The organism is Rhodococcus sp. LB1 (assembly GCF_001583455.1).
In the GTDB taxonomy this organism is placed as follows: Bacteria; Actinomycetota; Actinomycetes; order Mycobacteriales; family Mycobacteriaceae; genus Rhodococcus_F; species Rhodococcus_F opacus.
In genome coordinates this window covers 1-57,141 of the sequence record NZ_LTCZ01000020.1, presented here as the reverse complement: position 1 = coordinate 57,141, position 57,141 = coordinate 1, and the positions used below count along the sequence as shown (strand labels likewise).

The 57,141-nt window shown below is 67.2% G+C and carries 52 protein-coding genes and 1 pseudogene; 35 read left to right on the top strand and 18 right to left on the bottom strand.

Annotated elements, in window-relative coordinates; translation table 11 throughout:
• Nucleotides 1-133: 133 nt before the first annotated feature.
• The 3 genes from AZG88_RS49510 (at nt 134) to AZG88_RS04480 (ending at nt 3,039) form a co-directional block, all read left to right on the top strand.
• The gene (locus tag AZG88_RS49510; protein ID WP_025431583.1) at nt 134-430 is read left to right on the top strand and encodes a WhiB family transcriptional regulator; all 297 of its coding nucleotides are present in this window, start codon (nt 134-136) and stop codon (nt 428-430) included.
• A gap of 228 nt (nt 431-658) precedes the next feature.
• A complete protein-coding gene (locus tag AZG88_RS04485; protein ID WP_025431582.1) occupies nt 659-2,017 on the top strand; it encodes a hypothetical protein in 1,359 nt (452 codons plus the stop codon).
• Complete coding sequence (locus AZG88_RS04480) at nt 2,017-3,039, top strand: glutamate ABC transporter substrate-binding protein (RefSeq protein ID WP_025431581.1); 1,023 nt, start codon at nt 2,017-2,019, stop codon at nt 3,037-3,039. Before AZG88_RS04485 ends, AZG88_RS04480 begins: the two co-directional genes overlap by 1 nt.
• A 751-nt stretch (nt 3,040-3,790) precedes the next feature.
• On the opposite strand, the gene AZG88_RS04475 is transcribed toward AZG88_RS04480, so the two are convergent.
• The 4 genes from AZG88_RS04475 to AZG88_RS04460 form a co-directional block, all read right to left on the bottom strand.
• The gene (locus tag AZG88_RS04475; RefSeq protein WP_061045657.1) at nt 3,791-5,038 is read right to left on the bottom strand and encodes a cation:proton antiporter domain-containing protein; all 1,248 of its coding nucleotides are present in this window, start codon (nt 5,036-5,038) and stop codon (nt 3,791-3,793) included.
• A 152-nt stretch (nt 5,039-5,190) separates the two neighbouring features.
• The gene (locus tag AZG88_RS04470; RefSeq protein WP_061697033.1) at nt 5,191-5,619 is read right to left on the bottom strand and encodes a DUF7144 family membrane protein; all 429 of its coding nucleotides are present in this window, start codon (nt 5,617-5,619) and stop codon (nt 5,191-5,193) included.
• A gap of 204 nt (nt 5,620-5,823) precedes the next feature.
• Nucleotides 5,824-6,486: a TetR/AcrR family transcriptional regulator gene (locus tag AZG88_RS04465; protein ID WP_005237921.1), complete on the bottom strand. Its 663-nt coding sequence runs from the start codon at nt 6,484-6,486 to the stop codon at nt 5,824-5,826.
• 125 nt (nt 6,487-6,611) lie between these two features.
• Complete coding sequence (locus AZG88_RS04460) at nt 6,612-7,199, bottom strand: hypothetical protein (protein WP_061045656.1); 588 nt, start codon at nt 7,197-7,199, stop codon at nt 6,612-6,614.
• A gap of 291 nt (nt 7,200-7,490) precedes the next feature.
• Between AZG88_RS04460 and AZG88_RS04455 the strand changes: the two genes are divergently transcribed.
• The 7 genes from AZG88_RS04455 to AZG88_RS04425 all read left to right on the top strand — a co-directional run bounded on the left by AZG88_RS04455 (nt 7,491) and on the right by AZG88_RS04425 (nt 15,439).
• Entirely contained in the window at nt 7,491-8,624 is a 1,134-nt protein-coding gene (locus tag AZG88_RS04455; protein ID WP_061045655.1) for a VOC family protein, read from the top strand.
• On the top strand, nt 8,621-9,559 hold the full coding sequence (locus AZG88_RS04450) for a fumarylacetoacetate hydrolase family protein (RefSeq protein ID WP_061697032.1): 939 nt from the start codon (nt 8,621-8,623) through the stop codon (nt 9,557-9,559). Before AZG88_RS04455 ends, AZG88_RS04450 begins: the two co-directional genes overlap by 4 nt.
• A complete protein-coding gene (locus AZG88_RS04445; RefSeq protein WP_061697031.1) occupies nt 9,556-11,445 on the top strand; it encodes an acyl-CoA synthetase in 1,890 nt (629 codons plus the stop codon). Before AZG88_RS04450 ends, AZG88_RS04445 begins: the two co-directional genes overlap by 4 nt.
• Nucleotides 11,442-11,798: a DoxX family protein gene (locus tag AZG88_RS04440; protein ID WP_061697030.1), complete on the top strand. Its 357-nt coding sequence runs from the start codon at nt 11,442-11,444 to the stop codon at nt 11,796-11,798. The genes AZG88_RS04445 and AZG88_RS04440 overlap by 4 nt, the downstream gene beginning before the upstream one ends.
• A complete protein-coding gene (mhpA, locus tag AZG88_RS04435; RefSeq protein WP_061697029.1) occupies nt 11,795-13,336 on the top strand; it encodes a bifunctional 3-(3-hydroxy-phenyl)propionate/3-hydroxycinnamic acid hydroxylase MhpA in 1,542 nt (513 codons plus the stop codon). Before AZG88_RS04440 ends, mhpA begins: the two co-directional genes overlap by 4 nt.
• A 147-nt stretch (nt 13,337-13,483) precedes the next feature.
• A complete protein-coding gene (locus AZG88_RS04430) occupies nt 13,484-14,719 on the top strand; it encodes a fatty acid desaturase family protein (RefSeq protein WP_005237928.1) in 1,236 nt (411 codons plus the stop codon).
• Between the two features lie 237 nt (nt 14,720-14,956).
• Entirely contained in the window at nt 14,957-15,439 is a 483-nt protein-coding gene (locus tag AZG88_RS04425; protein WP_061044314.1) for a carboxymuconolactone decarboxylase family protein, read from the top strand.
• A gap of 12 nt (nt 15,440-15,451) precedes the next feature.
• Here AZG88_RS04425 and AZG88_RS04420 read toward each other — a convergent pair whose 3' ends face one another.
• From AZG88_RS04420 to AZG88_RS04400, 5 genes are all read right to left on the bottom strand, one after another.
• Nucleotides 15,452-16,345 (bottom strand): LysR substrate-binding domain-containing protein, encoded by an 894-nt coding sequence (locus tag AZG88_RS04420; protein ID WP_005237937.1) that lies wholly within the window; start codon nt 16,343-16,345, stop codon nt 15,452-15,454.
• A 90-nt stretch (nt 16,346-16,435) separates the two neighbouring features.
• Entirely contained in the window at nt 16,436-17,707 is a 1,272-nt protein-coding gene (locus AZG88_RS04415) for a glucarate dehydratase family protein (RefSeq protein ID WP_005237938.1), read from the bottom strand.
• Complete coding sequence (locus AZG88_RS04410; protein WP_005567248.1) at nt 17,707-18,642, bottom strand: 5-dehydro-4-deoxyglucarate dehydratase; 936 nt, start codon at nt 18,640-18,642, stop codon at nt 17,707-17,709. The genes AZG88_RS04415 and AZG88_RS04410 overlap by 1 nt, the downstream gene beginning before the upstream one ends.
• 25 nt (nt 18,643-18,667) lie before the next feature.
• The gene (locus AZG88_RS04405) at nt 18,668-20,263 is read right to left on the bottom strand and encodes an aldehyde dehydrogenase (NADP(+)) (protein WP_061697028.1); all 1,596 of its coding nucleotides are present in this window, start codon (nt 20,261-20,263) and stop codon (nt 18,668-18,670) included.
• Between the two features lie 49 nt (nt 20,264-20,312).
• On the bottom strand, nt 20,313-21,674 hold the full coding sequence (locus AZG88_RS04400; RefSeq protein ID WP_005237941.1) for an MFS transporter: 1,362 nt from the start codon (nt 21,672-21,674) through the stop codon (nt 20,313-20,315).
• Between the two features lie 189 nt (nt 21,675-21,863).
• Between AZG88_RS04400 and AZG88_RS04395 the strand changes: the two genes are divergently transcribed.
• Nucleotides 21,864-22,451 carry a GNAT family N-acetyltransferase gene (locus AZG88_RS04395; RefSeq protein ID WP_061044311.1) on the top strand — a complete coding sequence of 196 codons (588 nt, stop codon included), beginning with the start codon at nt 21,864-21,866 and terminating at the stop codon, nt 22,449-22,451.
• Here AZG88_RS04395 and AZG88_RS04390 read toward each other — a convergent pair.
• Nucleotides 22,427-23,437, bottom strand: a complete 1,011-nt coding sequence (locus AZG88_RS04390) for an AraC family transcriptional regulator (protein WP_061044310.1) — start codon at nt 23,435-23,437, stop codon at nt 22,427-22,429. The two genes, AZG88_RS04395 and AZG88_RS04390, sit on opposite strands and share 25 nt — an antisense overlap.
• Before the next feature lie 204 nt (nt 23,438-23,641).
• On the opposite strand from AZG88_RS04390, the gene AZG88_RS04385 reads away from it, so the two are divergent.
• The 11 genes and pseudogenes from AZG88_RS04385 to AZG88_RS04335 all read left to right on the top strand — a co-directional run bounded on the left by AZG88_RS04385 (nt 23,642) and on the right by AZG88_RS04335 (nt 34,719).
• Nucleotides 23,642-24,616, top strand: coding sequence for a quinone oxidoreductase family protein (locus tag AZG88_RS04385; RefSeq protein WP_007296272.1), 975 nt, complete (start codon nt 23,642-23,644; stop codon nt 24,614-24,616).
• A 38-nt stretch (nt 24,617-24,654) separates the two neighbouring features.
• Nucleotides 24,655-25,569, top strand: coding sequence for a TauD/TfdA dioxygenase family protein (locus AZG88_RS04380; protein WP_025431578.1), 915 nt, complete (start codon nt 24,655-24,657; stop codon nt 25,567-25,569).
• A 49-nt stretch (nt 25,570-25,618) separates the two neighbouring features.
• Nucleotides 25,619-26,596, top strand: a pseudogene (locus AZG88_RS04375) (3-keto-5-aminohexanoate cleavage protein).
• Nucleotides 26,597-26,717: 121 nt separating this feature from the next.
• A complete protein-coding gene (locus AZG88_RS04370) occupies nt 26,718-28,049 on the top strand; it encodes an MFS transporter (protein ID WP_061697027.1) in 1,332 nt (443 codons plus the stop codon).
• Between the two features lie 28 nt (nt 28,050-28,077).
• Nucleotides 28,078-28,686, top strand: a complete 609-nt coding sequence (locus AZG88_RS04365; RefSeq protein WP_005237948.1) for an RBBP9/YdeN family alpha/beta hydrolase — start codon at nt 28,078-28,080, stop codon at nt 28,684-28,686.
• Nucleotides 28,683-29,441: a CoA transferase subunit A gene (locus AZG88_RS04360; protein ID WP_005237949.1), complete on the top strand. Its 759-nt coding sequence runs from the start codon at nt 28,683-28,685 to the stop codon at nt 29,439-29,441. The genes AZG88_RS04365 and AZG88_RS04360 overlap by 4 nt, the downstream gene beginning before the upstream one ends.
• A 1-nt stretch (nt 29,442) precedes the next feature.
• A complete protein-coding gene (locus tag AZG88_RS04355) occupies nt 29,443-30,090 on the top strand; it encodes a CoA transferase subunit B (RefSeq protein ID WP_061697026.1) in 648 nt (215 codons plus the stop codon).
• A 36-nt stretch (nt 30,091-30,126) separates the two neighbouring features.
• A complete protein-coding gene (locus tag AZG88_RS04350; RefSeq protein ID WP_005237951.1) occupies nt 30,127-31,698 on the top strand; it encodes a long-chain-fatty-acid--CoA ligase in 1,572 nt (523 codons plus the stop codon).
• 16 nt (nt 31,699-31,714) lie between these two features.
• The gene (locus AZG88_RS04345) at nt 31,715-33,412 is read left to right on the top strand and encodes a PHA/PHB synthase family protein (protein WP_005237952.1); all 1,698 of its coding nucleotides are present in this window, start codon (nt 31,715-31,717) and stop codon (nt 33,410-33,412) included.
• A 27-nt stretch (nt 33,413-33,439) separates the two neighbouring features.
• On the top strand, nt 33,440-33,892 hold the full coding sequence (locus AZG88_RS04340; protein ID WP_061697025.1) for a MaoC family dehydratase: 453 nt from the start codon (nt 33,440-33,442) through the stop codon (nt 33,890-33,892).
• Nucleotides 33,889-34,719 (top strand): alpha/beta fold hydrolase, encoded by an 831-nt coding sequence (locus tag AZG88_RS04335; protein WP_025431576.1) that lies wholly within the window; start codon nt 33,889-33,891, stop codon nt 34,717-34,719. The genes AZG88_RS04340 and AZG88_RS04335 overlap by 4 nt, the downstream gene beginning before the upstream one ends.
• 20 nt (nt 34,720-34,739) lie before the next feature.
• Here the strand turns inward: AZG88_RS04335 and AZG88_RS04330 are convergent, their stop codons facing one another.
• The 4 genes from AZG88_RS04330 to AZG88_RS04315 form a co-directional block, all read right to left on the bottom strand.
• Nucleotides 34,740-36,455, bottom strand: a complete 1,716-nt coding sequence (locus tag AZG88_RS04330) for an alpha/beta hydrolase (protein ID WP_061697024.1) — start codon at nt 36,453-36,455, stop codon at nt 34,740-34,742.
• A gap of 129 nt (nt 36,456-36,584) precedes the next feature.
• A complete protein-coding gene (locus AZG88_RS04325) occupies nt 36,585-36,962 on the bottom strand; it encodes an SHOCT domain-containing protein (protein ID WP_005237956.1) in 378 nt (125 codons plus the stop codon).
• A 76-nt stretch (nt 36,963-37,038) separates the two neighbouring features.
• Entirely contained in the window at nt 37,039-37,488 is a 450-nt protein-coding gene (locus tag AZG88_RS04320; protein WP_005237957.1) for a DUF6325 family protein, read from the bottom strand.
• A gap of 80 nt (nt 37,489-37,568) precedes the next feature.
• On the bottom strand, nt 37,569-37,793 hold the full coding sequence (locus AZG88_RS04315; protein ID WP_005237958.1) for a three-helix bundle dimerization domain-containing protein: 225 nt from the start codon (nt 37,791-37,793) through the stop codon (nt 37,569-37,571).
• Between the two features lie 219 nt (nt 37,794-38,012).
• On the opposite strand from AZG88_RS04315, the gene AZG88_RS04310 reads away from it, so the two are divergent.
• Genes AZG88_RS04310 through AZG88_RS04290 form a run of 5 tightly spaced genes read left to right on the top strand, consistent with a single transcriptional unit; the run spans nt 38,013 to nt 44,084 of the window.
• Nucleotides 38,013-38,411 carry a DUF7144 family membrane protein gene (locus AZG88_RS04310; protein ID WP_005237959.1) on the top strand — a complete coding sequence of 133 codons (399 nt, stop codon included), beginning with the start codon at nt 38,013-38,015 and terminating at the stop codon, nt 38,409-38,411.
• Nucleotides 38,412-38,435: 24 nt separating this feature from the next.
• Nucleotides 38,436-39,278, top strand: coding sequence for a polyphosphate kinase 2 (gene ppk2 / locus AZG88_RS04305; protein ID WP_005237960.1), 843 nt, complete (start codon nt 38,436-38,438; stop codon nt 39,276-39,278).
• A 27-nt stretch (nt 39,279-39,305) separates the two neighbouring features.
• Nucleotides 39,306-42,065, top strand: a complete 2,760-nt coding sequence (locus AZG88_RS04300; RefSeq protein ID WP_061697023.1) for a cation-translocating P-type ATPase — start codon at nt 39,306-39,308, stop codon at nt 42,063-42,065.
• 10 nt (nt 42,066-42,075) lie between these two features.
• Nucleotides 42,076-43,791: a SulP family inorganic anion transporter gene (locus AZG88_RS04295; RefSeq protein ID WP_005237962.1), complete on the top strand. Its 1,716-nt coding sequence runs from the start codon at nt 42,076-42,078 to the stop codon at nt 43,789-43,791.
• A 26-nt stretch (nt 43,792-43,817) separates the two neighbouring features.
• Entirely contained in the window at nt 43,818-44,084 is a 267-nt protein-coding gene (locus AZG88_RS04290; RefSeq protein ID WP_061044305.1) for a PLDc N-terminal domain-containing protein, read from the top strand.
• On the opposite strand, the gene AZG88_RS04285 is transcribed toward AZG88_RS04290, so the two are convergent.
• Nucleotides 44,051-45,400 carry a diacylglycerol/lipid kinase family protein gene (locus AZG88_RS04285; protein ID WP_061697022.1) on the bottom strand — a complete coding sequence of 450 codons (1,350 nt, stop codon included), beginning with the start codon at nt 45,398-45,400 and terminating at the stop codon, nt 44,051-44,053. The genes AZG88_RS04290 and AZG88_RS04285 overlap by 34 nt on opposite strands.
• Nucleotides 45,401-45,532: 132 nt before the next feature.
• Entirely contained in the window at nt 45,533-47,563 is a 2,031-nt protein-coding gene (locus AZG88_RS04280; protein WP_061697034.1) for a phage holin family protein, read from the bottom strand.
• Between the two features lie 34 nt (nt 47,564-47,597).
• Between AZG88_RS04280 and AZG88_RS04275 the strand changes: the two genes are divergently transcribed.
• Nucleotides 47,598-48,380 (top strand): MBL fold metallo-hydrolase, encoded by a 783-nt coding sequence (locus tag AZG88_RS04275; RefSeq protein ID WP_005237970.1) that lies wholly within the window; start codon nt 47,598-47,600, stop codon nt 48,378-48,380.
• Between the two features lie 175 nt (nt 48,381-48,555).
• Nucleotides 48,556-49,089 (top strand): potassium channel family protein, encoded by a 534-nt coding sequence (locus tag AZG88_RS04270; protein ID WP_025431572.1) that lies wholly within the window; start codon nt 48,556-48,558, stop codon nt 49,087-49,089.
• On the opposite strand, the gene AZG88_RS04265 is transcribed toward AZG88_RS04270, so the two are convergent.
• Entirely contained in the window at nt 49,086-49,493 is a 408-nt protein-coding gene (locus AZG88_RS04265; protein ID WP_025431571.1) for a DUF7144 family membrane protein, read from the bottom strand. The two genes, AZG88_RS04270 and AZG88_RS04265, sit on opposite strands and share 4 nt — an antisense overlap.
• A gap of 165 nt (nt 49,494-49,658) precedes the next feature.
• Here AZG88_RS04265 and AZG88_RS04260 point away from each other — a divergent pair, with 165 nt between their 5' ends.
• Together AZG88_RS04260 and AZG88_RS04255 are read left to right on the top strand one after the other, a co-directional pair.
• Complete coding sequence (locus AZG88_RS04260) at nt 49,659-50,057, top strand: DUF7144 family membrane protein (RefSeq protein ID WP_005237978.1); 399 nt, start codon at nt 49,659-49,661, stop codon at nt 50,055-50,057.
• A 6-nt stretch (nt 50,058-50,063) separates the two neighbouring features.
• Complete coding sequence (locus AZG88_RS04255) at nt 50,064-51,419, top strand: hypothetical protein (RefSeq protein WP_061697021.1); 1,356 nt, start codon at nt 50,064-50,066, stop codon at nt 51,417-51,419.
• On the opposite strand, the gene AZG88_RS04250 is transcribed toward AZG88_RS04255, so the two are convergent.
• Nucleotides 51,397-52,389 carry a GlxA family transcriptional regulator gene (locus tag AZG88_RS04250; protein WP_025431569.1) on the bottom strand — a complete coding sequence of 331 codons (993 nt, stop codon included), beginning with the start codon at nt 52,387-52,389 and terminating at the stop codon, nt 51,397-51,399. The two genes, AZG88_RS04255 and AZG88_RS04250, sit on opposite strands and share 23 nt — an antisense overlap.
• A 71-nt stretch (nt 52,390-52,460) precedes the next feature.
• Between AZG88_RS04250 and AZG88_RS04245 the strand changes: the two genes are divergently transcribed.
• The 4 genes from AZG88_RS04245 to AZG88_RS04230 are packed head-to-tail and all read left to right on the top strand — an operon-like array spanning nt 52,461 to nt 56,929.
• Nucleotides 52,461-53,780, top strand: a complete 1,320-nt coding sequence (locus AZG88_RS04245; protein ID WP_061697020.1) for an MFS transporter — start codon at nt 52,461-52,463, stop codon at nt 53,778-53,780.
• A gap of 50 nt (nt 53,781-53,830) precedes the next feature.
• Nucleotides 53,831-55,681: an AMP-dependent synthetase/ligase gene (locus AZG88_RS04240; protein ID WP_061044302.1), complete on the top strand. Its 1,851-nt coding sequence runs from the start codon at nt 53,831-53,833 to the stop codon at nt 55,679-55,681.
• 39 nt (nt 55,682-55,720) lie between these two features.
• On the top strand, nt 55,721-56,482 hold the full coding sequence (locus AZG88_RS04235; RefSeq protein ID WP_005238003.1) for a MerR family transcriptional regulator: 762 nt from the start codon (nt 55,721-55,723) through the stop codon (nt 56,480-56,482).
• A gap of 57 nt (nt 56,483-56,539) precedes the next feature.
• Entirely contained in the window at nt 56,540-56,929 is a 390-nt protein-coding gene (locus tag AZG88_RS04230; RefSeq protein ID WP_005238004.1) for a DUF5313 family protein, read from the top strand.
• The last annotated feature ends 212 nt before the right edge of the window (nt 56,930-57,141 follow it).

The window sequence follows — 57,141 nt, the reverse complement described above, 5'->3', positions numbered from 1 at the left end:
GGACCGACTCGAAGTGGGGCCGCGGGCACCTGAGCAGCCGGTCCATCTCGAGCGCCGACGCCGACGCAGATCCCGGTCTCGAACACTGACCTCGCCCACCCTGCGCACCACGATCCTTTCAGGAGAGAGGCCTATGCCGGCCCACACCGTCCGTTCCGGGCAACACGATCGCGTTGCCGCACATACCGATTACTGGGAGTGGCAGCTCCACGCACGCTGCCGCAGGTTGGGAGCGACAACTTTCTTTGCTCCGGACGACGAGACCGGTGGCGAACGGGCCCGCCGGGAGCGCGATGCGAAGAAGATCTGTTCCTTCTGCGAAGTCCGGTCGCAATGTCTCACTCACGCGATGCGGATATCCGAAAGCTACGGAGTATGGGGCGGCACCACCGAGCGAGAACGCGCCAATCGCGAACCCACGCACATGTAGGCACGCGTAATCCATGCCCTCCGGAGTCCGCCGGGGATCATGCGCTGTGTCGTGTCAGCCGCCAGCCGCGACCGGCGGCGATGAAACCGGACACTGCTCCGAGGACCGCGCTGAAGATCGGTTTCCCGAGTCGGTGCGCCGGTGGCACCGTCGGTGCACACTGAACTCAGCCACGCGGCCCGGATCGGTGCTCTTACCGGAACCGCCGAGGCGGTGCAGGAGGACCGGATGTTCCACCGCGGCGAGCACGCCGTCACCGAAGCTCCCACGCTCGACGAGGACCTGCTCGTCGAGCCCGTAGCCCGCCGTCGCCCGTGGGTCGAATTCTTCGCGTCCACGCCCGGACGGCTGTCCGTGCTGGGGATCGCGCTCGTCGCCGCGGTCATAGCGGCGGGCGCGATCACCTCGGCGGCGGTCGGCGCGCGGCAGCAGCGGGTCGAGACACTCCGCACCCACACCGAGCCCCTGGCAAACGCCGCCCAGGCCCTCTACAGCTCGCTGTCGATCGCCGACGCCGCCGCGACCGCGTCGTTCGTCTCCGGTGGCGGTGGCGGTGGTGTCGAGTCGACTGCCGGCGCGGAGCAGTTCACCCAGGCGATCGGGGACGCGTCGAACGCACTGGTCACGGCGACCAATGGGGTGTCGTCGCAGGACGCCGAATCGCTGGCACTGCTGTCGGACGTGGTGCGCGACCTCGCCGAGTACTTCAACCTCGTCGCCACAGCTCAGGCGAACGACCGGGCCGGTAACCCGGTCGGGGTGGCGTATCTGGCCGATGCGTCCGCGCTTATGCAGGCCACGATCCTCCCGTTGGCGGAGCGACTCTACGTCCATCAGGCCGAGGCGGTCGCCGAGACCCAGACGCACACCGCCCAGCTGCCCGCGACCGCCTTCACGGTGACCGCGGCCGCCCTCGTCGCTCTCGTTCTCGCCCAGCTGTACCTCGTCCGGAAGAGCAAGCGCCGGTTCAACCCCGGCCTCGCCGTCGCCACCCTGCTCATGGCCGGGCTTCTGCTGTGGCTGATCGCCGGAAGCCTGGTGTCGACGTCGGCGAGCGAACACGCGAGAACCGAAGGAACACAACCCATCAACGCGGTTGCCCGCGCACGCATCCTGGCGCAGCAGGCCCGCGCCGACGAAACTCTCGCCATCCTGCAACGCGGGTCCGACACCCAATCGGAAATCGACTACGCGCGGCACTCCCAGGCATTGTCCGACGAACTCACCCGACAGCTGGAGAGCTCGCACGGTCGCGCCGCCGAGCAACACCTTCGTGACGCCGTGACGGCCCGCGACGGCTGGCTGGCCGCGCACCGGGACATCGAGATCGCCCTCGAGCGCGGTGACTACCCGACTGCCGCGGCGATCGCCGCCGGATCCGGCTCGGGCACGTCGTCGACGCAGTTCGCCGCCCTGGACGAGTCCCTCCGGAACGCGATCGACCGACTCCGCGACGACGAGGCCAACGCGGTGGCGGACGTCTACCGGTCGATGTCGGCACTGGCAGTCGGTAGCATGATTGTTGGCGTGTCCTGCGGATTCGCCGTCGGCGGGGGGATCTGGCCGCGACTGAACGAGTACCACTGATGACACAGGTGAGGCGTTCTAGACCGGGGGCCAGACCGTGTGTCCGTCAGCTCGTCGGCGTTCTCGCCGTCGCTGTCCTCGCCGGCTGCGCCGCACCCGACCCTCTCACCCCGCCCGTCACGGGCACGTACACCGCACGACCGATGACCGACGGCGCACAGATCATCCCGCCCACGGACAGTCCGCCGCCGGAGCCACCGGCGCTCGAATCCTGCGGGGCCCTTGCGAGCCTGCGCCCCGGCCCGCAGCCCCCGCCCGGGCAGATGCCGCCCGGTGGATCACTTGCCGAGATCGCGGGGCGGGGCCGGTTGATCGTCGGCGTCGACCAGAACACCAATCTGTTCAGCTTCCGAGACCCGACCACCGGCACCCTGCAGGGGTTCGAGATCGATGTGGCGAAGGAGATCGCCCGCGACATCTTCGGCGATCCGACGAAAGTCGAGTTCCGGCTGCTCACCACCGCCGGCCGGTTCTCCGCACTCGAGAACAACGACGTCGACGTCGTCGCACATGGATTCTCGATCACGTGCGAACGCGCCCAACGCGTCGGTTTCTCCACCGAGTACGTCCGCGCCTTCCAGCGTATTCTGGTCCCTCGCGGTTCTGACATCGCCGGACCGGCGGACCTGGCCGGAAAACGGGTCTGCACTTTTCTCGACACCACCTCGCTCGGCACCGTCCAACGGGTCGCGCCGGACGCCACGATCATCGCGGTACCCAACTGGGACGACTGCCTCGTCACCATGCAGAAACGGCAGGCCGACGCGACCAGCACCTCCGACTCGCTCCTCGCCGGGCTCGCCTCCCAGGACCCGCATTTTCAGATCGTGGGGCCACGGCTGGAGACAGAAGAGCACTGGGCGATCGGTGTCAACAAGTACAAGGAGGACCTGGTGCGGTTCGTCAACGGCACCCTCGACCGACTACGTGCAGACGGAACGTGGATGAGCATCTACGACCGGTGGATAGCGGCCCCGCTCGGACCCGTCGCGGGCCCGCCCCCGGCTACCTATCGCGATTGAGGGGCTTGAAAAAGTCGGGCGCCGTTTCGAACCGCACATATCCCTCGTCGAGGATGCCGCGAGCGAGGCACTCTTCGAGGAGAAATAAAAATGCAGACCGACTTTGGTGCGTCAAAATTCCCGATGATCGCACCCAAAGTCGTGTGCACATATCCGTGGCGGTCGAATTATTCCGCCCCGCGCTTCACTAGCTAATTTCGGGTTTCGGGGTTGCTCCCCTGGGTCGGGATGTCGACTCCTTCGCACAGGTTGCGAGCTGGTGCGCCCGAGTCCTCGCGACGGCGTGCAGCCGCCGCCGAAACACATTCAAACTGATCAGGGCGGCGGTCCGGCTGCCCCCAGGCGAGCCGGGCCACCGCTGTCCCGAATTGCTCCGTCGGTCAGCCGAGGCCGATGCCGCCGCCGAAGGTGACACTCAGCCACTTCAGGAACGCCTCGAACGCGACGTTGAAGTCGATTCCTGCAGAACCCATCTGAATTCACTCCTCTCCTGGTGATGAAAATCCACGGGATCGTCGATCGCCGCTTACTCCATTTATCGCGTTCGCGATCGCGGGACGTTTCACCAAACCTGGATATTCTCACATTCTGAAATTTAACAACCGTCCATATTGATCTGAACAATGGATCATTGAACACGCCATTCCATGTGAAGGTTCTTTTGTTTTTCATGTTCATTCAAGTGAATTGTGAGCAATCAGAGCAGCCACAGGAGGTGGCGGGGATCGAGATGGCCGCTCGGGTGCGGGGATCACGTTCGAGTGTCTGGGGCGGGTCGGTTCTCCGGGCGGGGGTGGGCCCGGGCCCAGGCGGCGTAGCGGGCGGCGAGGGGGGCGGCGGTGAGTCCGTGCGCCAGGACGGAGAGTGCGATCGTGATCACCGCGGTGGTCAGGAGTAGTTCTTCGTGGGGTAGCTCGCCCGGTTCTTCGAGGATGAGGATGACGAAGACGATGGTGGCGAGGCCGCGGGGCCCGAACCAGCCGAGAAAGGCCAGGGTCGGGGCGCGTGGGTGGGTGCCGACAAGGGATAGTGCGACGGGGATCATCCGGACGACGGTCAGGCTCACGACGGCGTACCCGAGCACGGCCCAGGAGAGACTGCCGAGTGCGGGACCGAGCAGCACGGCGCCGAAGACGATGAAGGTCACGGCGCTGAACAGGTCACCGGTCTCGTCGATCATGTGCCCGGCGTCGTCGTCGACGTCGGCGCGGCGCCGGAGCGCGCCGAAGGTCAGTCCGCCGACGAACGCGGCGATGAATCCGGAACCGCCGAGCGGCACGGCGGCGGTGTAGGCGAGCAGTGCCGCGGTCACCGGCACGGTGTGCGCCCACAGCGGATCGAGGGCGTGGCGGCGACTGGCCGTCACCAGGACCGTGGCGGCGAGTACGCCTGCCACGACCCCGGCGACGACCCCGTATCCGATCTGCTCGGTGACCAGACGGGCGGCCGCACCATCGCCGATCGCGCCCGCTTCGGCTTGCGCGATCGCGAGCACGATCAGGAACAACGGCACACAGATACCGTCATTGAGGCCGCTTTCGACGTTCAAGCCCTGGCGTATCCGCATCGGCAGCACGGGGAGGGTGACCACGGCCTGACCGAGCGCGGCGTCGGTGGGGGCGAGGATCACCGCGAGCAGCAACGCCTCGGGCCAGGCGAGATCGCCGAGCACGATCGCGGCGGCACCGAATCCGGCCGCGATGGTCAGCGGCAGACCGATACCGAGAAGTCGCGCAGGTAAGGAAATCTCGGTGCGGAGTTCGGCCAGGTCGACGTGTGCAGCGTCGGAGAACAGCACCAACGCCAGGGTCACCTCGGCGAGCAGTTTGACGATCTCGGCGGTGGCGTGCACGTCGACCACGCCGGCCGCCTCCACGCCGAGCAGGAGCCCGGTGACGGTGAAGACGATCGGGGCGGTGATCGGCGTTCCCGCAACGCGCCGGGAGATCCCCGCGAAGCCGAGCAGGACCACGGCGATCGCGGGCAGCGCCCACGTCATGGCGGCCACGCCTCACACCCGGTCGATATCGCCGTGGCGCGAGGTCGTGTCGTGAGACCGCAACCCTCGATTCGCATGATGAATCCCCTGTCCCATCGTCGTCCTCACAGGTTGCGGAAATGCCTGTCGCACTGTTCGTTGTCGCTAACCGTTTATCTCGCCGGTCGATATGGCCGTGCGGCGCGGTCTCTGTCGGGATGCCAGGTCGAGACGGCCCAGATCACCACGGCGTTGAGGGCGATGATCGTGATCGCCCACATGGGGTAATAGGGCAACCAGAGGAAGTTGACGAGGATCGAGATTGCGCAGATCACCATGGCGCCCCCTCGCGCCCAGGTGGCACCGGTGAACAGGGCGATTCCGGCGGCGGTGACGATCGCGCCGAGAACCAGGTGGGTCCACCCCCATGCGGTGAGGTCGAATTGGTAGGTGTAGTCGACTCCGGTGACGATTACCTCGTCCTTGGAGATCGCGGACAGGCCCTGGAGTAGCTCGAGGACGCCGACGGTGACCAGCAGAACCGCCCCACCCATCGCGGACCCTTGCGCCACACCGCGTTTGACCACAGATTCCTCGGACATGACCGTTTCCCTTCCAGGGCAACGCGTGAAGTTTCCGGCGAACTCCATTGTCCTCCGCTCGGGCCGGTGATGGCGGCAATTCGCGGCAGAAGAGGGTCCGCCGAGTTGTCTCCAGGACCGGGAGCACGGGACGACGCCCACGCGTGATGGTCGGATGCAGACTGCGGAGTGCGCGGTGCCGCTGCAGTAGCCGCCGGCGGCGGTCTATGTGGCGGTTACGCCTCGGGGTTGATCGTCGGCGTCGGGTAGGGGACGTCGGCAGATTTCGTGGGCTTCGTCGGCCGAGAGGCCGAACATGCGCAAGAGGTCCTCGGTGACCTGGTCGGTGTCCTCCGCGTCGTCACGTTCGGGGTGGTCGTGCAGCAGTTGACCCAGACATAGTGCGGCCCCCGCTGTGATTGTCAGGGCCAGTTCGGGATCGCGCACGGTGAACCGGCCCGCACGGGCAGCTGCCTCGATGTCCCGGCGAGCTCTCGGCGCCAGACCTTTGTCCGAGCTGACCAGACTCGGCCCGTCGCGGAGCAGTACTTTGCTCAGTTCGGGATTCCTGCGATGCAGGCGTCCGGTCAGACGGAAGCTCTGCGCAAAGATCTGGGCAGGGTCGTCCAGATCTGCGGTCAGTTCGTCGAGCACCGCGCCGTGGCGGTCGAGGGCCTCCTCCACTGCCGCATGGAAGAGCTCCTCCTTGGTCTGAAAGTGGTTGTAGAACGACCCCATTCCGACATCTGCGGCCTGGGTGATCTCGAGAATCGGGGCGGTCAGTTTCCCTGCCGCCATGAAGGACTGGGCTGCGCGTACGAGTGCGGCGCGGGTACGCGCCTTGCGCCGTTCCAGGCGGTTCGGTGCGTCGGCGATCTGCTCGGTCATGCCTGCGTGCCCTTCTCCTGATCCGTCTGACCTTGCCCTACACTACCCGCGCGTCATCAATATTGACGAATTCCTCAAAATCGGCAACTACTCCACTCCGCGAGCAGTCGCCACATCGGTCCAGCCTAATGGCCGAGGATCTTGATCCCGACCACGAGAACGCCCACGCCGACCAAACCTGCGACGGTGAACAGCTGTTGCCACCAACGCAATTGGGCCATTCGCACGGCGAGTAGAGCAATTACGCCAAGTTCGACGACGAGGATCCACATCGCTATCCACATCGCTGTGGATGTGCTCAGTAGCCCGAAGGCGGCTGCGACCAATGCCAGCAGGGGCAAGACCGCGGCCTCCACGATCTGGCCGGAAGCCTGGAGCATCCGCAGCGCTGCCCGTCCGCGCGGAGCACGGTGGTACGCGCCGAGGTGTGCTACCCAGTCGGCCAGCAGGCTCGCTGCCCAGAGCCCGCCGGTGGCCACCGCAACATCCATGACCCGCGCCCATGGGCTCGTCTCGGGAGCCGTATAGCGGACGAGGACGGCGAGCGTCGCCAAACACGTCATCGCGCCGTACACACGCTCCCGCAGGAGCGCGACGACATGCTCCACGGGAATCTCTTCCCGATTCGTCTCGCCGGCCCCGCCAGTCACTTCAGTCACCACGCGAATCGGTTCGAATCTGTCTTGCCCGAGCAACCGTTGCACCAATCCCATTCCAGCCATTCGTATCCCGTCGACGACGCGTCTGCCCGTGGCGGTCGAGGGCCTCCTCCACTACCGCGCGAAAGAGCTCCTCCTCGGCCCGGAAGTGGCGCCGCGCGCGGTTCCAGGCGCTTCGGCGGCTCGGGGACCTGCTCGATCATGCCTGCGCCCGCTCATCTCCTGATCCGCCTGACCTCGCCCCACCCTAGCGCCCGTCATCAATATTGACGAATTCCTCAAATACTCTTGACTGACGATATGATCGTAAGTGACGATATCGTCATAAATCGAAGGGAGTGGTCAATGAGTGTCCACCATGACCCGCATACCGGTCTGCACAGTGAGCAGGGCGCCCTGGCGGGCGAACACCGGGGGCGGGCCGCCGAGCCGATCATCAAGGTGCATGACCTCGCGTGGCTGGAGTTCGAGAAGCCCGACCTCGAGCGGGCGGAGGCATTCGCCCATGCCTTCGGTTTTACGACGGCGCTCCGCACCGCACACGAACTGCAGTTGCGCGGTACAGACCCCGGCTCGCCCTGCGTGCTCATCCGCCGAGGCCCGCGGTCGCGGTTCGTCGGTCCAGCCTTCCGGGCAGCCGACTCGACCGACGTGCTGCGATTGGCGGACGCGGTCGGAGGTGCGGTCGTGCCCCTCCCCGAGAGTCTGGGCGGGATCACGGTCGATCTCACAGATCCCAGCGCTTTGGGAGTCCGCGTCGTGTCCGACACGTTCGAGTTGCCGGCGCTGTCCGATCAGGCCCCGCTCCCACTGAATTTCGGACACGACCGCGGGCGGGTGAACGCCCCTCAGCGGCCACCCCGCGCGCCGGCCACCGTGCAACGGCTCGGTCACGTCGTGCTCCAGACGACGACATACCTCGAAACACTCAACTGGTACCTCGAGCACCTCGGACTGATCGTCAGCGACTTCCTGTACTACCCCGGTCAACGGGCCCGGGGCCCGATCATGAGCTTCATCCGCTGCGACCGGGGCGCCACGCCCACCGACCATCACACGCTCGCGATGGTTCTCGGCCCGGCCAACCGCTACGTGCATTCGGCATATCAGGTCGCCGACCTCGACTGCCTCGCTGCAGGAGGCGAATACCTGCTCGACCGGGGCTACCGCCGGTCCTGGGGCATCGGCCGGCACATCCAGGGCAGCCAAATCTTCGACTACTGGCGCGACCCCGACGGATTCATGGTCGAGCACTTCAGCGACGGCGATCTTTTCGACAGCACACTCGACGCGGGCTGGGCACCGATGACCGCGTCCGGCCTGGCCCAGTGGGGGCCGCCCGCCACCAAAGACTTCCTCGGATTGAACCCCGGTCGGGAATCACTCCAGGAATTGCGCGCCATTGTCAACGCGCTGCGCGCCGACAACGAATTCGACCTCCACCGCCTCCGCGGCCTTCTGAAAGTTGCCAGCTCATGACCATCTCCGTCCTCCGCACCGTCGACGCCTGGTGGGTCGTCACACCCACGGGTGCCGCACGGGTAAACACCGAGGCCACCACCACCGCCCAACTGCTGGCCGACCGGCCGGCCGTCGAGGCAGCGGCGTCCAGCGAGGGCACCGTGGCCGTCGAGACCCTCTCGTTGCTCTCCCCGGTCACCGCCCCCTGCCGGGTGGTCGCACAGATGACGAACTTCGCTTCGCACGTCGAGGACGCCGGGATGAACCCCGACACCATTCCGTTGACCTTCTTTCGAAAGTCCTCCGGGTCGATCAGCGGCCCCAACGACGACGTGATCCGTCCTGCCCATGTCCGACTGCTGGACTACGAGGTGGAGATCGGGCTCGTCCTCGCCCGCGACATCCCGGTCGGGACGGCGATCACCGCAGACACTCTCGCCGATTACGTTGCCGGACTGGTTGTCACCAACGACATCTCCGCGCGCGACATCCAGCTTCCCAAAACGCAGTTCTACGAGGCCAAGTCATACCCGACGTTCACCCCGGTCGGCCCCGCGCTGGTACTGCTGGACGGCGACGAACTGAAGAGGTTCACCGACCTGCGCCTGCGGCTCTGGGTCAACGGCGAGCCGCGCCAGAACATGACCGTTGCCGACATGATCTACCAGCCGACCGAGACTTTGCAGGCGCTGACCCGGTTTCAGCGCCTCGATGCCGGGGACTTGCTGCTGACCGGAACGCCGGTCGGGACGGCACTGAGCGCCCCACCGAAGCCGATCGCAATCCTCTCCTCCCTGCTACCGCCCGCAGTCAAATGGAAGCTCTTCTTCGCGGGCCAGGCCAAGAATTCGAACTATCTGCAGGACGGCGACCTCATCGAAGCCACCGTCTTCACAGACGACGGGACCATCGACTTGGGGCGCCAGCGCACGGTGGTGAGGTACGCCCGATGACCACCGACCTGCTGTGGCCGCATTACGCGGCGCCCACGGATCTCGCGACGATCGAGGCCGTGCCGCTGCGCGATCGGGGGCTTCCCGAATCCACCTCTGCGTTGCTCACCCGCGCGGCCCGCAAGTGGCCGGATCGCCTCGCGCTCACCGTCCTTCCCGACGGCGCACGGTGGCGGGAGCCGGTGCAGCGCAGTTTCTCCGAACTACTCGACGATGTTCATCGTTACGCGAACCTGCTCCATCGTCTGGGCGTGCGGCGTCACGACTCCGTCGCCCTGATGGCGCCCAACTGCGCCGAGTTGATCCCCGCTACTCTCGCCGCACAGCTTGCCGGCATCGCAGCTCCCATCAACGCCGCGCAGTCGCAGCAGCACATCGCCGAATTGTTGCGCCGCTCGGGTGCCCGGGTACTCGTCGCGGCCGGGCCGGAACTTGCGCCCGAGACATGGGAGGCCGCGCACCAGATTGCCGTGAGCGGGAAGGTGGACGCCGTGCTGGTCTTGCGGCCCACCGGCGCTGCCGGCGCGCCTGCGGACCTGCCCGAGGTCGACGGAGTGCAGATCGGTTACCTCAGTGCGCTGTCGGCCGATATCGATTCCTCCGACTTCATCGGTGATCCACCCCGCGGGTTCGACGTGGCCGCACTGTTTCACACCGGTGGCACCACCGGTGTTCCGAAGCTGGCCGCCCACACCCACGACAACGAGGTCGCCGATGCCTGGATGCTGGCCGCGAACTCGTCGTGGGACTCGGACTCCGTCGTATTCGCCGCCCTGCCGCTGTTTCATGTCAACGCCTTGATGGTCACGCTGCTGGCGCCGTTGTTCAAGGGCCAGGGTGTGGTGTGGGCCGGCCCGCTCGGCTATCGCGACCCGGACTTGTCCAGCGAATTCTGGAAGATCGTCGAGCACTACCGCATCGCGTCGATGAGCGCGGTGCCCACCGTATACGCGGCCCTCGCGCAGCGCCCGGTCGATGCCGACATCAGCAGTCTGCGATTCGCCATGGTGGGAGCGTCGCCTCTACCGGCCGCGCTCATCGAAAAGTTCCAGGATCACACGAGTGTGCCCCTCCTCGAAGGCTACGGACTGACGGAGGCAACCTGCGCGACGGCACGCAGCTTCACCGACGCGCCACGTCCTGGCTCGGTCGGGCTACGGATGCCCTATCAGCAGGTCAAAGTGGTACGCGTCCGCGAAGACGGCACCTGGGAAGACCTGCCCACCGGAGCGACCGGAGTGCTGGCGATCAGCGGTCCGACGGTGTTCGCCGGCTATGTCGCCGCCCACGACGAACACGGACCCGTTCTCGACGGCATGGGCAAACTGGTCGACGGCTGGCTCGATACCGGCGACCTGGCGCGCGTCGACAGCGACGGCTTCATCTACCTGGTCGGACGCGCGAAGGACGTCATCATCCGGGGCGGGCACAACATCGATCCAGCGGTCATCGAAGACGCCCTTCTGGCCCATCCGCAGGTCACCGCGGTCAGCGCGGTGGGGCGGCCCGATGCCCATGCCGGCGAAGTGCCCGTTGCCTACGTCACCGTTGTCGCCGACGCCGGTATCACCGCTCACGAGCTACAAGCCTGGGCGGGCGAGCGCGTCCCCGAACGGGCCGCGGCACCCAAGGCGGTCACCATCCTCCCCGCTTTGCCCGTCACGGCGGTAGGCAAGCTCTACAAGCTCGCACTGCGCGCCGACGCGACACGGCGCGAACTCGAGCATGCCCTCGCCGCCGTCGCAGGCATCGACAGCATCCGTGCGTCCGTCGAGGACGGTTCGATCCTCGCCACTGTCGAGATCGATGGATCTGTCGGCGAACCGACGGTCAAGGCGATCCTGGACCGATACGCGATCAATTGGAAGGTCACGGTGCGCACATGACCACCGCATCACTAGTTCTGGCACTCTGCCTCGCTGTCTTCTACCTCCTGCTCGGCGTCGGCAAGATAGCGGCGACCTCGCCGATGCGGGAACGAGCAGCCCACGTCGGTATGCCCGTCAGCACGTATCGGGGTATCGGTGCGCTCGAGGTCGCCGGTGCCGTCGGTCTCCTGATCGGCGGACTCGTGCCGGCGCTCGGCGCCGCAGCCGGCATCGGGCTGCTGATCCTCATGGTGGGTGCCGTCGTCACACACGTACGGAACGGTGACGCACTGCGTGAGATGGCGCCCGCCATCGTCGTCGGCGTAGCGATCGTGGCCTACCTCGTAGTCCTGTTCGGATCGATCCGATGAGCGAGCGGGTCGTCCCAGTCGTCATCGTCGGTGCCGGGCCCACCGGACTGACCGCCGCCACGCTGCTGGCCCAGTACGGTGTCGAGTGCCTGATACTCGAGCGCTGGGAGGGCGTCTATGCGCAGCCGCGGGCGGTCCACCTCGACGGTGAGATCCACCGGATCGTGGCGCACCTCGGGATCGCCGACGAGTTCGCGACGATCTCCCGGCCGTGCCTCGGGTTGCGGCTTCTCGACCGGAACATGCGCGTTCTCACCGAGTTTCACCGAGACCCCGGACCGGGCGTACACGGCTACCCCGAGGCCAACATGTTCGACCAACCGCAGTTCGAGGAGATCCTGCGCACCAACCTGAAACGGCACCCGAAGGCCTCCCTGCGCGGCAACGTGGCGGTCACCGGGCTGACCGACGACACGCCCGGCACCATTCGCGTCGACTTCACCGACCGAAGCACCGGTGTGCAGGAATCGGTGCAGGCCAGGTATGTCCTCGGCTGCGACGGCGCCAACAGTCTGGTCAGAGACCAGATTCAGGCAACGATGCGGGACCTGAAGTTCGAACAACGCTGGCTGGTTGTCGACGTCGCGACCACCGCCGACCTCGGCGAGTGGGAGGGCGCCCACCAGGTGTGCGACCCCGTGCGCGCGGCAACATACATGCGGATCGGAAACACTCGCTACCGCTGGGAGTTCCGGCTCCAGCCCGGCGAGACCGCCGACGACTATCGCGACATGGCTCGACTGCAACCCCTCATCTCGCCGTGGACGCGGAAAACACCGGTCGACGACCTGACGCTCGTCCGCGTGGCCGAGTACACCTTCCGAGCCCAAATCGCGGACCGATGGCGCGACCGGCGCGTGTTCCTACTCGGCGACGCCGCCCATCTCACACCACCGTTCATCGGACAGGGGATGGGGGCGGGGATCCGCGACGCGATGAACCTCGCCTGGAAACTTGCCGGCGTCCTCACCGGGGATCTGCCCGAAAGCGCACTCGACACCTACGAGATCGAACGCAAGCCCCACGCGCTCGCACTGATCCGGCGCGCCAAGCTCGTCGGAATGGCCATGACCGAAGGAGGTGAACTCGGCAACCTCATCCGTCGCATCGTCGTACCACTGCTGCACCGTATGCCGGGCCTGAGCGACAAGATCATGGACGGCGAGACGCCGGCCCTCCACCGCTCCACTCTGATAGAACGACCTCGACTACGCAGAAGCCGAGCGGGCCGCCTGATCCCGAATCCGGACCTCGACCGGGGTCGCCGATTCGCCGAGGTCGTCGCCGGCCGGTTCGCGGTTGTCACCTCCCTCTCCCCGACCCCGACACAACGCACCGACATCGAACAACGCGGCGGCACAGTCCTGCTGGCTCGACCCGGCACCGATCTGCACCACTGGCTACACCGCGCCCGCGCCCGCGCCGCCATCATCCGGCCCGACGGCACCGTCCTGAGTAGCGGCAACGACCTGTCCGCCGTCTGCACCACCCTCCCCCGCTTCCACACCGACCACGTGCCGACGTTCCTCACCGAGTGACCCACCCCCGCGGTCGCGAGCAGGCGATATTCGCTCGTCCCGTGCACCATTCGACATCGAAAATTGCTGCGTACCAGTCGAAGTGATTCGCGTCATAAAATACTCGCCCGTAACCTACGGGACCGTAACTTACGGTACCGTAGGTGCATGGCGATATCGGACATCAAGGAGTACGCGCACCTGACGGACGCCGACGTCGAGGCCATCGGCCGCGACCTGGATGCGATCCGACGGGACATCGAGGAATCCCGCGGGGCACGCGACGCCCGGTACCTCCGCAACACCATCCGGCTGCAACGCGGACTGGAACTCGGCGGCCGGGCGGTGCTCTTCGGCTCCCGCAAGCGTTCGCTGTGGGTGCTGGGCACCGGGATGCTCTCGTTGTCGAAGATCATCGAGAACATGGAGCTCGGGCACAACGTGATGCACGGGCAGTGGGACTGGATGAACGACCCCGAAGTGCACTCCGTGAACTGGGAATGGGACAACGCCGATCCGTCAGCGCACTGGAAGATCACCCACAACTACGCACACCACAAGTACACCAACGTCCTCGGCATGGACGACGACGTGGGATTCGGCCTGCTCCGCGTCACCCGTGACCAGCGCTGGAAGCCGTTCTACCTCGGCAACCTCGCCTACAACGCGATCCTCGCGGCGCTGTTCCAGTACGGCCTCGCCATCCAACTGCTCGAGCTCGGCAAAGTGACCCGGGGCCGGGACGACCGTGAACTCACCAAGAAGCGCGGCAAGGAAGTGCTCGCAAAGCTCGGCAGGCAGACCCTCAAGGACTACGTCGTCTACCCGGCACTGACCGGCAAGGCGTGGAAGTCCACGGCCAAGGCGAACGCGACCGCCAACCTCGTCCGCAACCTGTGGACCAACGCCGTGATCTTCTGCGGTCACTTCCCGGACGGCGCCGAGAAATTCACCAAGACGGACGTCGACAACGAGACGCACGCCCAGTGGTACCTGCGGCAGATGCTCGGCTCCGCGAACATCTCGGGCGGCCCCGTCATGGACTTCATGACCGGCAACTTGAGCTATCAGATCGAGCACCACGTCTTCCCGGACCTGCCGTCCAACCGCTACCACGAGATCTCGATCCGCGTGAAGCAGCTGTGCGAGAAGTACGACCTGCCGTACACGACCGGCCCGCTCGCAGTGCAGTACTGGAAGTCGTGGCGCACCATCGCGAAACTCTCGCTTCCCGACAAGTACCTCACGGACACCCGCGACGCAGCACCCGAAACCGCGTCCGAAGCCGGGTTCGGCGGTCCCCCCGCCACCGATCCGCTCACCGGACGCCGTATCGGCCTGGCGACGACGATCGAGAAGAAGCGCAAACGCGGCGTCGTCCGCCGAATCCTCGGAATGCGCTGACAATCAACTAACCAAAGGGGCCCGCCGCGGAGGATGCGGTCGGCTACTCGTCACGAGCGGTTCGGGGTGTGGGGCGCCAGATCTCGACCCACTGTCGACAGATGCTTCCGCGCCGACACTCCGTCGGCGGCCGCCCGCGCACAAATCCCGACTCATCGAGCACCTTGCCAGCAAGTACTGACATAGAACACGTGTCAGATCTATCCCCCGCGATACCTCCCGCTGTAGCATTCGGGGATGAGTCGAGTAGGTAGCTACAGTGACGATGACGTGGCCGGTTGGCTGTCGATCTCACCCGAGCTGGGTGGTGCGCTCGGGGCGTTCACGGACGCCGTGTACAACCGGAACCGGTTACCGTTACGGGTCCGGGAGATCGCGCGAATGGCCGTCGCGGAGGCGAACGAGTGTGCCGTGTGCCTCGGCACCCGCGACAGGGGTGGCGCCGATGCGGGGATCGACGAGCACTTCTACGATCACGTTCTCGAGTGGGAGTCGTGGCCGGGGTACAGCGCCGAGGAGCGGACGGCGGCGGAGTTCGCCCACCGGTTCGCCACCGATCACACCGCGCTCCGTGACGACGAGGACTTCTGGGCGCGGTGTCACGAGCATTTCTCCGACGAGATCCTGACCGACCTGGCGCTGTCGTGCGCGTTGTGGCTGGGGACGGGCCGGGTGCTGCGGGTGCTCGACATCGGTCAGACGTGCAAGCTCACGCTCTGAGCGCTCCGATTCTCATTCCCACTCCCGTTGTGGGAGGACGTCCTCCATGAACCTGCGCAGCGCGGGGTTCCGGTTGTCCGAACGCCAGGCGGCGTTCATCTGGACGGGCCGGTCGCGGACGGCGGAGACGGGGCGGAACACGACCCCTTCCGGGTGCATCGTCTGCGCGGATTCGGGGACGAGGGCCATGCCCAGCCCGGACCGGACGAGCACCAGCATGGTGTGCACCTGCGTGACGTACTGGACGTAGCGCGGGGAGGCACCGACGATCGTGAACGTGCTGATGAGCAGTTCGTGGAAGTACCGGGCATCGACGGGCGAATACATGACGACGGGCTGATCGTCGAAATCCTCCACCGCCAGCTGCTCGGCGTCGGCGAGGGGGTGACCGGCGGGCAGCGCGGCGACGAGCCGTTCGTGATGGATGGGGCGGGTGTCGATGCCGGGGCGGGTGAGGATGGGGCGGATCAGCCCGAGGTCCAGTTCACCGCTGATCAACGATTCGATCTGCACGGATGTGACCATCTCCCGCAGAACGACTTTCACGTCCGGTAGTCGGTCGCGGGCCGCCTCGAGCAACCTCGGCAGCACCGCGTGCGCGGAGGCGCCGGTGAACCCGACGACGACGGTGCCGAGGTCGCCGGCCGGGACGCGCCGCACCGTCAGGGCGGCACTCTCCGACAGACTCAGGATGCGCCGGGCGTCGGGCAGGAACGCCGCACCGGCGGCGGTGAGGGTGACGGATCGGCTGGTGCGGTCGATCAACTGCACGCCGAGTTCGCTTTCGAGCTGCTGGATCTGACGGCTCAGCGGCGGCTGCGTCATGTGCAGGCGCTCCGCGGCGCGACCGAAATGCAGTTCCTCCGCGACCGCGATGAAACACGACAGCCGCGCGAGGGAGAACATTCGATCCACTCCTTTGCCTCGGGGTGGACTCAATGTATCCCACCCGGAAGGCGCCGACCGAGACCGCGGTCGGCGCCTTCCGTGAGACAGCTACCAGCGAGGGCAGGTGTTCTCGAACGTCGGGTCCACCGACCTCATGTATCCGGTGTCGTCGCGGTCGCGCACCCCGCAGTCCAGGTACTGCTGGTGCAGGGCGGCGAGGGCGTCCTCGTCGATCTCGACACCGAGCCCCGGCGTCGTCGGCACCGGGACCGCGCCGTCGACGAACTTCAGCACACCGGGCTTGACGACGTCCTCGGTCTTCCACGGCCAGTGCGTGTCACACGCGTACGTGAGGTTCGGTGTGGCGCCGGCGAGATGCACCATCGCGGCCAGGCTGATGCCCAGGTGCGAGTTGGAGTGCATCGACAGGCCCAGACCGAAGTTGTCGCAGATACCGGCGAGCAGCCGCGACCGCTGGAGGCCACCCCAGTAGTGGTGATCCGACAGCACGACCTGGACGGAATCCTTCAGTACCGCAGGCTTCAGCTGATCGAACGCGACGACGCACATGTTCGTGGCCAGCGGCATCTTCGCCTCACGTGCGACCTCGGCCATGCCGTCGAGGCCCGGCGTCGGGTCCTCCAGGTATTCGACGATGCCGTCGAGTTCCGACGCAACCCTGATCGACGTGTCGACGGTCCACGCGGCGTTGGGGTCGAGACGCAGCGGCAGGTCGGGGAACGCGGCGCGCAGCGCCTTGATGCCGGCGATCTCCTCGTCCGGTGAGAACACGCCGCCCTTGACCTTGATGGCCTCGAAGCCGTACTCGCCGATCATCTTCTGCGCCTGACGGACCAGACCGTCGGGGTCGATCGCCTCGCCCCATTCGTCGGGTTCGGCGCCGGGGTGCCCGGCCCACTTGTAGAACAGGTAGGCGCTGAACGGGACGGCATCGCGCACCTTGCCGCCGAGCAGATCGGAGACCGGACGGCCGAGGGCCTTGCCCTGCACGTCGAGGCACGCCACCTCGAACGGGGAGAACACGCGGTCGGTGGTGCTGGCCGTGGTGATCATGCCCGCGACACCGTCACCGCCCGTGACGGTCAGGGTCGCGACCTTCTCGTCGATCGCCGCGCGAATCGCGTTGAGCGCGAACACGTCCAGCCCGACGATCGCCTCGGCGGCCGCCTCGAGCCGGATGAGGTGGGCGGTGTCGGCGTACGTTTCACCGAGGCCGACGAGCCCGCCGTCCGTGTCGAGCTGAATGATCGCACGCAGCGCGTAGGGCTGGTGCACCCCGACGGTGTTGAGGAGCGGCGGGTCGACGAACGCGACGGGCGTGATCCGTGCGCCGGTGATCCGGATGGGTGCGGCGGTCATCAGACCGCCGCCTGCACGGCGAGTGCGTCGGCGAGAACGGCGCGCCCGGCTGCGGTGATCTGCGCGAGTTCCCGCAGGTGGGCCTCGCTCGTCGGGACGAGCGGCGGCCGCACCGACCCGGCGTCGATACCTTCCATCGCGACCCCCGACTTGATCAGCGACACCGCGTATCCGGGCACCTGGTCACGCAGGCGCACCAAGGGGTGGAAGAAGTCGCGGAGCAGCGCGTCGGTGAGTTCCTCGTTGCCGGATTCGAGTGCCTCGTAGAACCCGAGAGCGAGTTCGGGCGCGAACGCGAACGTCGCGGACGAGTACAGCGTGACGCCGATCGCGCGGTACGCCTGCTGGGTGACCTCGGCGGTGGGCATGCCGTTGAAGAACAGGAACGGCTTGCCGGAGGGGGCGAGCGCGTCCTTCACCGCACGGACGATGCGGCCCACCTTGTCGAGATCACCGGTGCCGTCCTTGAACCCGACCACGGTCGGGAACTGCGCCACCTCCACGGCGGCCGCCTCGTCGAACCGGGCGTTGCCGCGGTTGTAGACGACGAGCGGGAGGTCGGTGGTGTCGGCGACCGCGCGGGTGTACTCCACCAGCCCGGCCTGCGGCATCGTCACCAGGTACGGCGGGAGCAGCAGGATGCCGTCGGCGCCGTTGGCCTTCGCGCTGGCGGCGAACTCCTTGGCCTGCTGCACCGAGCCGCCGGCCCCGGCGAACACGGGGACGCGTCCGGCGACGACCTCGGTGGCCTTGGCGACGATCTTGCCGAACTCCTCCAGCCCGAGGGCGTGGAATTCGCCGGTGCCACAGGCGATGAAGACACCTCCGGGGCCCGCGTCGACACCCTTGGCGACGTGCTCGGCGAGCCGGTCGTAGTCGACGTCGCCGGATGCGGTGAACGGTGTGACGGGGAAGAACAGGACGCCGTCGAGCATGGGGAACTCCTTCACGAAGGGAAAATCAGGCTTGGGTGAGTCGGCCGTCGATGCGACGCCACAACTGGTCGGGGTTGCCGTCGGCGATGGCGGCGGGGAGCAGCGAGCTCGGAACATCCTGGTAGGCAACGGGACGCAGGAACCGTTCGATCGCCAGCGAGCCCACGGACGTGGTGCGCGAGTCGGATGTCGCGGGGTGCGGGCCACCGTGCACCATCGCGTGGCCGACCTCGACCCCGGTGGGCCAGCCGTTGAACAGGATTCGTCCGGCCTTGAGTTCGAGGACGGGCAGCAGCCGTCCGGCCTCGTCGAGATCGGCGTCGTCGACGTGGACGGTCGCGGTGAGCTGACCTTCGAGCTTGGCCGCGACGGCCCGCACCTGCTCGGCGTTGCGGCAGCGGACGATCAGGCTCGACGAACCGAACACCTCCTGCTGCAACACCTCCGAACCCAGGAACGTGTCGGCGTCGGTGCTGAACAGGGCGGCCCGGCCGGTGTTCGGCGCGTCGGATTCGGTGCCGCGCGCCTCCACGGTCGCGGCTCCGGTGAGCGCGGTGACTCCGTCCGCGTAGCAGCCGGCGATGTTCGGGGTGAGCATCGGCGTGGGCGTGCTCCCGGCGACGGCGGCGCTCGCGGACTCGACGAACGAGGCGAGTCCGGGACCGTCGACGGCGATGACGAGTCCGGGGTTGGTGCAGAACTGGCCGGACCCGAGCGTCAGCGACCCGACGAACGCGCGGCCGAGGTCGGCGCCGCGGGTGGCGAGGGCGTTCTCGAGCACGAACACCGGGTTGATCGAACTCATCTCCGCGTACACCGGGATGGGTTCCGGACGTCCGGCGGCAGCGGCGACCAGAGCGGTTCCACCGGAACGTGATCCGGTGAATCCGACGGCCTTGATGCGCGGGTCGGTGACCAGTGCGGTGCCGAGCCCGCGGCCCGAGCCGAACAGCAGGGAGAACGTGCCCGCGGGCATGCCGGTGCTCGTGACGGCGTCGGCGATGGCGCGGCCGACGAGTTCGGAGGTGCCGGGGTGCGCGTCGTGAGCCTTCACGACGACGGGGCAGCCCGCAGCCAGCGCCGACGCGGTGTCGCCGCCGGCCACGGAGAAGGCGAGGGGGAAGTTGCTCGCGCCGAACACCGCGACGGGTCCGAGCGGCACCTTCCGCTGCCGGATGTCGGCACGGGGCAGGGGCGTCCGGTCGGGCATCGCGGGATCGATGCGGGCACCGTTCCAGCCGCCGTCACGCAGGACGCCGGCGAACAGCCGCAGCTGTCCGGACGTGCGGCCCACCTCACCGGTGATGCGGCCCTGGGGAAGTCCGGATTCGGCGCAGGCCCGTGCGATGAGCGTCTCGCCGAGGGCCTCGATGTTGTCGGCGATCGCCTCGAGGAACTGGGCGCGCTTGTCGCTGCTCGTTGCGCGGAACGGCGCGAACGCCTCGGCGGCGGCGGCGCAGGCGGCGTCGACGTCCCGTTCGTCACCGTGCGCGAAGCCCGGTTCCAGCCGGCCGTCGGTGGTGGGGTCGATGCCGTGGATCGTCGTGCCGGAACCCTGGACGGGCTTCCCTGCGATGATCATTTGTCCGGTCACGTCGGTCCGGTTCACCGTTGCTGTCATGATTCAGTCCTCGAGTTCTCGTCTGCGTTTCGTATGTGCCGGTGAGAGGTCACTTGGCTGCCACGGTGGGCTCGTCGGAGCCCACCTCTGGCAGGTCGGCGACGTCGTCGATGTCTTCCTTGTCGCGCCGGAAGTACGTCACCGCGGCGGCGGCGGCCAGGGCGAAGAGCGACAACACGACGAGGCCGATCGTCACCGTGCCGGTCTGCTCCTTGATCACTCCGAAGCCGAACGGGGCCACGAAGCCACCCAGGTTGCCCAGCGAGTTGATGATCGCGATCGCCGGCGCCAGCACCATCGGGTGGAGTGTGCGCTGCGGAATGGACCAGAACAGCGGGCTCGCGCTCTTGAATCCCATCGTCGCGACGCACAGCAGCGGAAGCGCCAGCCAGGGCGTGACGAACGCGGCGGCCATCGTGCCGATACCGCCGATGAGCAGCGCGGCGACGAGGTAGGGCTTGTGCCGTCCGGTGCGGTCGGCGGAGCGGTTGGAGAAGTACATCGCGAAGATCGCGCAGATCCACGGCAGCGAGGAGAGCAGCCCGACGGTGACGTCGGTGGTGCCCGGGATGCGGCGGATGATCGACGGGAGCCAGAACGTGTTGGCGTAGATCGCCATGGTGATCGCGAAGAAGATGCCGCAGCACACCAGGATCCGCGGCTGCAGGAGCAGCTTCCAGCGCGAGCCCGACTCGCCGCGCTTCGCGGACGCCTCGCTGCGCAGCACGTCCTCCTCGGCGATGACGGCCTGCAGGTCGTGCTTCTCCGGGCCGGTGAGCCACTTCGCGTCGTCGATCTTCGAGTCGAGCAGGCGGTAGGCGATGCATCCGACGACGACGGACAGCAGTCCCTCCAGCGCGAACATCCACTGCCAGCCGTGATGTCCGCCGAGTCCGTCGAGCGACAGCAGCGGTCCGGACAGCGGTCCGGAGATGGCGGCCGCGATGGAGGATCCGGCGATGAACAGTGCCGTGGCGCGGCTGCGGTGGTTGTTCGGCAGCCACCGGGTGAAGTAGAAGATGATGGCCGGGAAGAAGCCGGCCTCCGCCACACCGAGGAGGAACCGCAGGGCGTAGAACATCTCCGGGCCGTTGACGAACGCCATCGCCGCGGACACCAGGCCCCACGAGATCATGATGCGGGTGAGCCACACCTTGGCGCCGAACTTCTCCATGAGCACGTTCGACGGCAGTTCGAAGATCGCATAGGCGATGAAGAAGACACCCGCACCGAAGCCGTACGCCGCAGCGCCGATGCCCACGTCCGCCTCGAGATGCGTCTGCGCGTAACCGATGTTGGACCTGTTGAGCTGGTTGCAGATGAGCATGACGATGAACAGCGGGACGACGCGACGGAAGATCTTGGAGACCGCGCTGTCGACTGCCGGGGAAACGGCGAGGGGGAGGGTCATCGGTGACTCCTCTCTGTGCTGGCGCTGGTGGTGCGGGGAACGTTGGAGGACTCCGGTCACGCCCGGCTACCAGGCGTGACCTGAGTCATAGGAATCACGCTAGAGGCATGTTCGATACATGTCCAAGTCAAAGATTCTCGTTATCGATACCGAAGTTGAATCGACGTGGTTCCTGCTAGTTTTCCTACCGTGAGCGCCGACGCAGTCACCTTCGAGTTCGTCCGCACGACCCGCGAATTCTTCCCTCAACTGCAGCGATGGCTCCGCGAACCACACGTCGCGCGGTTCTGGAACCACGACACCGCAGACGACGACATCGAGCGCGACTTCGGCGGCAGCATCGACGGCACCGAGCCCTGCGAGGACTTCCTCGTTCTGCGAGACGGCTTGCCGTTCGGATTCATCCAGCGGTACCGGATCGCCGACTATCCCGAGGACCTCGCGCTCCTCGCAGCCCTCGTCGAGATCCCACCGGGAAGCATCTCCATCGACTACTACGTCGGCGATGCGCAGCACACCGGCCAGGGGCTGGGAACCGCGATGATCAGCGCGTTCGTCGCCAAGTGCCGGGCCGACCTACCCGACGCCACCGCGATCGTCGTCCCCGTCGTCGTCCCCAACCGGGCGTCGTGGCGCGCGCTCGAGAAAGCCGGCTTCCGCCGTGTGGGCGAGGGCTACCTCCCACCGGACAACCCGATCGACGACGGCTCCCACTACATCAGCAGGCTCGATCTGAACGAGAGCCGGCCGATTCACCCGGTGTCGCCCGTACGCTGAGCGCGCCAGCGACTCGGGCTGCACCCGAACCGCCCACTGAACCAGCGGGAGAAGTTGCTCGGCGCCGAGAACGCCAGCACGTCGGCGATCTCGGTGAGACTCAGGCGGGGATTCGCGACCATCCGTTCGGCGAGTTCGACGCGGGTCGCGTCGAGGACGGTCGAGAACGTCTCCCCACTCTCGGCGAGGCGGCGATGCACCGTTCGCCGGTCGACCCCCAGACTGCGAGCCACTTGCTCGACGGAACAGCGGCCCGTCGGCAGCAGTAGCTCGATCAGCTCGCGGACCCGGCTCACGATCGTCACGTCGTCCGACGGCTCCCACGACTCGAGGAGTTGCTGGGTGTAGCGACGGAGCAGTGGATCGGACATCTTGTTCGGCTCAGCCAGGTTGCCGGCGTCGATGACGATGCCCGCGAACTCGTGGTCGAAGTTCACCACCGGCCCGAACAGACGCCGGTGGGTAGCCGCGTCCGCAGGGGCCGGATGAGGGAAGCAGACGGCGAGCGGTTTCCAGCCGCCCCCGAGGAAACCGCGCAGCAGCCGGTGCAGCACTCCGACCGCCAGTTCCACCGACTGCCGTGTCTCGGTTGCCTCCCCCACGTCCAGTTCGACACGCAACGTCGCGAGACCGTTCGACTCGGACATCCGCGTCTGCAACGCCTCGTTGTACGTGTGCGTGTACCGCGTGAGCACGCGCAGGGCGCTGCGGACGTCGGGTTCCTCGCGCACGACGAGGCTGAGCGGGCCGAGGTTGGAGAACTGCCGGCGCTCGGCGAGGCGCACCCCGAAGTCTGCGTGCCCGGACGCCTCCACCGACTGCTCGAGGAGGTGCGCGATCGCCGCGGCCGGGATCCATCGGTCCTGCAGTGCGAGGCCGGACGGATCGAGGCCGGCGGACCTCATCAACGGCACCGGATCGACACCGAGCGACCGGCACAGCTCGAGGTATCCGTTCAGCGACGCGTAGCGCGCAAGGGGTTTCATGCCACCTCCAATGCCCTGTCCCGAAATGATAGGCCGTCTGTCCCGTCAGGGTAAGCAATCGACCGGATGCGCCCGTACTGTTAGGTGCATCACAGAAGCGGTCGGAGAGGTGATCCGCCACACCGGGTCACCCCCGCCCCGCCCGACCGCGGCCGGTCCGGCGGCGGCACCGCACCGATCATCACATCGAAGAGGAGAAATACTGTGGCACAGGCTGTTCGGTTCTACGAGCACGGCGCTCCGGAAGTCATGAAGTGGGAGAACGTCGAGGTCGGGGAGCCCGGTCCCCACGGGGTCCGGATCCGGCACGAGGCCGTCGGACTGAACTTCGCCGACACCTACTTCCGCACCGGCCTGTACCCGGCCGAGTTGCCCGCGGGCATGGGAGTGGAGGCGGCCGGTGTCGTCGAGGAAGTCGGCTCCGGCGTGACCCACGTGCAGGTCGGTGACCGCGTCACCTACACGGGCAGCCCCCTCGGCGCCTACAGCACCGAACGCGTGATGCCGGCCGCACCGCTGATCCCGCTGCCCGAAGCGATCCGCTTCGACACCGCGGCCGCGATGACGATGCGCGGTCTGACCACGGCCTACCTGCTGCGGCGCATCCACCCGCTGAAGGCGGGCGACACCGTGCTCCTGCACGCGGCGGCCGGCGGCGTCGGCCTGATCTTCACGCAGTGGGCAAAGTTGCTGGGCATCAACGTGATCGGAACCGTGTCCACCGACGAGAAGGCCGCGATCGCCCGCGCCCACGGGTGTGAGCACGTGATCGTCTACACCCGGGAGAACGTCGCCGAGCGGGTTCGGGAAATCACCGACGGTGCCGGCGTTCCCGTCGTGTACGACAGCATCGGCGAGTCCACCTTCCAGACCTCGCTCGACTGCCTCGCCCGGCGCGGACTGCTGGTGTGCTTCGGAACCGCCTCCGGACCGATTCCTCCGATCAACGCGATGCAGTTGGCCGTCAAGGGTTCGCTGTTCGTCACCCGACCCGCACTCGCCGACTACATCGCAGACCCGGCGGAGCGCGCCGAACTCGCCGGTGAACTCTTCGGGCACGTCGAGGCCGGCCGGATCCGGATCGAGATCAACCAGAGCTACGGGCTCGAGGACGCCGTCCAGGCGCACCACGATCTCGAATCCGGCCGCAGCATCGGCTCCTCCGTGTTCCGACTCTGACAGCGCGCCAACACATTCACCCCGACGGAGACACCACCATGACCGACACCGCGCAACTGACCTACTCGCCCGAACCGCACACGATCCTCTCCCCTTCCGGATCCTTCCGATTCGCACCGCTCACCTGCTCGATCGGCGCCGAACTGTTCGACGTGAACCTCGGTGACGCCGCCCGCGACGACGCCCTGTTCGCCGAACTGCGGGAACTGCTGCTCGAGTACAAGGTTTTGTTCCTCCGCGACCAGGACATGTCCCGCGCCGAGCACGTGGCGCTGGCCGAGCGGTTCGGCCCGCTCGAGGACCACCCCGCCGTGGGGAGCGACCCCGACCACCCGGGGCTGGTGCAAATCTACAAGGACCTCGACAGCCCGGCCGAGCACTACGAGAACGCCTTTCACTGCGACGCCACCTGGCGGGAGAACCCGCCCATGGGCTGCGTGCTCCGCTGCGTGGAGACGCCCCCGATCGGCGGAGACACCATCTGGGTGAACATGGCCCTGGCGTACGAGAAGCTTCCCGAACAGGTCAAGAAGCAGATCGACGGACTCCGCGCCCGGCACAGCATCGAGGCGTCGTTCGGTGCCGCGCAGCCGCTGGAACAGCGGCACGCGCTGCACGAGAGGTTCCCCGACGCCGAGCACCCCGTGGTGCGCACGCACCCCGAGACCGGCGAAAAGATCTTGTTCGTCAACGCTTTCGCGACCCACTTCGTCAATTACCACACGCCGGAGAACATCCGGTACGGCATCGACTACGCGCCCGGCAGCAGCAACCTGCTCAACTACCTGATCAGCCAGGCGTCGATTCCCGAGTACCAGGTGCGGTGGCGGTGGACGAAGAACAGCGTCGCGATCTGGGACAACCGGTCCACCCAGCACTACGCGGTCCAGGACTACTGGCCCGCCGTCCGCAAGATGGAGCGCGCCGGCATCGTCGGCGACCGGCCCTTCTGAATTACTCACTGCCCCTTTTCATCAGATCCGATTTCGAACGGAGAACACCATGCACTTCCACGACGACGCCCTCTTCCCCGAGACCCAGGAGAAGCTGGTCATCACGTGTGCCCCGTACGGTCCCGAGTGGGAGCCGGACGACTTGTGGACTGCTACGAGGCCGGCGCCACCGTCCTGCACATCCACGTCCGTGAGCTCGACGGCAAGGGATCCAAGCGGCTCTCGAAGTTCAACGAGTTGCTCGCCGGGCTGCGCCAGGCGGTGCCTGACATGATCCTGCAGGTCGGCGGATCGATCTCCTTCGCACCCGAAGGCGAAGGGGCGGATGCGAAGTGGCTCTCGGACGACACCCGGCACATGCTGGCCGACCTCGATCCCGCACCCGACCAGGTGACGATCGCGATCAACACCTCTCAGATGAACATCATGGAACTCATGACCGCCGACGACATCGCCGGCACCTCGATGGAGCGGCCCGAGCTCGCCGAGGCGTACCGGGAGATGACGGTACCGGCAGGCCCGGCGTGGGTCGAGGAGCATCTGCGTCGCCTGCAGGCGGCCGGAATTCAGCCGCACTTCCAGCTCTCGAGCATCCCCCAGCTCGAGACCGTCGAGCGGCTCATCCGGCGCGGGATCTACACCGGCCCGCTCAACCTGACCTGGGTCGGCATCGGCGGCGGTGAACTTCATCCAGCGAGTCCCGGACGGTGCCTGCCTGACCCTCGAGACCCTGATGCGCAGCGTGCTGCCGGTCAACGCGATGGCGATCGCGATGGGCCTGCACGCCCGTTGCGGTAACGAAGACACCATCTGGGGACGCAAGGGCGAGAAGATGACCTCCGTCCAGCAGGTCGAGCAGTTGGTCCGCGTCGCGGGTGAACTGGGTCGCGAGGTGGCCACCGGCAAGGAGGCCCGCGACATCTACCGGATCGGTCAGACCTACGCCGATGCCGACGAGACCCTCGCCAAGCTCGGCTACGCGCCCAACCGTCGTCCCGGACAGGTCGGCTTCACCCACCACGCCTGATTCTCGGCGCCGGGGGATTTGCATCACGCCGGGGAGAGAGCCGGACAGACCGCCGCTCACACGAGCACGGCCGGCTCTCTCCCCCACCCCTTTATCACTCCTGACGGCCATAGGAGGCCTCATGGGACTGCCTGCCACCACCGCCCTGAACACCACCACCCCGAATACCACCACCGGGAGCACCGCTCCGGCCTCTCGGTCCCGGTTCTATCCGTGGATCGTCTTCGCACTCACCTTCGGTCTGCTGCTGTCGGACTACATGTCCCGGCAGGTCCTCAGTGCCGTCTTCCCGCTCCTCAAAACCGAATGGACACTGACCGATTCACAGCTTGCGTCGCTCAGCAGCGTCGTCGCGCTGATGGTCGGACTGCTGACCCTCCCGCTGTCGCTGCTCGCCGACCGGTGGGGTCGCGTGAAGAGCCTCGTCCTGATGGCCGTGCTCTGGAGCATCGCCACCCTGCTCTGCGCCGTGGCGAGCAGCTACGAGCAGATGCTCGGGGCCCGCTTCCTGGTCGGCGTGGGTGAAGCCGCCTACGGCAGCGTCGGCATCGCGGTGGTTCTCAGCGTGTTCGCCCCGCGAGTGCACTCCACGCTCAGCGGCGCCTTCATGGGCGGCGGATCGTTCGGGTCCGTGATCGGCGTCGCCCTCGGCGGCGTGATCGCCGTCAATCTCGGCTGGCGCTGGTCGTTCGCCGCGATGGCCGTCTTCGGGCTCATGCTCGTCGCCCTGTTCCGGGCTCTGGTCTCCGAACGCAAACTTGCTCAGCATGCGGCCGACGACGACCCGGCCGACGCACCCGGCCCCGCCGGATTCCGGGCGCCGATCTCGAGCCTGTTCACCACCCCCGCCGTCGTGTTCGCCTACATCGGTGGTGGTCTCCAGATGTTCACCGCAGGTGTGCTTCTGGCGTGGCTGCCGAGCTTCTTCAACCGGTCCTACGGTCTCGCCCTCGACAAGGCCGGTGCGATGGCCTCGATCTTCGTCCTCCTCGTCGGCAGCGGCATGGTGGTGTGCGGCATCATCACCGACCGCGTGAGCCGCAACGATCCCGCTCGGAAATGGACCACCGCGGTGGTCTTCGGCGTGATCTCCCTCGTCTTCCTCGGCGCCGGGTTCCAGTTGCCGACCGGCACGCCCCAACTGGTCCTGATCGGCATCGGCGCCTTCTTCTCCGCCGGCTCGTCCGGCCCCATCGCCGCGATGGTCGCGAACCTCACCCACTCGTCGGTGCGCGCCTCGGCCTTCGGCACGCTCACCCTGGCGAACAACCTCCTCGGACTGGCACTGGGCCCCTTCGTCGTCGGAGTGCTCGCCGACCGCTTCGGGCTCGTCACCGCCTTGCAGATCGCTCCCCTGATCTACATCGTCGCGATCGTCGCCCTCGTCCTCGGCAACCGCGCCTACCCGGCCGGACGCCGCAAGCTCGCCGCCCTCACCGCCGCACCCGCCTGATCCACCCTCCGAAGAACTGGAGCCGACCGTGACCACCTCCACCTCCACCGCACCGACCGTGGTGATCGTGCCCGGACTGCGCGATCACGTCGCCGACCACTGGCAGACGTTGCTCGCCGAGCGACTCGACACCGCGCGGACGGTGCCGCCGCTCGAACAGGACAAGCTCAGCCTCGCGGCCCGGGTCGCCGCACTCGACGCCGTTGTCGCCGACATCGACGGCCCGGTCGTGCTGGTCGCTCACAGTGCGGGAGTGGCGATCACCGTCCACTGGGCGCAGCAGTCCACCCGCCCGGTCCAGGGCGCCCTGCTGGTCACCCCACCGGACCTCGAGGAACCACTGCCCGCGGGGTATCCCACCCCCGGGGAACTCGAGCAGGGTGGCTGGGATCCCGTCCCCCGGGGCCGGCTGCCGTTCCCCAGCGTCGTCGCCGCCAGCACCAACGATCCGATGGCCCGATTCCGTCGGGTCGCCGGGATGGCCGAGTCGTGGGGCAGCAAGCTCGTCGACCTGGGTGCCGTGGGCCACCTCAATCCCGCCGCCGGCTACGGGTACTGGCCATACGCCGAGGAACTGCTTCGGGAACTGATCGAGAGCACGGTCGTCCCCGGCCTCGCGAACGCAGATGCCCGATGACGCGCAAAGTGTTCGGTTCGGCCGCCGACGCCGTCGCGGACATCGGACCCGGTGCGTCGCTGGCGGTCGGCGGGTTCGGGTTGTGCGGCATCCCGGACGAGTTGATCGCCGCGATCGCCGCCGGTGACGCCACCGACCTGGAGGTGTTCTCCAACAACTGCGGCGTCGACGACCGCGGGCTCGGGATCCTGCTCACCCGCAACCGGATTCGCCGCGTCACCGCGTCGTATGTCGGGGAGAACAAGGAATTCGCCCGCCAATACCTGTCGGGTGAACTCGAGGTCGAACTGACGCCGCAGGGCACCCTGGCCGAGAAGCTGCGTGCCGGCGGTGCGGGGATCCCCGCGTTCTTCACCCCTGCCGGGGTCGGAACGCCCGTGTCCGACGGCGGGCTGCCGTGGCGGTACGCAGCCGACGGATCGGTGGCCGTCGCGTCTCCGCCGAAAGAGGTCCGCGAGTTCGCAGGCCGCCAGTACGTGCTCGAGGAGTCGATCACCGCCGACTTCGCACTCGTCCACGCCCGCATCGGCGACGCCGAAGGCAACCTCGTCTTCGCCAAGGCCGCAGGCAACTTCAACCCGCTCGCCGCGATGGCCGGCCGCATCTGTATCGCACAGGTCGAGCAGCTCGTCGAGCCCGGGGTCCTCGACCCGGCGCAGGTACACCTGCCGGGGATCTTCGTCGACCGGATCGTCCACACCGGGACTCAGGACAAGCAAATCGAGAAGCGCACCGTCGCCGCGAGGAAGGACTGACATGACCACCATCGTCGAGACGATCGGCTGGACCCGCGAGGACATGGCAGCCCGTGCTGCCCACGAACTGTCGCCGGGCGAGTACGTCAACCTCGGCATCGGGTTGCCCACGCTGATCCCGAACTTCCTGCCCGCGGGCTTCGACGTGACGCTGCACAGCGAGAACGGCATCCTCGGCACCGGCCCGTATCCGGACGAGGATGCGGTCGACGCGGATCTGATCAACGCCGGCAAGGAAACGGTCACCGTCAACGCGGGCGCGTCGTTCTTCGATTCGGCGCTCAGCTTCGGGATGATCCGCGGCGCCCACATCGACACCGCCGTCCTCGGCGGAATGCAGGTCTCCGCGGCCGGCGACCTCGCGAACTGGATGGTTCCGGGGAGGATGGTCAAGGGCATGGGCGGTGCGATGGACCTCGTGCACGGCGCCCGCAAAGTCATCGTGGTCATGGAGCACTGCGACAAGTCCGGTGCCCCGAAGATCGTCGAACGCTGCACCCTGCCTCTCACCGGACGCGGTGTCGTGCACCGGATCATCACGAACCTGGCCGTCGTCGACGTCACCGACACCGGCCTGGTGTTGCGCGAGTGCGCGCCCGGGGTCACCGAAGACCTGGTGCGCGCCGCCACCGCAGCGGCGCTGTCGTAGCGCTTCTCCCACCCTCCCATCACGAGAAAGTCTCCCGTGCTCAACCTTTCCGTCCTTCTCGAAGACTCCGCCCGCCGCTTCCCCGACCGCGACGCCTTGATCCTCGGCGACGCACGGATGACCTACGCCGACCTCGACGCCCGGTCGAACCAGGTCGCGAACCTGCTGATGTCGTGCGGCATCGAACCCGGCGACAAGGTCGCGCTCTCCTGCCCCAACATCCCCCAGTTCCCCGTCGTCTACTACGGCATCCTCAAGGCCGGCGCCGTGGTCGTACCGCTCAACGTCCTCCTCAAGGACCGCGAGATCGCCTACCACCTCGCAGATTCCGATGCCAAGGCGTACTTGTGCTACGACGGCACCCCCGACCTGCCGATGGGCGAGTACGGGCGCTCGGCGTTCACGCAGAGTCCCGACTGCCGCACCATGTTCCGCATCACCGTCGACCCGGACGCTCCCGCCACGATCGACGGCATCGGAACGCTCGCGGACGCCGTCGCGGATCGCGACACCGACGTCGAGACCGTGGTCCGCGAACCCGGGGACACCGCTGTCATCCTCTACACGAGCGGGACCACCGGAAAACCCAAGGGCGCCGAACTCACCCACGCCAACATGGTGCTCAACGCGCTGACCGCCAACCGCCTCTTCGACAGCACACCCGCCACCCACGACCGGTACCTGGTAACCCTGCCGCTGTTCCACTCGTTCGGCCAGACCGTCACCCTCAATGCCGGCATCTCGGTCGGGGCGACTCTCGTGCTGCTGCCCCGGTTCGAGGCCGCCGCCGCACTCGATCTCATCGAACGGGAGAACATCACCGTCTTCGCGGGGGTGCCCACCATGTACTGGGGTCTGCTCGGCGCCCTCGACGAACACCCCGCCGACATCGACCGCATCGCCGGCAACATGCGACTCGCGATCTCCGGCGGCGCCGCGCTACCGGTGGAGATCCTCACCCGGTTCGCCGACCGCTTCGGTGTCCAGATCCTCGAGGGATACGGACTGTCCGAGACGTCGCCGCTCGCGACGTTCAGCGACCCCGGCGGCGATCCCCGGCCCGGCTCCATCGGGGTCCCCGTGTGGGGAATCGAGGCCCGGCTCGTCGACAAGAACTGGAACACCGTCAGCGGAGCCGGTGACATCGGCGAGATCGCGTTGCGCGGCCACAACATCATGAAGGGCTACTACAACCGCCCGGACGCCACGGCAGAAGTACTGCGGGACGGCTGGTTCCGGACCGGCGACCTCGCCCGCGTCGACGACGACGGCTTCTACTACATCGTCGACCGGGCCAAGGACCTGATCGTGCGCGGCGGATTCAACGTGTACCCCCGTGAGATCGAAGAAGTCCTCCTCGGCCACGACGCCATCTCCCTCGCCGCCGTCGTCGGCGTCCCCGACGACAGCCACGGCGAGGAAATCAAGGCGTACGTCATCCTCGAGCCCGGCGCACAGGTCACCGCGGACGAGTTGATCGCCTGGGCCAAGCAGCAGATGGCGAGCTACAAGTACCCCCGCACCGTCGAATTCGTCACCACCCTTCCCATGACCGCCACCGGCAAGATCCTCAAACGCGAACTCGGCCGCGCCCCGGCCGCACTCTGATACCGAAAGCACAAGCGTGAGCGACACTCCCCTCCCCACCATCCCCGACGAGCTCACCGCTCCCCTCGACCTTCTCCTCACCAGCGGAAGCCGCAGCGTCGCCGCCCGCATGCTCCCCGACAGTTCCTGGACCCGTCTCGGGGTCGGCCTCGCCGGCCGGCCGGGTACCGTCGCCCGGCGCGGCGGCGCCCTCGTCCGCGAACTCGGCGCCATCGCCGCCGGCACCTCGGATCGAACTCCCGCGAAGTCGGACAAACGGTTCGGCGACGCCGCGTGGCAGCAGAATCCGGCCCTGCGCCGGGCGATGCAGGCGTATCTCGCGACGTCGCACACCGCTGCGGCCCTGCTCGACGACGCCGAACTCGACTGGCGTGACCACGAGCGGATGCGGTTCGTCCTCGACAACCTCGTCGAAGGCCTGTCCCCCACCAACAATCCACTTCTCAGCCCGCTGGGCTGGAAGGCAATGGTGGACACGGGCGGCCTCAGCGCGGCACGCGGAGTCCGCGCGCTCGTCCGCGACATGCTGTCGAAACCGCGCGTGCCCGCCATGGTCGAACCCGACGCGTTCGCCGTCGGGGAGGACGTGGCTGCGACGAAGGGTGCCGTGGTCCTGCAGACCCGCACCTTCGAACTGATCCACTACACGCCGCAGACGGAGAAGGTCCACGCCACACCGCTGTTGATCGTCCCGCCCGTCATCAACAAGTACTACATCCTCGACATCGCACCGGGCCGAAGCCTGATCGAGTACCTCCTGCAGCAGGGTCAGCAGGTCTTCGCGATCTCCTGGCGCAACCCCCACGCCCGGCACCGGGACTGGGATGCCGACACCTACGGCTCGGCGATCGTGGAGGCGCTCGATACGGTGCAGTGCGTCGCCGGGACCGACAGCGCCCACGTCCTGGGCACCTGCTCGGGTGGGATTCTCGCGGCGATGGTCGCGGCGCATCTCACCGAGATCGGTGAGGGCGACCGCATCGCCGGCCTCACCCTGGCCGTCACCGTGCTCGACCAGACCCAGGCCGGCACCGCGGCTGCCGTGATGAGCGAGCGCGCCGCCGCGGCCGCGATCCGCGACTCGGCCGCCAGGGGTTATCTCGACGGCCGCACCCTCGCCGAAATGTTCGCCTGGCTAAGGCCGAGCGACCTGGTCTGGCGGTACTGGGTGAACAACTACGTGCAGGGCCGCGCTCCCGCCGCCTTCGACGTGCTGTTCTGGAACTCCGACACCACCCGCATGACGGCGGCACTGCACCGCGACCTCGTCCTGCTCGGCCTGCGCAACGCGCTGACGGCTCCAGGGGCGGCAACCATGCTCGGCACACCCGTCGACCTGTCCACCGTGGCCGCCGACGCGTACGTCGTCGGCGGCTCCGCCGACCACCTCTGCCCGTGGCAGTCCACCTACCGGAGCGCTCGACTCCTCGGCAGCAAGGACTCCCGCTTCGTGCTGTCGTCGAACGGACACATCGCCTCACTCGTGAACCCGCCGGGCAATCCGCGGGCGTCCTTCCGATTCGGGCAGCCCGTCCCGGAGACTCCCGACGAGTGGCTGGCCGCGGCGGAGACCGCGTCCGACTCGTGGTGGCCCGACTACGCCCGCTGGCTGGCCGAGCGCAGCGGACCCGACGTCGACGCACCCCACGGCCTCGGTGCCCGGCAGTTCCCGCCGCTCGCCCCGGCACCGGGCACCTACGTCCATCACAGCTGACCCGCACGACACGATCAGAGGCACACCATGACCATGAACCTTGCCCACCCCACCGATCTCCTCGGGCTCGTCGGACAGACCATCGGAACCACCGGCACGCTCAAAATTGCTCAGGATCAGGTGAATCTGTTCGCCGACGCGACCGGGGACCACCAGTGGATCCACACCGATCCCGAACGCGCGGCCCGTGGCCCCTTCGGCAGCACCATCGCTCACGGCTATCTCACGCTGTCGCTCGCCCCGAGCATCCTCGCCGAGGTTCTCACCGTCGACGGCGTGCACGCCGCCCTCAATTACGGCCTGAACAAGGTGCGGTTCCCGGCGCCCGTGCCCGTCGGTTCCGCGCTGCGCGTCACGGTGTCCGTGATCGCCGCGCAACGGAAACCGGCCGGCATCGAGGCAGTCTTCGGGTTGACCTACGAGATCGACGGCGGAACGCGTCCAGTGTGCATCGCGGACGTCGTGGTGCTCTACACGTGAGCGTGACCGAATTGTTCGGTGGGCGCGACCAGTTCGACGACAAGGTCGTTCCGGTCGGTGGTCGGCGGATCCGGGTGCGGATCCGCCGCGGGACCGGTGTGCCCCTGGTCCTGTGCAACGGCATCGGAGCCGGCCTCGAAGTGCTGGACCCGCTGGTCGCCGCGATGGATCCGAAGGCGACGATCATCAGTTTCGACGTGCCCGGTACCGGGGGTTCGCCGGCATCACCGGTCCCGTACGGGATTCCTGCCCTCGCGTGCGGCCTGAGCCGCCTCCTCACCGAGATCGGGGTCGATGTCGTCGACATCCTCGGCCTGTCCTGGGGCGGAGCGCTGGCCCAGCAGTTCGCCCTGCAGAACCCGCAGCGCTGCCGGCGCGTCGTCCTCGTCGCGACCGGGACCGGGGCCCTGATGATTCCGGGCCACCCGCGTGTGCTCGCGAAGATGCTGACTCCGAGGCGGTTCACCGACACCGGCTATGCGGCTGCCATCGCCGGCGACCTGTACGGTGGCACGGCCCGCCTCGGCGGTGAAGCCGTCGCGCAAGTCTTCGGAAAACAGATGCACACGGGCTCCCGCATCGGATATCTCCACCAACTCCTCGCGGGGGCGATGTGGACGAGCCTGCCGATACTTCCGCTCATCCGGCAGCCCACACTGATCGTCGCGGGCACCGACGACCCGATCATTCCCATCGCCAACGCCCACATCATGAGCGCGCTCCTGCCGCACGCGACGCTACACCTGCACCCCGGCGGTCACCTCGACATCGTTACCAACGCAACCGATCTCGCACCCGCTGTCAGGTCCTTCCTCGCGGCGCCGTAGCCGTCGGCGCACGCGACAGGTCAGCCGTCCTCCCCCATCTCGGCGAGCGTCGTCCGCAGGCGGTCGTTGTCCGCCGGGGTCCAGCCGTCGGGCGACAGGATTGCGTTCCACGCGTCGGCGATGTCGACGACGTACGTGTGTCCGTGCCCGTCGGGAACGCCCGTCGACACCGCCATGTCGGCCGCCACCTGAAGGAAAGTCACGAACGGGAACCACTGTGTGCTGTCGAGGACGTCGTAGCCACGGTCCTCCTTCAGCCAGTCGGGCTCGCTCAGCAGGAGTTCCGGTGACCACCAGACGATCGGGTCCGACGGGTGTTGGAGATAGACCATCCGTGGCCGTCCCCACGGGGCGTCGGGGCGGGGCAGGTCCTCCGGTGCGCGTGCTCCGAAGCGGACGGTCTCCCCCTGCTCGTAGATCGGCAGCCATTCGGGCGAGCCCGGATCGCGGTTCGTGGTGACATCGGTCCATATCTCGTTCGCGTTCGGCGGCCCCGTGAACAGCACACCGTCGGTACGGGCCTCGACATCGTCGACACTGCCGAATGCACTTTCGCCCCCGAAGGATCCGAGGCTCTCTCCCATCACGACGAGTTTCGGACGAGTTTCCGGTGGCAATACCTTCCACTTGTCGTACACCGCGTCGAACAACGCCTCCCCGGCCTGGTGGGCACGCTCCTTGTCCACCAGGAAGGACAGCCAACTCGGCAGATAGGAGTACTGCAATCCGACCATCGCGGTGTCGCCGTTGTACATGTACTCCAGCGATGAGGCGAGACTCTCGTTGATCCACCCGGTACCGGTGGTAGTGGCGACGCCCACCACCGCACGATCGAACCCGCCGGCGCGTTCGAGTTCGTCCGCTGCCAGCTGGGCGTTCCCGCTGATCGAATCACCGCCGCTGGCCAGCCCGGCGTAAGTCCGGATCGGCTCCACCGCGGGCCGCCCACCATTGAACGCGGACAATTCTTCGACGGTCGGGCCACGCGACATGAAGGAACGGCCCTGCCGCCCCAGCGAATCCCACGTCACGAGCGAGTCCGGTCCGCCCGAACGCAGCGACGACGTCGGCGGCTCGTCACCGGCCTTGGTCTCCTGGTTGACGGCGGCGAACGAATTGTTCAGCCCCGACATGATCACGCGCACCGCCGCGCCGTTGACGAGTGCGAACAGCAGCGCCACCACCAGTACGCCGATGACCGTCGCCGAGATCCGCCGCGGCACCACCCGGCTGATCTTGCGTTCGACCCACCACACCGCCCGCAGCAGCACCCGGGCCAGCGCCACCAACCCGACATAGATCAGCACCGCCACGACCACCACGACGAGATACCCGAACCACGGGAACGGTGCGGCACTCATGATCGCCCGCAACTGCGACTGCCAATCCCAGAACCACACCAGCATTGCCGCGGTTCCGACGATTCCGATCACCGACGTGACCCGGCGCACCACTGTCTTCACACGGGTAGGCGCCTCCCGCTGCACGAGGTAGCGGACCAACTTGGAACCGAGGAATCCGATGGCGTAGCCGAACGCCGCCGATACGCCGGTGACCAATCCCTGGAAGAACGGACCGCGCGGCAGCAGTGTCGGCGTCAACGACAGCCACACGAACAGGACCGCGACCACCAGCCCCCCGAAGGCATAGCGGTCCGGAAGCCAGCGGCGATACCCGGGTGGCCGGACGGGACCGGCTTCGCGCTCGGGTGCACCATCGATCACATCGTTCGGCACCTGGCAAGCGTAGCCGTCACCGAGCCGCTATCGACAGCAATCCGCAATCACATCACGTCCGGTGAACACCGAAGCCCACCTGGGATGTTCGCATTCGGACAGGTCTGCCCGGCCGACCGCCGGCGGACGCTACGCCAGTGTCTTCGTCTTGATCGCCTGGAACTCGGCGTCGGTGATCGCGCCGGAATCGAGCAGCGCCTTGGCATCCGTGATCTGCTGAGCCGGAGACTTTCCGGCGACGTCCCGGATATAGGTGTCCTGCGCTTGCCTGTGTTGCTCGGCGGCGGCCATCGACCTCTTCGCCATGCCGTCGCCCCGGGCGATCACGTACACCAGTGCCGACAGGAAGGGAATGACGAACAGCAAGAGGATCCAGATCGCCTTCACCCACCCCGACGTCTCGCGGTCCCGGAACAGGTCCGAGATGATCGAGAACAACACGGACAAGTAGGCCGCGAAGGCGAAACAGACGAAGATGAACCAGAAGAACTCCCAGAAGCCTTCCATTTTCGACGCTCCGTCCACTCGGTGTTCCGGTCAGGAGGCCAGGACTCTGGCCTGGCACGATGTGCTCCTCGAAATCTCAACTAGTGGCGTCGAGCGTGTCGAGCGCGGCCAGAATTCCCTGGACGGGGATGCGTCCCGAGGCCACGAGCTGCGCGCCCTCGCGCCGGAGGGCGGAGGCGAACGGTGCGGCCCAAGTGTTCTCGTAGACGAGAATGGCCCCGGAACAGCCGGGGGCGAGGACGGCAGCCGCATCCTCGAGGTCGGTTCGGTCGATCAGACCCGTCGTCGCCTCGGCGAACACCGTCACGTCCACACCGCCCTCGAACCCGAGGTCCTCGACGGCGATACCGGCGAGCGATCCGTCGGCTTCCTTGCGGACGAAGACCAGATCGAGCACTCGGATGATGTTTCGTTCGACCAGGTCGATGAGAAGGGGCAACGCCGATCCGTCGGGTCTCCGGTCGGCAGGGAACTCGACGACGAGATAGTCGATAGGTCCGAGTTCGTCGAAATCGGTGTCGTTCACTGCAGGACCTCTCCTCTGAAGACAGCAGCGGCAGCCACACACGGCGTCGCCCTAGTATTACCCAGCCCACGACGACACCGCTAGAGCACAATGTCACCAGCGGCCGGCACCGTACTGTCGGCAAGGTCGCGCCGGGCCGCCTTCTCCACCAGGAGCGGGACGAAGTCCCGGATCCTGCAATCCGCGAAGCGCTTGTGAACGGTGCGCACGGCGTGCTCGATGTCCACGGGTGAGACGGACGGGTACCGAGTCATCAAGCGCTCGATGACCTGCTCGACCTGAAGCAACTCGTCGTCACCGATCATCGACTCATCGTCGTCCCGCTGCGAAACCATCGTCAAGACACGAAATGGCCTCTCGAGCAACTCGGTTCGGTGTCAGGACCGTGAATATTCATGACTCTGGGATCAATCCAGTTTCCGGAGTACTGCCCGGAAATACGGTTTCACGACTACTACCACGCGGAAACGGCGGACAATGGTGGTACCGGGCCGCCCGGCTCGCGGTAGGGGAAAGGGACGGTCATGTCCGAGACAACGTCGGTCAAGCAGGGCGTCGCGGCAGGCACTTCGATCGGGGCGGCCATCATCATGGTGACCGTGGGCATCATCCAGTTCTGCCAGGGAATCGCCGCGGTCGCCGAGAACGAAGTATTCGTGTCGGGAGTGAACTATGTCTACAAGTTCGACCTGACCACGTGGGGCTGGATTCACATCGTGCTGGGTGTGCTCGTTGCGGCGGTCGGCCTCGCGCTGCTCACCGGCGCGGGATGGGCGCGGGTGTCCGCGATCGTGATCGCGGCAGTCTCCATATTCGCCAACTTCCTGTGGCTGCCGTACTACCCGTGGTGGTCGGTGCTCATCATCGCGCTCGACGTCGTGGTGATCTGGGCCGTGTCGACCTGGCAGCCGGATCGGGTCTGAGCAGTCGGCGGCCGGGTCGAAACCGTGGGAAAGAAGACGAAGCACGAGAAGTCCGGGCTCGACCTGTCCCGGCCAGGCGGTGCCGAGCCCGCCGCACCGATGAAGAACAAGGAGTACAGCCGCCTGCTCCGCCCACTTCACGGCGAACTCGTCGCATTACAGGAGTGGGTGAAATCGACGGGCGCGAGGATCTGCATCGTGTTCGAGGGTCGCGACACCGCCGGGAAAGGCGGCGTCATCAAGGCGATCACCGAGCGGGTCAGTCCGCGCGTGTTCCGTGTCGTCGCCCTGCCCGCCCCGACGGATCGCGAGAAGTCGCAGATGTACGTGCAGCGGTACCTGCCCTATCTCCCGGCCGGCGGGGAGATCGTCATCTTCGACCGCAGTTGGTACAACCGCGCGGGCGTCGAACGGGTGATGGGCTTCTGCACCGAGGAGGAAGCTCAGCAGTTCCTCCAACTCGTCCCGACGGTCGAACGCGCGATCGTCGACTCGGGCGTCATCCTGCTGAAGTACTGGCTGGAGGTGAGCGAGGACCAGCAGACGCTGCGCCTGCAGAGCCGGATCGACGATCCGCGGAAGATCTGGAAGCTGTCGGACCTGGACCTGAAGTCGTACACCCATTGGTACGACTACTCGCGGGCACGGGACGAAATGTTCCACTTCACCGACACCGGTTGGGCGCCCTGGTACGTCGCGGTCAACGACGACAAGAAACGCGGTCGGCTCAACATCATCAGCCATCTGCTGAGCCAGATCCCCTACGAACCCCTCGAACGCCCCGACATCACCTTGCCGGAGCGGCGGGGCCCGCACGGCTACGAGGCGCCGAGGCAGCCACTGCACTGGATTCCCACCCCCTACTGAGGATCCGAGCCGAAAGGACGAGCGGTCATGGTCTCGACGGAACCCACGCAAGCGCAGACGGCCTGGCATGCACAGGACGCCGACGTCGTCGTGTCCGCACTGGCCTCCGATCGGCAGGCGGGGCTGACGGCCGGCGAAGTAGACGAACGTCGCCGACGGTACGGTCCGAACGAGATCGCCTCCGAGCCGCCGCCGTCGATGTGGTCGATCGCGTTGCTGCAGTTGAAGGACCCCATGAACCTGATGCTGGTCGCGGTGGCCGTGGTCAGCATCGTCATCGGCGAAATCCCGACGGCGATCGTGGTCGCGGTTCTCGTCGGGCTCAACATCGTGCTGGGCACACGGCAGGAAGTGAAGGCGCGCGCCAGCGTCGACGCACTGGCGAAGATGCAGACACCGCAGGCGAGGGTGGTCCGCGACGGCACTCTGACCGAGCTCGACGCCACCGAACTCGTGCCGGGTGACGTCGTGCAGCTCGAGGCGGGTGACATCGTCCCCGCGGACGGCCGCCTGCTCACGACGGCCACCTTGGAGACGCAGGAGGCGGCACTGACGGGTGAGAGTGCACCCGTCGCGAAGGACCCCCAGACGCTCGGCACCATCGACGTTTCTCTCGGCGACCGCAGCAACATGGGCTTCCAGAACACCTCGGTCACCCGCGGCACCGCCACCATGGTGGTCACCGAGACGGGCATGCACACCCAGATGGGCCAGATCGCGTCGATGCTCTCTGCGGTCGCGCCGAGCAAGTCCCCGCTGCAGCGCGAACTGGACTCGCTCACCAAAGTACTCGGCGTCATCGCGTGGACTTCGGTGGCGATCATCGTGATCATCGGGGTGATTCGCGGACAGGACGTGACGACGCTTCTGCTGCTCGGCATTTCCATGGGGGTCTCCGCGATCCCGACCGGTCTGCCGACGTTCGTCCAGGCGATGCTGGCCTACGGCGCACGGCAGCTGGCCGACGCCAAGGCTATCGTGAAGAACCTCACGGACGTCGAGACGCTCGGCGCGACCAGCGTAATCAACTCGGACAAGACCGGCACGCTGACGATGAACCAGATGACCGTGCGGTCGTTGTACTTCCACTGCCGGTGGTACACCGTCGACGGTGAGGGTTACGCCAAGTCGGGGAAGATCACCCACGTCGCGGGCGAGGCGGTCCCGGATTTCACGCTGCTCGCGTACGGGTTGTGCCTCGACAGCGACGCCACGGTCTCCGGCACCGGAGAGGTCGTCGGCGACCCGACGGAAGCCGCGCTGGTGGTGCTCGCGGCGAAGATCGGTGTCGACGCCCCACTGACCCGGCGAACGTATCCGCGCGTCGCCGCCGTGCCGTTCGACTCCGCGTACAAGTTCATGGCGACGTTCCACCATCTCGAGGTCGATGGCAGAACTCAGTTCGTGGAACTGGTCAAGGGCGGGCCCGACGTGGTCCTGGCGCGGTGCGCGACCGCCTTCCGGACCGGCAGGCAGGAGGTCCCGCTCGACGAGGTCCGGGAGGAGCTGACGGCAGCGAACCGGACGATGTCCGAGAAGGGACTTCGCGTGCTGGCCTTCGCGGTCCGCCGCCTCGACGGGCAGGAGGAGGCCGCGGTGGCCGACCCCATGTCCTACGTCGCGGACCTCACGTTCGTCGGCATGGTCGGCATCATCGACCCGCTTCGGCCGGAAGCGATCGAATCGGTGCGCACCGCCCACGAGGCCGGCATCGACGTCCGCATGATCACCGGCGACCACGCGATCACGGCATCCGCGATCGGCGCCGAACTCGGACTCGGACCGGGCGCGATCGGTGGTGCGGAACTGCAGGCCATGACCGATGAAGAACTGTCGGCGGCCCTCCCGAACCTGCACGTGTTCGGCCGCGTCACCCCTCAGGACAAACTGCGCCTGGCCGACATCATGCAGAAGAACGGCGCCGTCGTGGCGATGACCGGGGACGCCGTCAACGACGCAGCCGCACTGAAGAAGGCCGATATCGGCGTAGCCATGGGCTCGGGCAGCGAAGTCACCAAACAGGCGGGCAAGATGGTGCTCACCGACGACAATTTCGGGACCCTGATCACCGCGATCCGGTTGGGCCGCAACATCTACGACAAGATCGTGTCCTACATCCGATACCAGATGTCGAAACTGTTCTCGCTGGTGCTGCTGTTTCTCGTCGCGAGCATTTTCGACATCAACGACGGGGTCGCGCTCACCCCGCTGATGGTGCTGTTCCAGCACTTCTTCATCACGCTGTTCCCGGTCGCGGTCATCATGCTCGACCCGCCTGCACCGGATCTGATGAACAAGCCGCCCCGCGACCCGCGGATGCCGATCGCCAACCGGCGGGCGTTCGTGCAGTGGCTCGCATACGGCGTCCTGCAGTTCGCCGTCACGCTCGCCGCGATGCTCCTCGCGCCGGGCGAGATGAGCACGACCGAGGCGAACGTTCCCATGACGACGGCGTTCGTGGTGCTGTCGTTCGGTTCCATCCTCGCCGGGCTCGTCATGCGACGCGACCCGGAATCCGGGCTCACCCCACCGATCCTCGGCGCATTGAAGATCCTCTCGATCCCGACCATCGTGACGGTGTTCGCGGTCGAGGCCGGGTTCCTCCAGGACCTTCTCATGACCACGTCGCTGACCGGCGGCCAGTGGCTCGCCTGCCTCGGGTGGTCACTGATCATCCCGATCGTCGTCGAAGCGGAGAAGGCGTTCCGGCGCCGGCGCCACCTCCACTCGGAGCCGCCCGCACCGATGACCGCCCCCGCCGCCGTCGACCCCCAGCGCGCACGCTGAGGCCCGGACCATGTCCTGGACAGGTAGCCTCGCGCAGTTGCCGGGCATCGCGACGGCCCGGGCGTACCACCGGGAGTGGCTGCGCCCCGACATCACCGCCGGGCTCGTCCTCACCGCCCTGCTCATCCCCGCCGGGATGGGGTACGCGGAGGCCGCCGGGTTGCCCGCCTACGCCGGCCTCTACGCCACGATCATCCCGCTCCTCGCGTATGCCCTGGTGGGGCCGTCGAAGATCCTCGTGCTCGGCCCGGACTCGTCGCTGGCGCCGCTCATCGCCGCGGCGGTACTGCCTCTCGCCGTGGCCGACGACCCGGAGAGCGCGCTCGCCCTCGCCGGAATCCTCGGCGTCCTCGTCGGCCTCATTCTCCTCGTCGGCGGATTCCTGCATCTCGGCTTCGTGACCGAACTGCTGTCGAAGCCCATCCGGCTCGGCTACCTCAATGCGATCGCGCTCATCGTCGTCGTCGGCCAACTGCCCAAGCTGCTCGGGTTCTCCGTCGACGCGTCCGGCCTCATCGGAGAGATCGGGGAGATCGGACAGTCCGTGATACAGGGCAACATCGACCCCGTCGCCGCCGCAGTGGGCATCGGCTCCCTCGCCGTCATCATCGGGTTCCGCATCTGGGTGCCCCGCATCCCCGGCGTCCTCGTGGCCGTGGTCGGCGCGATCATCCTGTCCGCCGCACTCGGACTCACCGACGACATCGGGATGGTCGGCGCCCTGCCCGCCGGCCTGCCGCTGCCGTCGTTCGGCGGTGTCGACTGGGGGGACGTGGGGAACCTCGTCGGCCCCGCGGCCGGTATCGCCCTGATCGCGTTCGCCGACACAGGCGTGCTGTCCCGCACGTTCGCCGCCCGGCACGGTGAAGACGTGAACGGCAGCACGGAGATGAAGGCGGTCGGCGTGGCCAACATCGCCGGTGGACTGTTCGGCGGGTTCCCCATCTCCGCCAGCGGGTCGCGCACCCCGGTGGCCGAACAGAGCGGCGCCCGCACCCAACTCGCCTGCGTCGTCGGAGCACTCGCCGTCCTGGTCTTCGTTCTCGTCGCCCCCGGGGTCACCACGTACCTCCCCGACGCGACACTCGGGGCCGTGGTGATCGTCGCCGCCACGGCGCTGGTCGATGTGAGTGGAATGATCCGGATGTGGCGCATGAGCACCGTGGAGTTCGGACTCGCCGTCGCGGCCTTCCTCGGGGTCGCTTTGGTGGGCGTGCTGCAGGGCATCCTCGTCGCGATCGGGCTGTCCTTCGTCGCGGTGGTCGCGCAGGCCTGGCAGCCGTACCGCACGGAACTCGTCCGGACGACCGACCGCCCCGGCTTCCATGACGTCGAACGCCACCCCGACGGCGTCCGCATCCCCGGGCTGGTGCTGGTGCGCTTCGACGCTCCCCTCTTCTTCGCCAACGGCGAGATCTTCGACGAATACGTGCGCTCGGTGGTGGCGACAGCGCCGAGCCCGGTCGAGTGGGTGGTCGTGGCCGCCGAGCCGATCACCGGTCTCGACACCACTGCCGTCGACGAACTGGTCGACCTCGACACGTATCTCGAGGGGAAACAGATCCGTTTGGCGTTCGCGGAGATGAAGGGTCCGATCAAGGACCGGCTCATCCGGTTCGGGGTGGGCGACAGGTTCGACGCGACACGCTTCTATCCCACCATCGACGCCGCCGTGGCCGCATTCCACAGTCGAGCCGATCACACCGGCGATCCGACCGACGACTGAACCGACCACAGGACGGGGTGCGACGCATGGATTCCTTCTGGACGATCTTCTGGCTCGGTGCCATCGCCTTCGCGTTCCTGGCGTATCTCCTGCTGCTGTTCGCGATCAGCGCCGACCTGTTCCGCGACGACCGGACATCGGGGTGGATGAAGGCGTTCTGGGTGTGTTTCCTGCTCCTCGTTCCGTTCGTGTCGGCACTGATCTACGTGATCCTGAAAAGCGACGGCATTGCCGAACGATCGAGTACCACCACCCGAATTCAGTCTCGGGGCGCCGACCCGGACGCAGGGTGAGGTCGGTACGCCGTCCGCCACAGTCGAACCCAGTCGAACGCCGGTGCAGCGGGACGCACCCCGGGCCTCGTCCTGGGCACCCGCACCCGCAAGGCGTCCGGTTCGATGGTGCACCGCACCGGAGTGCGGAGCAGGAGGGATTCGCCGTCGACTCCCACGGGGATCTCCGGTGTGTCGGCGTCTACGATCACCTCCATCGGCGTTTCCTGCGTCAGGCCGCGCACATTGGTGCGGCGCAGCAGACCGACCGCCTGTCTGGTGTTCGCCACCGACAGGGTGACCGCGCCGAGGACGCCGCGATCGAGACGGTCCCGGCGGCTCAGACCCGCCAGATCACTGTTGCCGTAGGGATTGTTGCTCACCAGGACCGCCTGCGGTCCCTCCACGGCAGTCTCACCGATCCGCGCTACCAATCGAGGCCCGGCGTGCCCGGTGAGCAGATCGGGGAGCAGCGTCAGCACTGTCGCGGCCTTGTCGTCGCGGTATGCGGGACTGCGCACGATCTCGGCGTAGACCCCGAACGAGGCATTGTTGACGAAGGTTCGACCGTTGATGGTGCCGAGGTCGACGCGCAACTCGACACCGTCCCGGAGTGCGTCCAGCGATCGGGTCGGATCGGCGCGGTCGAGTCCGAGATCCATCGCGAAATGGTTGCGGGTTCCGGCACTGATCACGAGGAACGGCAGGTGGTGTTCGGCCGCGACCGCCGCCACGAGCGCCTGGGTCCCGTCTCCGCCCGCCACTCCCAGCAGATCGGCCCCTTTCGCGACGGCCTGCTGGGCCAGTGCGGTGACGTCGACGGTGGCCGGCCCTTCGAGCAGCACGACGTCGGCGCCCAGTTCTTCGGCTCTGCGCTTCAGGTCGAATTTCGCGACCTTCCCGCCACCGGAATGCGGATTCATGATCAGGAAAGGGAGCTGCGCGGGCGGGGCAGGGTATTCGGGCATGGTCGTCTCCGCACGTCTGCCACGCAAAGCGGCGCGGGCGCAGACGACGGCCAGCAGAGCGAGCACGTACGCGAGCAGCACCACCCACAGCAGGTGCGCGCGGATGAACAGCGTCAGCACGACGATCGGCGCGACGATCGCCACGCCCAGGGAGATCCACCTGAGTATTCCGCGCCGGGTGAGGAACCAGTACAACGCCGCCACCGTGACCACGACGCCACCGGTCCCCACGATGAGCAACGCCACGGTGCCCAGCACCCCGGCGAACAGGATGGGCACCGCCGCCGCACCGGCGGCGAACACGAACGCCACACGGGCCCACCACCGCCGGCCACGGTCGCCGGTATCGGGGATGCCTGATCTGTTCACGTGACTACCCCCTCGACGGCGGCGCGTACTTCCTCACAACGGTCCGACTTCCCGTCGTCATTCCATCTTCCGCCGTGCGCAGAGGCGATCGCAGCACATTGCACGTCTTGGGCTGCGGGTCTTCGCCGGCCGTCATGGGCCGGTTCCCGATAGGTCGCGTGCGCGCGGTCCCGTCGAAATATCCCGCCAGCCGACGAGCACCGTGTGCACGGCCTCGGCCCCGTGCAGCGGGTCGGGCGGTGCGGGCAGGTCGGCGGGGTAGATGAGGAACGGAGTGCTCTGCGGTCCGCCCATTCCGCCGTGTGAGCCGACCTGCTCCTCGAACGCCGCGACCTCGTCCGTGTCGGGCCAGTACGTGCCACCGACCATGATGTCGGCAACGTTGTCGAAGGTGTCGGTGCGTCGCACCTTGGCCAGCGCGTCAGGGCCCATCACCGCGAGCGGATTCTCGCCGGTGACCTCGCCGGTCTTCAGGTCGACCTGTCCGTGGGGCCCGAGCACCACGGACCCGCCCGGGGCGGCAACGAGCAGGAAACCGACCCCGGGATGCTCGCGCAGCCCGGTGAGCAGCCCGGGATGGGCAGCCTCGATGGCATTGACATCGGCGCGGCCGGGCAGGTGCGGGAAGTAGACCAGACCGAGATTGCCCGAGCCGAGCACAATCGGCTCGCCTGCGGAGGCGTGCGCCTCCTCGCCGGCCGTCGGCGAGTGCACGCTGGCCGCGGCGTAGCCGAGCCCCTCCGCCCCGGGCTGGTGGGAGACATCGGATTCGCGCTCGTACCAGTGGCGCTTCACCGCGACCGGTTCGCGCTGTGCGGCAAGCCGGATGACCAACTGCCCCAGAGTTTCCCCGTAGCGTTGCAGGAAGGTCGCGCCCTGGCTCTGCCCGTGATCGGACAGCACGACGACGCGGTAGGGCCGATCGGCCTGCTCCACCACGGCGAGCACCATCTCGACGACGTCGTCGAGTTTGGTCAGCACCGCCAGGGTCTCCGGCCGGGAAATTCCCGAGTGGTGCGACACCTCGTCATAACCGATCAGGTCGACGTAGACGACACTGCGCCCCTTGATCAGATCGCCGACCACCGCGGCGGCGGCGACGTCGGTGGCGAGCACGGTCGCGAACGCCCGCACGAACGGATAGACCCCGCCGCGCGGCACCCGCGGCTGGATGTCCTTTCGCTTCTGCCGCAGTGACTGGCGTAGCTCCCGTTGCAGTTCCGCGAACATCCGGATGAACGTGCGCAGCGCGCTCGCCGGGTCGGCGAAATAGTCGCTGTAGCCCGCACCGCCCCCGAGGCGGGCACCGCGCATGCGACTGACGACGAGCACGTTGTCCTGCGCGCCGCCGGTGAACAGGTTGCCGCGGCTCGCGCCGTCGTGCGCCAGCAGGCCGGGGATGTCCGTTCGTTCGAGTTCGCGCTGCTCGTTGTCGGCCGGGTTGCTGAACACCGAAATGTGCTCGGTCGTCTTGTCGTACCAGCGAAACGCCGGCACGTTGTGGTTGGAACCGTGCAGCACGCCCAGCTGGGTCGCACCCGTCTGACTGCTCCAGTCGGTGTGCCACGGCACCAGCCGGTGAGTCTCGCGCACCAACTTCGCCAGCCCGGGCGTGACGCCGTCGGCGATCGCGCGGCGCAGCACGTCGTAACCGAGGCCGTCGATCTGGATACACAACAGCCCCGGGGACGCGTCGACGAGCGCGGCGTTGCGACGCAACCGAAACCGCTGTCGGCGCACCTGCATCAGTCGGTACGCGGTATCGGAGCGGGACGCGATCGCGCCCGAAATCACGGAGGTGAACAGCGAGAGCAGCGCCGCGAGGTAGAACGCATCGCGCGGCTGGTCCACCGACGCGACCGGTACCAGGTACAGCGTCAACAGCATGATCACACCGCCTGCGAGGAACACCCCGACGAACAGCAGCACCGGGCCGATCCACGACATGAACCGCATCATCACCGGCCACAGCGCGGCGTTGAGCAGGCCGAACACCAATGCGAGCACCAGCGCGGCCGGGAGCGTAGGTAGCGGAGCGAAGCTCGATTGGTCCAGGACGATGCCGCGGAGGATGCGGTCGAGCACGATGATCGCGAGCGCCGACGACCCCCAGAGCACGAAGAACTCGACGAGCACCCGCACCACGCCGCCCACCGTGCGCATCGCACCGCCTTTCGTCATCTGGAATCGTAAGGGTGTGAACGCAACGCCGTGGTCGGATGCCACCGCATCCGGGGTGCGCTGGCTCGGACATGCCAGCGCGCTGATCGTGGACCGCGGGACGGTCGTCCTGACCGATCCGGTGCTGACCGACCGCGTCGCGCACCTACGTCGTCGCCGAGGGCCCGCGCCGACCGGGCCGCACGTGCGTAACCCGGACGCCGTCCTGCTCTCGCACCTGCACGCCGACCACACCCACCTGCCGTCGCTGCGGCTGCTCGATCCGGACGTCCCGATCGTGGCCCCGTGGCGGGCGATCGACGGCCTGCCCGCGCTGCGCCAGTTCGCCGACCGCCTGGTGCTGCTGCGACCCGGCGACGAGACAAGGATCGGCAAGGTCACGGTGCGCGCCGTCCCCGCCCGACACGACGGCCGGCGCTGGCGGCGCGGCCCGGAGCTCGCGCCCGCGATCGGGTACGTCGTCGAGGGGGACCGGCGGACCTATTTTGCCGGTGACACCGACCTGTACCCGGACCTCGCCGACCACGTCGGCCCCGTGGACCTCGCGCTGCTACCCGTCGGGGGCTGGGGTCCGACACTCGGCAAGGGTCACCTCGACCCGTCTCGGGCCGCGGTCGTCGCGCGTCTGGTGGAGGCGGGACTGGCGGTGCCGATCCACTACGGCACACTGTGGCCGGTCGGCCTCGACGCCGTGCGCCCCCGGTTGTTCTTCGGTCCGGGCGCCGAGTTCGTCCACCACGCCGAGCGGGCGGGTGTCGTTGCGGTGGAGTTGCATCCGGGTGACGAACTCGGCATGTGAACTCGGTTGCCCTGAAACCCTGCCGATCGACGGGTAATTGCGCTCCGGAGCACAAAGACGACCAATGTGCTCTGGTCGGCTCCTCGATCGGCGGAAACTGGAAGATGGTGTTCCGGGCGGTCCCGACCTGGGACCCCGAACGGATCCGAGCGCAGCCGACGACGAGAAACGGGCGGTGACGGTGGCCGAGGACGGCGTGCGAAGTCTCTCCCGACGTGCGCGGGTGCGTGTGCTGGTGCCGGCGGTGCTGCGCCCGGTGTGCGCCACGGTGGTGCTGGTGAGCGCATATTTCCTGCTGCCCTTCACCACGGTGGACAACCTGCGCACCGTGTCCATGGTGGTCGGTGGTCTCGCTGTGGTCTGCGCGGTGTACGTCTGGCAGATCCGCAGGGTGCTGCGTGCCGAGTACCCGGTCGCGCAGGCAGTAGAGGCGTTGGCCGTCACCGTGGGGGTCTACCTCGTCGCCTACGCGACGACGTACTTTCTGCTCTCGTACTCGGGGCCGGACAACTTCGACGAAGCGCTGACCCGCCTCGACGCCCTCTATTTCACCTTGACGGTGTTCGCCACGGTCGGGTTCGGTGACATCGTGGCCACCACGGAGGCCGCGCGGGCGGTGGTGTCGGCACAGATCATCGGCAATCTGATCCTGATCTCGTTGGGCATCCGTGTGCTGACAGCCTCGGTTCGCTGGCGGCGGAAGCCCTAGAGCGTCTCCTCGTAGCCCGGCTTCCATGTCGCGACAGCCCAGATCACGAACACGTCCAGCACGATCATCACGACCGACCACCACGGGTAGTGGGGCAGCCAGAGGAAATTGGCGAGGAGGGAGAGAGCACAGATCACCATGGCGCCGACACGGGCCCATGTCGCCCCGGTGAACAACATGACACCGACGGCTGCAACGATCACACCGAGCACCAGGTGAATCCAGCCCCACGCGGTCGTGTCGAACTGGTAAATGTACTCGGGACCAGCGACGACGAGGTCGTCCTGCATGAGCGCCGAGACGCCCGAGAGCACATGGAGAATTCCGATAGTGAGCAAAACTATCGCCGCCACCATGGAGGTCGCGGCCGCGACCCCCTGCTTGACCAACGACTCGTCGGACATCGCGATCCCCTTCCCGGACATACATTGGCCTGCAAATATTTTCCGTCGCCGCGTAGAGCGAGGTCAATACGCGTACGTCCGGGCATCTTCCAGACAAAGGGTGAACCGACGGGGGATACTTACTTACGCCAGTTCATTTCGTACGGTGACGAAAGAGGAACGGTCATGTCCGATGAATCGCTGGTCAAGCAAGGTGTAGCAAAGGGAACGTCGATGGGCGGGGCGGTTCTTCTCGTCACCGTCGGCGTGCTCGAATTCTTCCAGGGGATCTCCGCGATAGCCAAGGACGACGTGATCGTCGTCGGCATCGAGTACACCTACCAATTCGACGTCACTACATGGGGATGGATTCATCTCGTGCTCGGCGTGATCGTTGCGGCCGTCGGTGTGGCACTGTTCACCGGGGCCACCTGGGCACGTGTCGGCGCGATGGTGCTGTGCGCCTTGTCGATCCTCGTCAACTTCCTGTGGCTGCCCTACTACCCCGTGTGGGCAATCACGATCATCGCGCTGAACGCCGTCGTGATCTGGGCGGTCGCCACCTGGAACCCCGAAGTGATCTGATCCGCAATGGAAGACGGCACGAGCACCGGCCCACTCGACAAGGACGAACGCACCGAACTCCTCCGGTTGCGCGACGAGGTCCCACCCCGGAACGGATTGCGCTGGACGGCCGTCACGATTCTGCTGGTCCTGGTCGCCGTTCTCGCACTCGCGTCGGTCACCGCACGCTTCACGAGAAGTCAGATCCTCGACACCGACCGCTACGTGAGCACGGTCGCCCCCCTCGGTGCGAATCCGGCCCTCCAGGCGGACATCACGAACCAGATCACCGACGAGATCTTCACTCGAGTCGACGTCGAGGGGCTCACCAAGGACGCACTCGAAGCACTGACCGACGTCTCGAATCTCGCAGCGAACGCTCCCCGGCTGGACGCGGCCGTGATCGGCCTCGCACCGGTGATCACGAGCCAGGCAAAGAACTTCGTCCACGACACCGTCAGCTCACTCGTGCAGTCCCAGCAGTTCGAGGACCTCTGGATCCAGGCGAACCGTTCGGCGCACAACGCGCTCGTGGCGGTGATGACGGGGAACTACGGTCTCAGCTCGGTGGAGGTCGACCAGAGCGGCACCGTCAGCATTTCTCTGGGCACCGTCATCGAGAATGTGAAGGCCGCGCTGACCGAGCGTGGTTTCGCGTTCGCCGACAAGATCCCCGCGGTCGACAAGCAATTCGTGCTGTTCCAGTCCCCCGAACTGGTGAAGGCGCAGCGCGCCGTCAATGCCCTCGACAAGGCGTCGGCGATCCTGCCGTGGCTGGGAATCGCCTGCGCCGCCGCCGCGGTCGCCGTCGCCCCCACCGGCCGACGGCTGCGCGCGCTCTCCCTCGCCGGCCTGTCCATCGCCCTGGGAATGCTCGTCCTCGCGATCGGGATTCTCGTCGGACGCGCCATCTACCTCGACAGCGTCCCACCCGACATCCTGTCGCCCGACGCGGCGGCAGCGGTCATCGACACCGTCCTGGTACCGCTGCGGACGAGCCTGCGTGCGGTCGCCGTCCTCGGTCTGGTGATCGCGATCGGCGCCTTCCTCGTCGGCGGCTCGGCGTCCGCGACCGCCGTGCGTCGCGGCTATGGGCAGGCACTGGACTTCGCCCGCAAGTCCGGCGCCGGCCGACCGCCGAACGAAGTGGAACGGTGGGCCAACCAGCTTCGAGTTCCGCTGCGCTGCGCCATCATCGGCGTCGCGGCTCTGCTGCTGATGTTCTGGCGCTATCCCACCGGACTGGTCGTGTTGTGGATCGTGTTCATTGCCCTCCTCGCGCTGGCGGCACTCGAACTGCTCATCCGCCCGGCCCGCACGGCCACCGCGCGGGACGACGGGACGAAGGAGGACTCGGGATCTACGCCGGTGCCTTCGTCTTGAGCGCCTGACCCCGAAACGTTCTGCGATACGCCGACGGTGGGACGCCGAGCACGGCGCCCATGTGCTGACGCAGTGACACCGCCGTCCCGAAACCGACCTCGCGGGCGATGACGTCGACGGACAGGTCGGTGGTCTCGAGGAGTTGCCGCGCGCGGTCGACCCGGTGAGTGATCAGCCAGCGGTTCGGGGTGGTGCCGACCTCTTCACCGAACCGCCGCGTGAACGTGCGGACACTCATGTTCGAGTGCGCGGCCATTCGGTTCAGCGTCAGTGACTCACCCAGCCGATCCAGCGCCCAGTCCCGGGTGGCCGCGGTGGACTCGGCCGTGGTCTCCGGGATCGGCCGCTCGATGTACTGCGCCTGCCCGCCGTCGCGCCACGGTGGGACGACGCATCGGCGCGCCACCTGATTGGCGACGTCGGAGCCGTGGTCGCGGCGCACGATGTGGAGGCAGAGGTCGAGTCCGGCCGCAACGCCTGCCGACGTGAGGATGTGCCCCTCGTCGACGAACAGCACGTCGGGATCGACCCGGACCTGCGGATAGGTGCGCTGGAAGTGTTCGGCGTTGCGCCAGTGTGTGGTGGCGCGCAGACCGTCGAGGAGCCCCGCCGCGGCGAGGATGTAGGAGCCGGTGCAGATGGAGACGTAGCGCGTGCCGGGCCGGACGAAGGCGAGGGCCGCCTCCAGGTTCGCGGGCAGACGCCCGTCGTCGTAGGCCGGGCCGAGTTCGTAGGACGCGGGGATCACGACCGTGTCGGCCTCGGCCAGCAATTCGGGCCCGTGATCGACGGACACCGAGAAATCGGCGTCCGAACGCACGGGCCGTCCGTCGGCCGTGCAGGTCTGCACGTCGTACAGCGGATTCCCGTCGGCGTCGTGCGCTCGGCCGAAGACCCGCGACGGAATGCCGAGTTCGAACGGGATCACCCCGTCCAGGGCGAGCACGACCACCCGATGACGTTCGATCATGGCCAGATTCTTTCGCATGTTGTCATTCTGGCAGCTTTCCCGGGGCCGGGCACACCCACCAGACTTGCCTGGTGACTTCCGAGATCGCGCCGCCCGGCCCGCCCGCGCCGCTCACCGACACGCGCCCGCCGCGACTCCACTACGCGTGGCTGGTCGCCGCCGTCGCGTTCCTCGCCCTCGTGGGGGCCGCCAGCTTCCGGGCGGCGCCCTCGATCCTGATCGACCCCCTGCACGAGGACTTCGGCTGGTCGCGGGCGAGCATTTCCTCCGCCGTGTCGATCAACCTGGTGCTGTACGGACTGACCTCGCCGTTCGCGGCGGCGCTCATGGAACGCTTCGGCATGCGGCGGGTGGTCACTGCGGCGCTGGTCCTGGTGTCCGCCGGCAGCGGACTGACCGTCTTCATGACCGCCACCTGGCAACTCGTGCTGCTGTGGGGCGTGCTCGTCGGGCTGGGCACCGGGTCGATGGCGCTCGCCTTCGTGGCCACCGTCGTCGACCGCTGGTTCGTCGCCCGCCGCGGCCTCGTGACCGGCATCCTCACCGCGGGCAGCGCCGCCGGACAGCTGGTGTTCCTGCCGATCCTCGCGATGGTCGCCGAGCACTACGACTGGCAGACCGTGGCGCTGACGGTGTCGTTCGCGGCCCTCGCCGTCGTGCCGCTGGTCCTCGTGTTCCTGCGCAACCGGCCGTCCGACGTCGGGACGGTGCCGTACGGCGCCGGACCCGACTACGTCGCGGAACCACCCGCCCCGACCGGTCGCGGCGGCGCGGCGGGCCGGGCCGTGACGGTGCTGGTGTCGGCGGCGCGGACCCGGGTGTTCTGGCTGCTGGCCGGTACGTTCGCCATCTGCGGGGCGAGCACCAACGGACTCGTCGGAACCCACTTCGTTCCGGCCGCGCACGACCACGGCATGCCGGTGACGGCGGCGGCGAGCCTGCTGGCGGTGATCGGGATCTTCGACGTGATCGGCACCATCGCGTCGGGGTGGTTCACCGACCGGTTCGATTCACGCAAGCTCCTCGGCATCTACTACCTACTGCGCGGGATCTCGCTGATGCTGCTGCCGATCCTGTTCGCGAACACGGTGCACCCGCCGATGATCGCGTTCGTCATCTTCTACGGACTCGACTGGGTTGCGACCGTACCCCCGACGGTTGCTTTGTGCCGCAAACACTTCGGCGGCGACGCACCCATCGTGTTCGGCTGGGTGCTGGCGTCGCACCAGATCGGCGCCGGCATCGTGGCGTTCCTCGCGGGATTCGTGCGCGACCAGTTCGGTGGATACGACTCCGCGTTCTACGTCGCGGGCGGACTGTGCGCGATCGCCGCCGTGATGTCTCTGGCCATCGTCGCGAAACCCCGCAAGGTGGCGGCCGAGCTCGGTTGACCTCCGCCGAAACCACTCCCCCGGGCGGCCCCGGTTCCTAAGATCGATACATGGCAGCTCAGCGTGCGTCGGACGAGGTCATTGACCGCTCCAAGATCGAGAATCGGGCTCCGTCGGTAGCCGCATTGTTCGTGGATCGGGTGGCCCACTCACCCAACCGCGAAGCGTTCCGATACGTCGACGCGGCGGACCCGAAGAAGTGGTCCAGCGTCACCTGGTCCGAGGCGGGCGACCGTGTGCGCAACCTCGCGGCCGGACTCATCGTCCTCGGCGTGCAGGCCGAGCAGCGGGTGGCGCTGGCTTCCGCCACCCGCTACGAATGGGTGCTCGCCGACCTGGCCGTCATGTGCGCCGGCGCCGCCACCACCACGGTGTATCCCACCACCACGGCTGGCGACGTCGCCTACATCGTCGCCAACTCCGGCAGCCGCGTCGTCTTCGCCGAGGACGACGTACAGCTCGCCAAGCTGCGGGAGAACCGCGGCGAACTCGGCGACGTCGAGAAGGTCGTCCTCATCGACGGCAGTCCCGGAGACGACGACTGGGTGATCACGTTCGACCAGCTGCACGACCTCGGCGAGGAACTGCTCGCCGAGACCCCCGACGCCGTGCACGACCGGATCGAGGCGATCGGCCCCGACGACCTCGCCACCCTGATCTACACGTCCGGCACCACGGGCAGGCCCAAGGGTGTGCGGCTCTCGCACTCGGCGTGGACGTACGTGGCGGCCGCGATCGACGCCACCGGCATCCTCGACGCCGACGACCTGCAATACCTGTGGCTCCCGCTGTCCCACGTGTTCGGGAAGGTCCTGCTCACCCTGCCGTTGCAGATCGGTTTCGCGACGGCGGTCGACGGGCGCGTCGACAAGATCGTCGAGAATCTCGCGGTGGTCAAACCGACGTTCATGGGCGCGGCACCCCGCATCTTCGAGAAGGCGTACGCGCGGATCGTCTCCACCGTGCGCGAGGAAGGTGGAGTGAAGGAGAAGATCTTCGACTGGGCGATCGGCGTCGGACTGCGGGTGTCGAAGGCCAAGCAGGCGGGCAAGAGTCCCTCGATGCTCGACTCCGTCCAGCACGCCGTCGCGGATCGGCTGGTGTACAGCACGATTCGCGAACGGTTCGGTGGCCGCCTGAAGTTCTTCATCTCCGGCTCCGCGGCGCTCAATCGTGATGTCGCGCAATGGTTCGACGCCGTCGGCATCGTCGTCCTCGAAGGGTACGGACTGTCCGAGACCAGTGCCGCATCGTTCGTCAACCGCCCGTCGGCCTACCGGTTCGGCACCGTCGGCTGGGCCATCCCGGGCACCGAGACCCGGATCGGCGACGACGGCGAGATCCTCATCAAGGGTCCCGGCGTCATGAGCGGATACCACGAGAACCCCGAAGCCACAGCCGAAGCGCTCACCGACGACGGCTGGTTCCGCACCGGCGACATCGGCGAAATGGACGAGGACGGCTACCTGCGGATCACCGACCGCAAGAAGGACATGTTCAAGACGTCCAACGGCAAATACGTCGCACCCTCCGCGGTGGCGGCCACGTTCAAGGGCATCTGCCCCTACGTCGGTGAACTCATCGTCGACGGCGAAGGGAAGTCGTACTGCGTCGCCCTGATCTCCCTCGACGCGGAATCGATCGGCGAATGGGCGAAGAATCACGACCTGGGCGGCAAATCGTTCGCCGAGATCGCGAACGCCCAAGAGACCCGCAACCTGATCGGCGGTTACGTCGAAGAACTCAACGCCGGACTGAACCGGTGGGAGCAGATCAAGAAGTTCCGCATCCTCGACCGGGAACTCACCGTCGAGAACGGCGAGATCACACCGAGCATGAAGCTCAAGCGCAAGGTCGTGATGACCAATTTCTCCGACGAACTCGAAGATCTCTACAACTGAGTTGACCCTCACGCGACGTCAGGCTGCACGGTAGAGGACGTGAGCGAGAAACACACGGTCGGCGTGGTCGCCAGGCTGGTCGGAGTGAGCGTGCGCACTCTGCACCACTACGACGAGATCGGCCTGGTCACACCGTCCGACCGCACATCCGGTGGGTACCGCAGCTATTCGGACGCCGACGTGGAACGTCTGCACCGCGTGCTGACGTACCGCGAACTGGGTTTCCCCCTCGAGGAGATCGCAGCCCTCCTCGACGACCCGGACGTCGATGCCCTCGCGCATCTACGGCGACAGCACGCGTTGCTGAGCGAACGGATCGATCGCTTACACGAAATGGCTGCTGCCGTGGAGAAGATGATGGAGGCGAAAAGCATGGGCATTCAGCTCACCCCCGAAGAGCAGAACGAAATCTTCGGCGACAACTGGCCGGGCGAGGAGTACGCCGCCGAGGCCGAAGAGCGCTGGGGCGACACCGACGCGTGGAAGCAGTCCCAGCAGCGGTCCGCGAAGATGAGCAAGGAGGACTGGAAGCGAATCAAGGCCGAGGGAGACGCATTCGAGGCGTCGCTCGCGCAGGCGATGGCCGACGGTGTCGAACCCGGATCCGATCGGGCCAACGCCCTCGCCGAGGAACACCGCGCCGGCATCGAACGGTTCTACGACTGCGATCACGCAATGCAGGTGAACCTCGCCGAGATGTACCTCGCCGACGACCGCTTTCGCCGGCACTACGACGACGTCGCCCCCGGTCTGGCGCAGTACGTCCGGGACGTCATCGTCGCGAATGCGGAGCAGCAGTAGCGGGAACGGAGCGAACTCGACGACGTTCGCTCCGTTTGTCAGCACTATCCTGAAACCATGTCCGATGCGCAGCGTCCCAGCCCCAGTCAGTACGTCGGGTATCTGTTCGGTCGCACGCTGCCGGATTCGATGCAGGACTGGGTCCGCAACGACCTCGTCGGGCCGGGAGCCTCGGTGCGGTACGTCCTCCGTTTCATGCTTCCCGTCGTCGCGGTGCTGGCGTTGTTCCTCCTCATCCCCGGTCCGATCTGGATTCCGCTGGCGATGATGGCCCTTCTGCTGCTCCCGCTGCTCTACTTTGCGGTCGCGCTGATGAACATCTACCGTCGCCACCGTCTGCTCAGTCACGGCCTCGATCCGGACCTCCTCAATGCGAAGGCGCAGCGTCGCGCCGACCGCACGCGCGAGGACTACGAGCGCCGCCACGGCCGCACCGAGGACCAGTAGCAGCAGCGTGATGCATCACACCCTCGCCGCGAGAGTGATGCAGCGCACGTGAACGATCGATAAGTAATGCGTTAAAGTGGCGGCGTCCGAGTGGGTAATCCCACGAACCGCGTACCCCACAGGGTGCAGCGCTGGTTCCGACAGCCTCGACGGGAAGAGCAGTCATAGATGACAGTCACAGATTCGGCGGTCACGCCCGATATTCACACGAC

Coding starts and splice junctions, on each gene's coding strand:
- AZG88_RS49510 (WP_025431583.1), top strand. CDS start 134: ATGCCGGCCCACACCGTCCGTTCCGGGCAACACGATCGCGTTGCCGCA.
- AZG88_RS04485 (WP_025431582.1), top strand. CDS start 659: ATGTTCCACCGCGGCGAGCACGCCGTCACCGAAGCTCCCACGCTCGAC.
- AZG88_RS04480 (WP_025431581.1), top strand. CDS start 2,017: ATGACACAGGTGAGGCGTTCTAGACCGGGGGCCAGACCGTGTGTCCGT.
- AZG88_RS04475 (WP_061045657.1), bottom strand. CDS start 5,038: ATGACGTGGGCGCTGCCCGCGATCGCCGTGGTCCTGCTCGGCTTCGCG.
- AZG88_RS04470 (WP_061697033.1), bottom strand. CDS start 5,619: ATGTCCGAGGAATCTGTGGTCAAACGCGGTGTGGCGCAAGGGTCCGCG.
- AZG88_RS04465 (WP_005237921.1), bottom strand. CDS start 6,486: ATGACCGAGCAGATCGCCGACGCACCGAACCGCCTGGAACGGCGCAAG.
- AZG88_RS04460 (WP_061045656.1), bottom strand. CDS start 7,199: ATGGGATTGGTGCAACGGTTGCTCGGGCAAGACAGATTCGAACCGATT.
- AZG88_RS04455 (WP_061045655.1), top strand. CDS start 7,491: ATGAGTGTCCACCATGACCCGCATACCGGTCTGCACAGTGAGCAGGGC.
- AZG88_RS04450 (WP_061697032.1), top strand. CDS start 8,621: ATGACCATCTCCGTCCTCCGCACCGTCGACGCCTGGTGGGTCGTCACA.
- AZG88_RS04445 (WP_061697031.1), top strand. CDS start 9,556: ATGACCACCGACCTGCTGTGGCCGCATTACGCGGCGCCCACGGATCTC.
- AZG88_RS04440 (WP_061697030.1), top strand. CDS start 11,442: ATGACCACCGCATCACTAGTTCTGGCACTCTGCCTCGCTGTCTTCTAC.
- mhpA (WP_061697029.1), top strand. CDS start 11,795: ATGAGCGAGCGGGTCGTCCCAGTCGTCATCGTCGGTGCCGGGCCCACC.
- AZG88_RS04430 (WP_005237928.1), top strand. CDS start 13,484: ATGGCGATATCGGACATCAAGGAGTACGCGCACCTGACGGACGCCGAC.
- AZG88_RS04425 (WP_061044314.1), top strand. CDS start 14,957: ATGAGTCGAGTAGGTAGCTACAGTGACGATGACGTGGCCGGTTGGCTG.
- AZG88_RS04420 (WP_005237937.1), bottom strand. CDS start 16,345: ATGTTCTCCCTCGCGCGGCTGTCGTGTTTCATCGCGGTCGCGGAGGAA.
- AZG88_RS04415 (WP_005237938.1), bottom strand. CDS start 17,707: ATGACCGCCGCACCCATCCGGATCACCGGCGCACGGATCACGCCCGTC.
- AZG88_RS04410 (WP_005567248.1), bottom strand. CDS start 18,642: ATGCTCGACGGCGTCCTGTTCTTCCCCGTCACACCGTTCACCGCATCC.
- AZG88_RS04405 (WP_061697028.1), bottom strand. CDS start 20,263: ATGACAGCAACGGTGAACCGGACCGACGTGACCGGACAAATGATCATC.
- AZG88_RS04400 (WP_005237941.1), bottom strand. CDS start 21,674: ATGACCCTCCCCCTCGCCGTTTCCCCGGCAGTCGACAGCGCGGTCTCC.
- AZG88_RS04390 (WP_061044310.1), bottom strand. CDS start 23,437: ATGAAACCCCTTGCGCGCTACGCGTCGCTGAACGGATACCTCGAGCTG.
- AZG88_RS04380 (WP_025431578.1), top strand. CDS start 24,655: ATGACCGACACCGCGCAACTGACCTACTCGCCCGAACCGCACACGATC.
- AZG88_RS04370 (WP_061697027.1), top strand. CDS start 26,718: ATGGGACTGCCTGCCACCACCGCCCTGAACACCACCACCCCGAATACC.
- AZG88_RS04360 (WP_005237949.1), top strand. CDS start 28,683: ATGACGCGCAAAGTGTTCGGTTCGGCCGCCGACGCCGTCGCGGACATC.
- AZG88_RS04355 (WP_061697026.1), top strand. CDS start 29,443: ATGACCACCATCGTCGAGACGATCGGCTGGACCCGCGAGGACATGGCA.
- AZG88_RS04340 (WP_061697025.1), top strand. CDS start 33,440: ATGACCATGAACCTTGCCCACCCCACCGATCTCCTCGGGCTCGTCGGA.
- AZG88_RS04325 (WP_005237956.1), bottom strand. CDS start 36,962: ATGGAAGGCTTCTGGGAGTTCTTCTGGTTCATCTTCGTCTGTTTCGCC.
- AZG88_RS04315 (WP_005237958.1), bottom strand. CDS start 37,793: ATGATCGGTGACGACGAGTTGCTTCAGGTCGAGCAGGTCATCGAGCGC.
- AZG88_RS04310 (WP_005237959.1), top strand. CDS start 38,013: ATGTCCGAGACAACGTCGGTCAAGCAGGGCGTCGCGGCAGGCACTTCG.
- AZG88_RS04300 (WP_061697023.1), top strand. CDS start 39,306: ATGGTCTCGACGGAACCCACGCAAGCGCAGACGGCCTGGCATGCACAG.
- AZG88_RS04295 (WP_005237962.1), top strand. CDS start 42,076: ATGTCCTGGACAGGTAGCCTCGCGCAGTTGCCGGGCATCGCGACGGCC.
- AZG88_RS04290 (WP_061044305.1), top strand. CDS start 43,818: ATGGATTCCTTCTGGACGATCTTCTGGCTCGGTGCCATCGCCTTCGCG.
- AZG88_RS04280 (WP_061697034.1), bottom strand. CDS start 47,563: ATGCGCACGGTGGGCGGCGTGGTGCGGGTGCTCGTCGAGTTCTTCGTG.
- AZG88_RS04265 (WP_025431571.1), bottom strand. CDS start 49,493: ATGTCCGACGAGTCGTTGGTCAAGCAGGGGGTCGCGGCCGCGACCTCC.
- AZG88_RS04260 (WP_005237978.1), top strand. CDS start 49,659: ATGTCCGATGAATCGCTGGTCAAGCAAGGTGTAGCAAAGGGAACGTCG.
- AZG88_RS04255 (WP_061697021.1), top strand. CDS start 50,064: ATGGAAGACGGCACGAGCACCGGCCCACTCGACAAGGACGAACGCACC.
- AZG88_RS04250 (WP_025431569.1), bottom strand. CDS start 52,389: ATGATCGAACGTCATCGGGTGGTCGTGCTCGCCCTGGACGGGGTGATC.
- AZG88_RS04240 (WP_061044302.1), top strand. CDS start 53,831: ATGGCAGCTCAGCGTGCGTCGGACGAGGTCATTGACCGCTCCAAGATC.
- AZG88_RS04230 (WP_005238004.1), top strand. CDS start 56,540: ATGTCCGATGCGCAGCGTCCCAGCCCCAGTCAGTACGTCGGGTATCTG.